General features: G+C 71.5%; 49 protein-coding genes, 1 tRNA gene and 1 pseudogene (2 of these 51 cut by a window edge). 19 read left to right on the top strand and 32 right to left on the bottom strand.

Going from position 1 to position 57092, the window contains the following annotated elements; all coding sequences use genetic code 11:
- The 3 genes from Pme01_RS03010 to Pme01_RS03000 form a co-directional block, all read left to right on the top strand.
- Positions 1 to 382 carry the 3' portion of a TraR/DksA family transcriptional regulator gene (locus Pme01_RS03010; RefSeq protein ID WP_239087984.1) on the top strand. Its footprint begins 95 nt before the window's first position, so only the last 382 of its 477 coding nucleotides appear in the window; its start codon lies off the left edge, out of view; it ends in the stop codon at positions 380 to 382.
- A 247-nt stretch (positions 383 to 629) separates the two neighbouring features.
- Positions 630 to 1679, top strand: a complete 1050-nt coding sequence (locus Pme01_RS03005; RefSeq protein ID WP_168112772.1) for a S1 family peptidase — start codon at positions 630 to 632, stop codon at positions 1677 to 1679.
- A gap of 111 nt (positions 1680 to 1790) precedes the next feature.
- Positions 1791 to 2636 carry a PP2C family protein-serine/threonine phosphatase gene (locus Pme01_RS03000; RefSeq protein WP_168112773.1) on the top strand — a complete coding sequence of 282 codons (846 nt, stop codon included), beginning with the start codon at positions 1791 to 1793 and terminating at the stop codon, positions 2634 to 2636.
- A 46-nt stretch (positions 2637 to 2682) separates the two neighbouring features.
- Here Pme01_RS03000 and Pme01_RS02995 read toward each other — a convergent pair whose 3' ends face one another.
- The 4 genes from Pme01_RS02995 to Pme01_RS02980 form a co-directional block, all read right to left on the bottom strand.
- Positions 2683 to 3171 (bottom strand): CAP domain-containing protein, encoded by a 489-nt coding sequence (locus Pme01_RS02995; RefSeq protein WP_168112774.1) that lies wholly within the window; start codon positions 3169 to 3171, stop codon positions 2683 to 2685.
- A 103-nt stretch (positions 3172 to 3274) separates the two neighbouring features.
- Entirely contained in the window at positions 3275 to 4921 is a 1647-nt protein-coding gene (locus tag Pme01_RS02990; protein WP_168112775.1) for an alpha-amylase family protein, read from the bottom strand.
- A gap of 79 nt (positions 4922 to 5000) precedes the next feature.
- Positions 5001 to 6203: a cytochrome P450 gene (locus tag Pme01_RS02985; protein ID WP_168112776.1), complete on the bottom strand. Its 1203-nt coding sequence runs from the start codon at positions 6201 to 6203 to the stop codon at positions 5001 to 5003.
- A gap of 123 nt (positions 6204 to 6326) precedes the next feature.
- On the bottom strand, positions 6327 to 7232 hold the full coding sequence (locus tag Pme01_RS02980) for a GH25 family lysozyme (protein WP_168112777.1): 906 nt from the start codon (positions 7230 to 7232) through the stop codon (positions 6327 to 6329).
- 352 nt (positions 7233 to 7584) lie between these two features.
- On the opposite strand from Pme01_RS02980, the gene Pme01_RS02975 reads away from it, so the two are divergent.
- Positions 7585 to 7851 carry a hypothetical protein gene (locus tag Pme01_RS02975; protein ID WP_168112778.1) on the top strand — a complete coding sequence of 89 codons (267 nt, stop codon included), beginning with the start codon at positions 7585 to 7587 and terminating at the stop codon, positions 7849 to 7851.
- Here the strand turns inward: Pme01_RS02975 and Pme01_RS02970 are convergent.
- Positions 7811 to 9238, bottom strand: coding sequence for a DNA-methyltransferase (locus tag Pme01_RS02970; protein ID WP_203935403.1), 1428 nt, complete (start codon positions 9236 to 9238; stop codon positions 7811 to 7813). The two genes, Pme01_RS02975 and Pme01_RS02970, sit on opposite strands and share 41 nt — an antisense overlap.
- Before the next feature lie 172 nt (positions 9239 to 9410).
- A tRNA-Arg gene (locus Pme01_RS02965) sits at positions 9411 to 9483 on the bottom strand.
- 193 nt (positions 9484 to 9676) lie between these two features.
- On the opposite strand from Pme01_RS02965, the gene Pme01_RS02960 reads away from it, so the two are divergent.
- Positions 9677 to 10234 (top strand): DUF1444 family protein, encoded by a 558-nt coding sequence (locus Pme01_RS02960; protein WP_240947574.1) that lies wholly within the window; start codon positions 9677 to 9679, stop codon positions 10232 to 10234.
- Here the strand turns inward: Pme01_RS02960 and Pme01_RS02955 are convergent.
- Positions 10231 to 11166: pseudogene (locus tag Pme01_RS02955) on the bottom strand (alpha/beta hydrolase); the annotation flags it as partial. The gene Pme01_RS02960 and the pseudogene Pme01_RS02955 sit on opposite strands and share 4 nt — an antisense overlap.
- A gap of 187 nt (positions 11167 to 11353) precedes the next feature.
- Here Pme01_RS02955 and Pme01_RS02950 point away from each other — a divergent pair.
- From Pme01_RS02950 to Pme01_RS02925, 6 genes are all read left to right on the top strand, one after another.
- Complete coding sequence (locus Pme01_RS02950) at positions 11354 to 12139, top strand: single-stranded DNA-binding protein (protein WP_168112780.1); 786 nt, start codon at positions 11354 to 11356, stop codon at positions 12137 to 12139.
- 126 nt (positions 12140 to 12265) lie between these two features.
- Positions 12266 to 13216, top strand: coding sequence for a cobalamin biosynthesis protein (locus tag Pme01_RS02945; protein WP_168113390.1), 951 nt, complete (start codon positions 12266 to 12268; stop codon positions 13214 to 13216).
- Entirely contained in the window at positions 13213 to 14739 is a 1527-nt protein-coding gene (locus Pme01_RS02940; RefSeq protein WP_168112781.1) for a cobyric acid synthase, read from the top strand. The genes Pme01_RS02945 and Pme01_RS02940 overlap by 4 nt, the downstream gene beginning before the upstream one ends.
- A 50-nt stretch (positions 14740 to 14789) precedes the next feature.
- On the top strand, positions 14790 to 15437 hold the full coding sequence (locus Pme01_RS02935) for a uridine kinase family protein (RefSeq protein WP_168112782.1): 648 nt from the start codon (positions 14790 to 14792) through the stop codon (positions 15435 to 15437).
- A 16-nt stretch (positions 15438 to 15453) separates the two neighbouring features.
- Positions 15454 to 16578, top strand: a complete 1125-nt coding sequence (locus tag Pme01_RS02930) for a M48 family metallopeptidase (RefSeq protein WP_168112783.1) — start codon at positions 15454 to 15456, stop codon at positions 16576 to 16578.
- Positions 16579 to 16604: 26 nt separating this feature from the next.
- A complete protein-coding gene (locus tag Pme01_RS02925) occupies positions 16605 to 17963 on the top strand; it encodes a dipeptidase (RefSeq protein WP_168112784.1) in 1359 nt (452 codons plus the stop codon).
- 80 nt (positions 17964 to 18043) lie between these two features.
- Here Pme01_RS02925 and Pme01_RS02920 read toward each other — a convergent pair whose 3' ends face one another.
- From Pme01_RS02920 to Pme01_RS02910, 3 genes are read right to left on the bottom strand one after another with little or no spacing between them, the layout of a single operon-like run.
- Complete coding sequence (locus tag Pme01_RS02920) at positions 18044 to 18502, bottom strand: response regulator (RefSeq protein WP_168112785.1); 459 nt, start codon at positions 18500 to 18502, stop codon at positions 18044 to 18046.
- Positions 18499 to 20118 (bottom strand): sensor histidine kinase, encoded by a 1620-nt coding sequence (locus tag Pme01_RS02915; RefSeq protein WP_168112786.1) that lies wholly within the window; start codon positions 20116 to 20118, stop codon positions 18499 to 18501. The genes Pme01_RS02920 and Pme01_RS02915 overlap by 4 nt, the downstream gene beginning before the upstream one ends.
- On the bottom strand, positions 20112 to 21314 hold the full coding sequence (locus tag Pme01_RS02910; RefSeq protein ID WP_205863682.1) for a PP2C family protein-serine/threonine phosphatase: 1203 nt from the start codon (positions 21312 to 21314) through the stop codon (positions 20112 to 20114). Before Pme01_RS02910 ends, Pme01_RS02915 begins: the two co-directional genes overlap by 7 nt.
- Before the next feature lie 639 nt (positions 21315 to 21953).
- Between Pme01_RS02910 and Pme01_RS31725 the strand changes: the two genes are divergently transcribed.
- Positions 21954 to 23528, top strand: a complete 1575-nt coding sequence (locus Pme01_RS31725) for a mechanosensitive ion channel family protein (RefSeq protein ID WP_239087983.1) — start codon at positions 21954 to 21956, stop codon at positions 23526 to 23528.
- A gap of 62 nt (positions 23529 to 23590) precedes the next feature.
- Here the strand turns inward: Pme01_RS31725 and Pme01_RS02900 are convergent, their stop codons facing one another.
- The 6 genes from Pme01_RS02900 to Pme01_RS02875 all read right to left on the bottom strand — a co-directional run bounded on the left by Pme01_RS02900 (position 23591) and on the right by Pme01_RS02875 (position 34682).
- A complete protein-coding gene (locus Pme01_RS02900) occupies positions 23591 to 25963 on the bottom strand; it encodes a phosphoketolase family protein (protein WP_168112788.1) in 2373 nt (790 codons plus the stop codon).
- Between the two features lie 9 nt (positions 25964 to 25972).
- The gene (gene cydC / locus Pme01_RS02895; RefSeq protein WP_168112789.1) at positions 25973 to 27763 is read right to left on the bottom strand and encodes a thiol reductant ABC exporter subunit CydC; all 1791 of its coding nucleotides are present in this window, start codon (positions 27761 to 27763) and stop codon (positions 25973 to 25975) included.
- Positions 27760 to 29388 (bottom strand): thiol reductant ABC exporter subunit CydD, encoded by a 1629-nt coding sequence (gene cydD, locus Pme01_RS02890; protein ID WP_168112790.1) that lies wholly within the window; start codon positions 29386 to 29388, stop codon positions 27760 to 27762. The genes cydC and cydD overlap by 4 nt, the downstream gene beginning before the upstream one ends.
- A complete protein-coding gene (gene cydB / locus Pme01_RS02885; protein WP_168112791.1) occupies positions 29385 to 30401 on the bottom strand; it encodes a cytochrome d ubiquinol oxidase subunit II in 1017 nt (338 codons plus the stop codon). The genes cydD and cydB overlap by 4 nt, the downstream gene beginning before the upstream one ends.
- Before the next feature lie 12 nt (positions 30402 to 30413).
- The gene (locus tag Pme01_RS02880; RefSeq protein WP_168112792.1) at positions 30414 to 31817 is read right to left on the bottom strand and encodes a cytochrome ubiquinol oxidase subunit I; all 1404 of its coding nucleotides are present in this window, start codon (positions 31815 to 31817) and stop codon (positions 30414 to 30416) included.
- A 117-nt stretch (positions 31818 to 31934) separates the two neighbouring features.
- Positions 31935 to 34682 (bottom strand): putative bifunctional diguanylate cyclase/phosphodiesterase, encoded by a 2748-nt coding sequence (locus Pme01_RS02875; RefSeq protein WP_168112793.1) that lies wholly within the window; start codon positions 34680 to 34682, stop codon positions 31935 to 31937.
- 123 nt (positions 34683 to 34805) lie between these two features.
- Between Pme01_RS02875 and Pme01_RS02870 the strand changes: the two genes are divergently transcribed.
- Positions 34806 to 35195 (top strand): nuclear transport factor 2 family protein, encoded by a 390-nt coding sequence (locus Pme01_RS02870; protein ID WP_168113392.1) that lies wholly within the window; start codon positions 34806 to 34808, stop codon positions 35193 to 35195.
- A gap of 58 nt (positions 35196 to 35253) precedes the next feature.
- On the opposite strand, the gene Pme01_RS02865 is transcribed toward Pme01_RS02870, so the two are convergent.
- From Pme01_RS02865 to Pme01_RS02850, 4 genes are all read right to left on the bottom strand, one after another.
- Complete coding sequence (locus tag Pme01_RS02865; protein WP_239087982.1) at positions 35254 to 37029, bottom strand: DUF2334 domain-containing protein; 1776 nt, start codon at positions 37027 to 37029, stop codon at positions 35254 to 35256.
- Positions 37026 to 38222, bottom strand: a complete 1197-nt coding sequence (wecB, locus tag Pme01_RS02860; RefSeq protein ID WP_168112794.1) for a non-hydrolyzing UDP-N-acetylglucosamine 2-epimerase — start codon at positions 38220 to 38222, stop codon at positions 37026 to 37028. Before wecB ends, Pme01_RS02865 begins: the two co-directional genes overlap by 4 nt.
- Before the next feature lie 77 nt (positions 38223 to 38299).
- Positions 38300 to 39583, bottom strand: a complete 1284-nt coding sequence (locus tag Pme01_RS02855) for a glycosyltransferase family 2 protein (protein WP_168112795.1) — start codon at positions 39581 to 39583, stop codon at positions 38300 to 38302.
- 21 nt (positions 39584 to 39604) lie between these two features.
- Entirely contained in the window at positions 39605 to 39778 is a 174-nt protein-coding gene (locus Pme01_RS02850; RefSeq protein WP_168112796.1) for an LPXTG cell wall anchor domain-containing protein, read from the bottom strand.
- 517 nt (positions 39779 to 40295) lie between these two features.
- Between Pme01_RS02850 and Pme01_RS02845 the strand changes: the two genes are divergently transcribed.
- The 6 genes from Pme01_RS02845 to Pme01_RS02820 all read left to right on the top strand — a co-directional run bounded on the left by Pme01_RS02845 (position 40296) and on the right by Pme01_RS02820 (position 46574).
- Complete coding sequence (locus Pme01_RS02845) at positions 40296 to 40973, top strand: hypothetical protein (protein ID WP_168112797.1); 678 nt, start codon at positions 40296 to 40298, stop codon at positions 40971 to 40973.
- The gene (locus Pme01_RS02840; RefSeq protein ID WP_168112798.1) at positions 40973 to 42751 is read left to right on the top strand and encodes an ABC transporter ATP-binding protein; all 1779 of its coding nucleotides are present in this window, start codon (positions 40973 to 40975) and stop codon (positions 42749 to 42751) included. The genes Pme01_RS02845 and Pme01_RS02840 overlap by 1 nt, the downstream gene beginning before the upstream one ends.
- 215 nt (positions 42752 to 42966) lie before the next feature.
- Complete coding sequence (locus Pme01_RS02835; protein ID WP_168112799.1) at positions 42967 to 43845, top strand: serine/threonine-protein kinase; 879 nt, start codon at positions 42967 to 42969, stop codon at positions 43843 to 43845.
- Positions 43846 to 43888: 43 nt separating this feature from the next.
- The gene (locus Pme01_RS02830; RefSeq protein WP_168112800.1) at positions 43889 to 44572 is read left to right on the top strand and encodes a response regulator transcription factor; all 684 of its coding nucleotides are present in this window, start codon (positions 43889 to 43891) and stop codon (positions 44570 to 44572) included.
- Complete coding sequence (locus Pme01_RS02825; RefSeq protein ID WP_168112801.1) at positions 44569 to 45078, top strand: hypothetical protein; 510 nt, start codon at positions 44569 to 44571, stop codon at positions 45076 to 45078. The genes Pme01_RS02830 and Pme01_RS02825 overlap by 4 nt, the downstream gene beginning before the upstream one ends.
- A gap of 59 nt (positions 45079 to 45137) precedes the next feature.
- Positions 45138 to 46574, top strand: coding sequence for a sensor histidine kinase (locus tag Pme01_RS02820; RefSeq protein WP_168112802.1), 1437 nt, complete (start codon positions 45138 to 45140; stop codon positions 46572 to 46574).
- Between the two features lie 66 nt (positions 46575 to 46640).
- Here Pme01_RS02820 and Pme01_RS02815 read toward each other — a convergent pair whose 3' ends face one another.
- The 12 genes from Pme01_RS02815 to Pme01_RS02760 all read right to left on the bottom strand — a co-directional run.
- Entirely contained in the window at positions 46641 to 47465 is an 825-nt protein-coding gene (locus Pme01_RS02815; RefSeq protein ID WP_168112803.1) for an NAD-dependent epimerase/dehydratase family protein, read from the bottom strand.
- Positions 47466 to 47577: 112 nt separating this feature from the next.
- Positions 47578 to 48645 carry a pyrroloquinoline quinone biosynthesis protein PqqE gene (gene pqqE / locus Pme01_RS02810; RefSeq protein ID WP_168112804.1) on the bottom strand — a complete coding sequence of 356 codons (1068 nt, stop codon included), beginning with the start codon at positions 48643 to 48645 and terminating at the stop codon, positions 47578 to 47580.
- Positions 48642 to 48893, bottom strand: coding sequence for a pyrroloquinoline quinone biosynthesis peptide chaperone PqqD (gene pqqD / locus Pme01_RS02805; RefSeq protein ID WP_168112805.1), 252 nt, complete (start codon positions 48891 to 48893; stop codon positions 48642 to 48644). The genes pqqE and pqqD overlap by 4 nt, the downstream gene beginning before the upstream one ends.
- Positions 48890 to 49570 (bottom strand): pyrroloquinoline-quinone synthase PqqC, encoded by a 681-nt coding sequence (pqqC, locus tag Pme01_RS02800; protein ID WP_168112806.1) that lies wholly within the window; start codon positions 49568 to 49570, stop codon positions 48890 to 48892. Before pqqC ends, pqqD begins: the two co-directional genes overlap by 4 nt.
- 110 nt (positions 49571 to 49680) lie before the next feature.
- Positions 49681 to 49791 (bottom strand): pyrroloquinoline quinone precursor peptide PqqA, encoded by a 111-nt coding sequence (gene pqqA, locus Pme01_RS02795; RefSeq protein WP_168112807.1) that lies wholly within the window; start codon positions 49789 to 49791, stop codon positions 49681 to 49683.
- 79 nt (positions 49792 to 49870) lie between these two features.
- Complete coding sequence (locus tag Pme01_RS02790) at positions 49871 to 50542, bottom strand: FadR/GntR family transcriptional regulator (protein WP_168112808.1); 672 nt, start codon at positions 50540 to 50542, stop codon at positions 49871 to 49873.
- Positions 50543 to 50589: 47 nt separating this feature from the next.
- Positions 50590 to 52311: an L-arabinonate dehydratase gene (gene araD / locus Pme01_RS02785; RefSeq protein WP_168112809.1), complete on the bottom strand. Its 1722-nt coding sequence runs from the start codon at positions 52309 to 52311 to the stop codon at positions 50590 to 50592.
- On the bottom strand, positions 52308 to 53153 hold the full coding sequence (locus tag Pme01_RS02780) for an ABC transporter permease (protein WP_168112810.1): 846 nt from the start codon (positions 53151 to 53153) through the stop codon (positions 52308 to 52310). The genes araD and Pme01_RS02780 overlap by 4 nt, the downstream gene beginning before the upstream one ends.
- Complete coding sequence (locus Pme01_RS02775) at positions 53150 to 54058, bottom strand: ABC transporter permease (protein WP_168112811.1); 909 nt, start codon at positions 54056 to 54058, stop codon at positions 53150 to 53152. Before Pme01_RS02775 ends, Pme01_RS02780 begins: the two co-directional genes overlap by 4 nt.
- On the bottom strand, positions 54055 to 55194 hold the full coding sequence (locus tag Pme01_RS02770; protein WP_168112812.1) for an ABC transporter ATP-binding protein: 1140 nt from the start codon (positions 55192 to 55194) through the stop codon (positions 54055 to 54057). Before Pme01_RS02770 ends, Pme01_RS02775 begins: the two co-directional genes overlap by 4 nt.
- Positions 55191 to 56402, bottom strand: a complete 1212-nt coding sequence (locus tag Pme01_RS02765) for an extracellular solute-binding protein (protein ID WP_168112813.1) — start codon at positions 56400 to 56402, stop codon at positions 55191 to 55193. Before Pme01_RS02765 ends, Pme01_RS02770 begins: the two co-directional genes overlap by 4 nt.
- On the bottom strand, positions 56395 to 57092 hold the 3' portion of the coding sequence (locus Pme01_RS02760) for a LacI family DNA-binding transcriptional regulator (RefSeq protein WP_168112814.1). The gene runs 355 nt beyond the window's last position; the window shows 698 of its 1053 coding nt (coding positions 356-1053); its start codon lies beyond the right edge, outside the window — the gene reads right to left on this strand; its stop codon occupies positions 56395 to 56397. The genes Pme01_RS02765 and Pme01_RS02760 overlap by 8 nt, the downstream gene beginning before the upstream one ends.

Here is a 57092-nt window from a genome sequence, read left to right as displayed (position 1 = left end):
GGGGGCCACGCCGCCGAGCGACGTCGAAGTCCAGACGGCGAGCATCCGCGCCGCCCTCCAGGCGCGCCTCGAGGACCTGCGCGCCGAGCACCGCGAGCTCGTCGCCGACATCACGACTCAGGAACGCGGCCTGCTGGTACCCGACGCCGGCGACGACGTCGTCGACATCGGCACCAAGGCCTTCAACCGTGAGCAGGAGATCTCCCTCGCCAACGCGGTCCGCGAACGCATCGACCAGGTCGAGCGGGCGCTGGAGCGGTTGGAGAAGGGTGGCTACGGCTGGTGCGAGGGGTGCGGCGAGCCGATCGCGGCGGCCCGGCTGGCCGTGTACCCCTCGGCGACCCTCTGCGTGACCTGCAAGCAGTTGGATGAGCGCCGCTGACGCCAGCGAGCGGACATAACGACGAGAGGCCGGCATCGCCGGCCTCTCGTCGCGTTTGCGGACCAACGCTGTGATCTACCGCACTCCGGTCTCGACGCAGGGTATGTGAAATGGGTCAGAATGTTTTCCCTTGCACATACCCCCGCGTCTTGATTCATTCTTGTACATGCATTTATGCGATGGCAGCATCCCCCGTACGCGGTGATCTTCAGCCGCTTGGACACCGTCCTCATCCCCGGAGGTTTGCGTGAGACTCACAAGGTCCTCGTTCCGTCGCGCCGCGTTCAGTGTCGCGGCCGCCGGACTGGTCGCCGGTACGCTGGCTGCCCCGTCCATGGCCCAGGCATCCCCACCCGCCAAGGTGTTCACCGCGGCCGACGCCGACGCCGCGCAGGGCCTGGCGGATCAGCTGGGTGCCCGGTCGGCCGGCTCCTACCTGGACTCGACCAGCGGCACCATGGTCGTCACCGTCACCGACGACGCCGCCGCGCAGACCGTCCGCACCAAGGGCGCCACCCCGAAGCTGGTCAAGTACGGCGCCACGCAGCTCAACAGCGCCACCGCCGAGCTCGACCGCACCGCCAAGATCCCGGGTACCGCCTGGTACGTCGACCCGAAGAGCAACCAGGTCGTCGTCGAGGCCGACAACACCGTCACCGGCGCCAAGCGCCAGCAGCTCGACGCGGCCGTGACCCGCCTCGGCGGCATCGTCCGGGTCGTGCCGATGGCCGGCACCCTGAGCACCCGCATCTCTGGCGGCGACGCCATCTACACCGGTGGCTCGCGCTGCTCGCTGGGCTTCAACGTCCGGGACAGCGCCGGCACCTACTACTTCCTGACCGCCGGGCACTGCACCAACGCCGGTACCACCTGGACCAACGGCAGCGCGACCCTGGGCACCCGCGCCGGCACCAGCTTCCCCGGCAACGACTACGGCATCGTCCGGTACACCAACACCTCGATCACCAAGTCGGGCATGGTCGGCTCGCAGGACATCACGGGCGCCGGCAACGCGTACGTGGGCCAGACGGTGACCCGTCGCGGCAGCACGACCGGCATCCACAGCGGCCAGGTGACGGCGCTGAACGCGACCGTCAACTACGCCGAGGGCAGCGTGTCCGGCCTGTACCGGACCACCGTCTGCGCCGAGCCCGGTGACAGCGGCGGCTCGCTGTACGCCGGTTCGACGGCCCTCGGCCTCACCTCCGGCGGCAGCGGCAACTGCTCCTCGGGCGGCACCACGTACTTCCAGCCCGTGACCGAGGCGCTCAGCGTCTACGGCGTGAGCGTCTACTAAGCACGACCCGAAGGTGCCCTTCCCGGCAGGGAAGGGCACCTTCCTTATGTACCAACGGTTTCAGGCCTATCGGGGGTTCAGCTCGCTGCCCCGGTGTGCCATCGTCAGGAGATGAACGCCGGCGCGTCGCCAGCGAAGGGGTACGCCTCGCTCGCGGCGGCCGTGGTGCGCCTGCGGGCCGAGAACGCCGCGCTGCGCCGGGCGGCCGCCGAGGCCCGGCGCGTCATCGACGCCGAACGCCGGCTGGCCGAGCAGCTACGCCACATCATCCTGCCGCTGCCGGCGGCACCGTTCACCCTGCCGGGACTCCAGGTCGCCGTGCGCTATCTGCCCGCGGAGCACGGCGAGCCGGTGGGCGGCGACTGGTACCACGCGGCGGCCGCCGCCGACGGCACCGTCGTCCTCGCCGTGGGCGACGTCGCGGGCCACGGCCTCACCGCGGCGGCCACCATGACCGAGCTGAGGCACGCCCTCGCCGCGCTGGTCGTGACGACCACGACGGACCCCGCGGAGCTTCTCGGGTACCTGAATCGCGTGCTGTGCGACCGCGAGGGGGAGCGGCCCCGGACCGCCACCGCCGTCATCACCCGGTTCGACCGGACCACCGGGGTACTGACCTGGGCACAGGCCGGACACCCGGTCCCGCTGCTGGTACACGGTCATGAGGTGAGCGAGCTGGCCCGGCCGCAGGGCATGCTGCTCGGCGCCAACGCCAGGTCGGGCTACCGGACGGCGACGGCCACCCTGGCCCGCGACGACACCCTGGTGCTGTTCACCGACGGGCTGATCGAGCCGCGGGGCGGCGGGCACGACGAACGGCTGGACGACGTCGCCGACTCGCTGCTGGCGAGCATCGCCGAGGGCGGCGACTGCTCGCTGACCGAGCTGCTGCGCCGGCTCCCACCGGCCAACCCGGACGACGACACCTGCATTCTGGCCGCCCGCTGCGCAACGTGAGGAGGGCGCCCCTGTCGACAGGGGCGCCCTCCTCACTCACCGGGGGTCAGGAGCGGCCGAAGTCCTGCGTCCAGTACGGGGTGCCGTCGGCCTTGTAGGCCACTCCGACGCCGACGTTGTTGTACGCGCAGTTGAGGATGTTGGCGCGGTGCGGCGCACTGTTCATCCAGCCGTCGACCACGGCGGTCGCGGTGCGGTAGCCCCACGCGATGTTCTCGCCGTACGCGCGGGTGTACCCGACGCTCTTGATCCGGGTGGCGAACGTGCTGCCGTCGGAGCCGTTGTGGCTGAAGAAGTTGCGCGTCGCCATGTCGGCGCTGTGCGCGCGGGCGACCGTACGCAGCCGCTCATCGGTGCGCAGGGCGCCGCAGCCGGCCGCCGCACGCTTGGAGTTGATCAGCGTGCTGATCTGGTTCTCGACCGTGGTGGGGCTGACGGTGGCGGCGTTGGCGGCACCGGAGACGGTGAGCGTGGCGCCGAACGCGGCGGTGATCAGGGCGGCGGAGACGGCGGCGCGACGGATCGTACGGGTCACAGGCTTTGTCCTTCGTGCGGGAGCGTGTCACCGGTCGAATCGACCGGCGACAGGCACGCCTGAGACGCCTACCCGAGCCGCAACCGGGTGGCTCTGAAGCCGCTCAGGTACCCGGAGAGCGGTCCAGCCGGATCCAGCGGTAGCCGTACCCGCCGAGTTCGAGCGCGTCCAGGCGCCCCACCGGCGGGTAGTCGCGGTCACCGAGCACCTGGTTGGGGTCGTGCGCCTGTCCGAACAGGTCGCCGAGGTCGACGACGACCTCGTCGAGGCCGAGGTTGTGCAGGAAGAGCATGGTGCCGGTGGATCCGTCGGCCCGGTGTGCCAGCACCCCGGCCGGCAGCTTGCGGTCCACGTGGACACAGGACCCGGCGCCGACCTCGGGGCTCTCCCGAAGGGTGCGGATCATCCGCTCGAACCAGCCGAGCAGCGAGTCCCGGTCGTGGCGCTGGTCGGTGACGTTGACCTTCTCGTACCCGTAGTCCCCGCCGGAGATCACCGGGCGGACCGTCTCCTCGGCTGTCGAGAATCCGCCGCCGGTCGACGGCGACCACTGCATCGGGGTACGGATCGCGTTGCGGCCCGGTAGCGAAAGGTCATCGCCCATGCCGATCTCCTCGCCGTAGCGCAGGACCGGCGTGCCGCGCAGGCTGAACTGCAGCGAGTACGCGAGCTCCAGGCGACGCCGGTCACCGCCGAGCATCGGCGCCAGGCGGCGGCGGATGCCCCGGTCGTACAGGCGCATGTTCTCGTCCGGGCCGAACGCGGCGAACACGTCCGCGCGCTGTTCGGCGGTGAGCCGGGAGAGGTCGATCTCGTCGTGGTTGCGCAGGAACGTCGCCCACTGGCCGCCCCGGGGCAGCTGCGGGGTCGCCCGCAGCGCCTCGATGATCGGCTCCGGGTCCTGCCGGGCCAGGGCGAGGATCAGGCGCCCGTTGAGCATGAAGTCGAACAGCATGTGGATCCGGCTGTTCGAGCCGCCGGCGTCGGCGAAGTACTCGGGGAGCTTGTCCGGCTCGACGTTGGCCTCCGCCAGCAGGACGGCGTCGCCCTTGCGCCACTGCACGTGCTGGCGTAGCTCGGTGAGGAAGTCCCAGTCCATCGGGCACGGGTTCTTGCCCGGTTCGGTCAGCTCGATGATGAACGGTACGGCGTCCATGCGGAACCCGGCGACACCCAGCTGCAGCCAGAACGCCATGATCTTCTTGACCTCTTCGCGTACCGCCGGGTTGCGGAAGTTGAGGTCGGGCTGGAAGTCGTAGAAGCGGTGGTAGTACCAGGCCCTCGCGGTGCGGTCGTAGCTCCACGTCTCGCGCTGCTCGCCGGGGAAGACCATGCCCTGGAACCGGTCCGACGGCTCGGAGTCCGACCACACGTACCAGTCGCGGTACTCCGAGTCCGGTGACGAGCGGGCCGACCGGAACCACGGGTGCTCGTCCGAGGTGTGGTTGACGACGAGATCGATCATGACCCGCATGCCGCGGTTGGACGCCTGGTGCAGCAGTTCGGCGAAGTCGCCGAGGCTGCCGATGCGCGGGTCGACGTTGTAGAAGTCGGTGACGTCGTACCCGTCGTCACGGCCGGGGGAGGGGTGGATCGGGTTCAGCCACAGGCAGGTCACGCCGAGCCGGGCCAGGTAGTCGAGGCGTCCGATCAGCCCCCGGATGTCGCCGACCCCGTCGCCGTTGGAGTCGGCGAACGTCTCGATGTCGAGGCAGTAGACGACCGCCTCCTTGTACCAGTACTCACTCATGGGTGTCGGTCTCTCGTCCGGCGGCAAGGGGCGGGCTCAGTCGGTTCTCATGTGCCCGCCCCGCCGGTACGCGCAAACGTCAGGTGGTGACCCCGTCGAACCCGACATCCAGCCGGGCCGGGCCGCGCAGGGTGAAGTTCGCCTTGTACTCCACGGGCCCGAGCAGGCGCGGCGCGACGATCCGCCGCGCGAACGCGTCGAGCACGACGGCCGACTCCAGCCGGGCCAACCCGGCGCCCAGGCAGAAGTGGATGCCGGCGGCGAACGCGAGGTGCCCACCGGGCTTGCGGGTGATGTCGAAGCGGTCCGGGTCGTCGAACACGTCCGGGTCGCGGTTGGCCGCCGCGATCAGCATCAGGACGACGCCGCCCTCGGGTAGCTCCAGATCGCCGACGGGCAGCGGGCCGCGGGCCACCCGCGTGGTGAGCTGTACCGGCGCGTCGTAGCGCAGCGTCTCCTCGGTGCAGCCCTCGACCAGCTCCGGCCGTGCCCGCAGGGCGTCGAGCTGGTCCGGGTTGCGCAGCAGCGCCAGTACCGCGTTGGCGATCAGGTTCGTCGTCGTCTCGTGGCCGGCCACGAGCAGCAGTACGCAGGTGGCCAGCAGTTCGGACTCGGTGAGCTTGTCGCCTTCCGACTCGGCGTGCACCAGCAGCGACAGCAGGTCCTCGCGCGGGTGGGCCCGGCGCTGCGCGATCAGGCGGGAGAAGTACCGGTCGAACTCGTCCCGCGCGGTCTCCGCCCCGGCCATCCGCTGCGGGTCCGGGTCGGCGAACTGCGGGTCCAGCGCCCGGGCCAGCAGGCCGGACCAGACCCGGAACTGCTCGTCGTCCTCCCGCGGCACGCCCAGCATCTCGCTGATGATCTGCACCGGCAGCGGATACGCCAGGTCATCGACCACGTCCATGCGCCCCTGCTCCGCGACCCGGGCGAACAGCGCGTCGACCACCTCGGTGACGCGCGGCCGCAGGGCGGCGATCACCCGGGGGGTGAACGCGGAGGAGACCAGCCGGCGCAGCCGGGTGTGGTCGGGCGGGTCCAGGGACAGGAACGACAGCGCTCCGGTCGGTACGCCGGACGGTGCCACCATGGAGCGCTGGCGCTCGCTGCTGGCGTTCTGGTGGCGCAGGATGGCCGCCAGGTCCCGGTGCCGGCCCGTCACCACCAGCGCACCGTCCATCAAGGACAGCGGCGAGGCCTCGCGCAACTGGGCGAGCAGGGGGTACGGGTCGGCGCGGAGGGCCGGGTCGGCGAGCATCCTGAGGTCGATGGTTGACGATGTCATGGCACAAGCCTCGCGCGCCCCGGTGGTTTACGGAAGCCCGATTTCTGTCAAGCTACGGCAGGAGCCGCGCGCTGCTCGTACTCTCCTGCGTCGCCCTCACCCAGTGCGCCCGGTCCGGCGTCGTCAGGTCACGTGCAGATGCGAGGCGATCGCGTCGCCGATGCCCTTCAACACGTCCGGATCCTTCATCGCCTTGAGCACCGCCGCGTCGATCTGGGCCTGGGTCGGCGTGCCGGGCTGTAGAGCGTCCACTTTGGTCGACACCTCGCGCACCTTGCCGAGGGTCTCGCGCAGCGGCTGCTCGACCGCCCTCGACACCCAGCAGCCGGGGCTGATCGCCGCCGGGTCCTGGTCGTACGGCACGGCGAAGGCCACCTTGAGTGCGCGTTCGGTCTGCTGGTCCATGTCTCCTCCGGTGATGACGGTGCGGAGCTGGTCGACAGTCCCGCGGTAGGCGTTGGCGTCACAGTTCGGCTGCGAGCCGATCGTGGTTCTGCTGCCGTACTGGAGGAAGATGGGCGTACGCCGGCTGTACGGCGCCCAGGCGCTGCTGTTGTCGCCCGGGTACACCTGGCGGTACGGCGCGGCCGGGTTGGTGCCGTACGACGACGCCCACAGTGGGTCGTCGCCGGGGATGCTGTCGCCGTACGCCCAGCGTGGGGCGTAGTGCACGACCCACTTGCCGGTCTGTGCGCGCAGCAGGGCGCACGCCTCGGCGCCGTGCTGCGGCCCGACATCGTCGTAGCCCCAGTGCTCGGTGTCGACCTGGAGGAAGAACTCCGGCCGGGTCCGCCACCACGGCGTCTGCGAGTCGAGGTACGACAGGAAGTAGCTGACCTGAGCTGGGACGGACCCGTGGCCGTTGTTACCCGGGGTGCGGACGACCAGGTACGCCCCCATGAAGGCCATCCCGGCGGCGGCCGCCCGGGTCAGCGCGTCCCGGTAGTGGGCGTGCCTGATCGAGGTGCCCTCGGTCGCCTTGTGGGTGAAGAACGTCATTCCGTCCCGGACCGCCGAGCCCAGGTCCATCGGGCCGCGATCCCAGTCGTAGTCCGAGGCGTCAATCCCAGCCGAAAATAGGCATGGCGGCATCACCTCCTGAATGGAGATCAACCGGTCCTGACCTGCGGTTCGGGGCACCGATAAATGACCCGGAATTGCCCCGGTGGTCATACTCGAAAATGTTTCATGGCTGCGAATAATGGCGGCCGAAGAATGGGAAAAATATATCGCCGCCGCTCAAGGCGGGTCAAGGGCCGTTCGGGGACGGCCGGGACCCCGATCGTCGCGACTGCGCAACGGAATCCTGTGTCGTCGCGCGCCGCGGGTTAAGTTACCGTCGTCCATGCCGTGATTCGCGTAAGGATCGGAGGGGGCGGCGATGGCAGTGTTGGGCAGCATCGTCACGTACGGCGTCAGTGCCGCGGACGAGGATGCCTTCAGCAGGCGGGTGTCACGGGTCGACCAGGTACGCGGCGGCTCGCACCCCGTCGCCGGGGACGAGGTGTCGGCCCTGGTCATCAAGCACTACGGCGGTGATCCGGGCGCGGAGGTGGCCGACCTGGTGGTGAAGATCGACGGCATGGGGCCACAGTGGCTGGGCAGCGTCAGGCAGGGCGCCAAGGGCGAGCAGGGTCGGTGGTGGTGACCGGGGTCCGTGGTCGGCCAGCCAATGGCCGCGCGGGCGGTACCGGCCAGGGCGCCGTCATCGCGCGAGAAATCTTGCGTCGTGCCTGATCCGCGTAGTCCTTCGCGACGTCGATTCCGATGAACCGGCGGCCGAGTTTGATGGCCGCGACGCCGGCGTTGCCGCTCCCCGCGAACGGGTCGAGCACCACGTCGTTCGGCTCGGTGGTCAAGCCGATGCACCTGCCGGGAAGCGCCAGCGGGAACTGGGCTCCGTGGCCGTCGCCGCCGACGGACGGGGAGATCGTCCAGACGTCGGAGAGCTTGTCCAGTTCGGTGCGTGGGTCCCGCCCGCCCATGGCGACCGGCAGTGTCCGGTAGGCATCCTTGTCGAACTTCGGGGTACGAACCTTCGAAAGGTGAATGACGTACTCGAGGTTTCGGCTGACCCTGGAATTCTGAGGCTCCGGCAAGGTGCCGGTCTTCGCCCAGGTGACGATGCTCTTGACGTACAGCCCCATCCTGCTGGCACGCTCGGCGACCTGACACGGGATCAGGCACTGCTCGCCGTCCTTGAGGTACGAGTGGCCGGCGCTGTAGCGACGGCACTCGTGTTCGGACCACGACCGCTTGTCCTTGCCCTGCATGGCGTGCAGCGCTTCAAGGGCGTTGCCCCGGATCTGGGTCCGGGTGTTGAACGAATCCATCACGTTCCACCAGATGGAACCGTCCGACCGCAGGACCCGACTCAGTGCGAACAGGACCTCGGCGGTGTGCCGGATGAATCCCTCGGGCGTCTGCTCGTGGCCGTAGGGGCAGGACTCTCCATCGGCCCACTGGACCCAGAACGATTCCTTGTAGATCCGCAAGGCCCAGTACGGCGTCGAGGTCACGACGCATTGAACGCTCTCGCGGGGCAAGTGCCCGAGTACCTGCAGAACGTTTCCTTCGTGGATGTCGTAGGACTCCGGCTCCGGTAGGAGCGCCGATTCCCGGGGCCCTTCCGATTTGAAGAGGTGGTCGAGCACCTGGCTGCGGCGGATGAACGTCTCGGCGTACGCGTCCTGGTCGAGGAGCAGGATCACGTCGTCGACGGTGAGCGGGGCGGTCTTGCCGACGACTTTTCGAATGAAGATGGGCGACATCCCGACGAGCGGAGCTACTCGATCAACTGGGAAGGTGTCGGGCTGGCCAAGGTACTTTTCCCGGTCGAGCGTGGTGATCGGCGACCGTGGCTTGATGTCCGGGAGCTTGGCGAGCTTGATCGGATCCATGGCGCGCTCGCCTCCCAGTTCAAGCCGATGTTCGCACACTAGTCGTTGGCGGTGAATCTGACCGGAGTAACGCTGTGGGGCGCCGACGGCTTGGCAGCTGTGATCTCGGGGGTCGGCGCGGCGGCGTGGGGCCATCCGGGTACAGGCGGCTCCTGTGTCCCGCACCGGTTCGTTGGCCCGGAGAGGATCCGCCGGGCGCGCTGCTTGCGTACCTGGGAGCAGCGGCCGTGTCCGTACCTGCTCGGCGCCATGCCCGGCCAAGATCGGCTCGACGTATGCGGCGCGGTGCCTCACGGCATGACGTCTGCGCGCCCGGCAGGATTCGAACCTGCGACCTTAGGATTAGAAGTCCTCTGCTCTATCCACTGAGCTACGAGCGCCTGACGACGCCTCTCGGCGCCGCCGACAAAGGCTACCGCCATACCACGCCTTCATGCTGGTCGTAAGGGGTACCGGCGCGTCCGATTTCCCGCCATGTACGCAAACGTTCCAGATGACTACAGCAAGTCATGGAACGTTTCGGGCTTACGGTATAAATACTACTAGCGCACCAGGCTATATGGACGATGCCCAATGCGAGCAGCGACCGGCTACCGTGCTTCCGTGCACGTGACGAGCACCACGTTCCTGCCGCTTCTCGCACCCGCGGCGGAGGACCCGTCCGGGGACCCGGCCGCTCCGGTGCTCGACGAGTTCACCGGTGACCTCGCGATCGCGTACTCGTTCGGTCCGCCGTACGGCCAGCGGCTGGTCAACTGGCTCGACCTTGACAGCCTCGGGCTCTCCCGACGGGCACTGAGAAACCAGGCCGCCGAGAACCTCGACGCGAGGATCGACACCGTCCGGGTGCACGGGCGGCCGCCGACTCTGATGCTCGCCTTCGACGGTATCGAGTCGAGCCTGCTCCTGGTCGACCGGCTGTGGGGGCGTCTGGCCGCTGACGTCGCAGGCGACCTGGTCGTCGGTGTACCGGCCCGCGACGTCGTCATCGTGACCGGCTCAGAGTCGCAGCCCGGCCTGGACGCCGCGAAGCGTACGGTCGAGCGGGTGTTCTTCGCCGGCGACCAGTATCTGCTGACCCGCGAGCTCCTGGTCCGGCGCGACAGCGGCTGGGAAACCTATGAGAAGTAAGCGTCCATCCACCGGCCCAGCTCGTCGAAGAGTTGCTTGCGGGCCGGCTCGGCCGACAGCGCCAGGTCGTGCAGGCCACCCTCGATGCGGACTAACGTGGTCCGTCGGCCGAGCGCCGGGGTCCATCTGGCCATGTGGTCGATGTCGAGGACGGAGTCGGCCGCCCGCGCCGCCTCGCCCCACCGGGCGCGCTTGTAGCTGGCGGTCGAGGACGCGACGATGACCGGCGCCTGGATGTCGAGGCCGGTGTGCAGCCGTTTCTGGCCCAGCAGGATGGCGCGCAGCCAGCCGGCGGTGACGGGGAAGCCCGGCAGCGGCTTCCATTCGAGGTCGTAGTCCCACTCGCCGTGCCGGTCGCGGTGGATGCTGCTGCCGTACACCTCGTTGAGGCTGGCCGGCATCTTGTAGTACGGCTGTGTCCGGCCCTTCCGCATCGCGAGCGGCGTCATGACCATCTTGATCCGCCGGCGCACGTTCATGTCGAAGAACGGGCTGTTGAAGAACATCGCGTCGACCAGGCCGGTGACGCGGCGGTCGTGCGCCCAGAGCGCGGTGATGAGGCAGCCGGTGGAGTGCCCGTTCACGAGCAGCCGGTCGTGACCGTCGACCTCGCGGATGATGCGGGCCGCCTCGTCCAGCTCCGCGTAGTACTCGCTCAGGTCGCGGCAGAAGTTCGGCGTCTGGTGGGAGAGCAGGCTGCGGCCGTACTTTCGCAGGTCCAGCGCGTAGAAGTCGATCCCTCGCGCGGTGTAGAAATCGGCCAGGTTGAGCTGGAAGAAGTAGTCCGAGAAGCCGTGCACGTACAGCACCGCGCGCCCGTCGGGCCGGTCGGCCCGCCGCCGGACCAGGGTCGCGGTCACCGGGCCCTCGTCGTCCACGCCGAGGTCGATCGTCTGCCGTTCGTACGGCTCTCCGAGCAGGTCCGTCTCCACGGCAGGGAGGTTACCGTCCAGTCAACTAAGCGGATACCCCCTAACAGATCATCGCCGTGCGCGCTGCCCCGTCCACAGGCACCCTCGCCGTCCACAGATCGACGGGTACGGGCAGACGCGCGTCCCCGTGCGGGACCACGCTGTGCCGCGAGTCGACTCATACGGCCGAGATTGCAGGGGAGAAGCGATGTTCGACACCACCGTAACTATTGTCGGAAACGCGCTGAATACACCGGAGCTCAGGCGCACCAACGGCAGCAACACCCTCGTGGCCAGTTTCCGGGTGGCCAGCACGTCCCGCCGCTACGACAAGGACAGCGGCCGCTGGGTCGACGGACCCAGCCTGCGGGTGCGGGTCACCTGCTGGAGGCGTCTCGCGGAAGGGGTGACCCAGTCGGTCCTCACCGGTGACCCGCTGGTGGTGACCGGCCGGATGTACACCCGTGACTGGATCGGCGACGACGGCCAGCACCGGGTCTCCTACGAACTGGAGGCGATCGCGGTGGGCCACGACCTGTCGCGCGGGTTCGCCACCTTCAAGCGCCACCGCCCGGCCGGTACGACCAGCGCCGTCGAGGACGCCGAGGCCGACACCCGGATCGGCGGCGAGCCGAGCGTGCCGGTGAACGGCTCCGCACGGCACCGCAGCGACCTGGACGAACTGTCACCCTCCGACGCGCCGACGCCGACCTTCGAACCGCCGTCGACGCGGACCGACGACTCGTACGACGAGTTCGACTCGGCGGGGGCCGACGGGTCGGACGACCGCTCCGCGACGGAGGACGCGATCAACGTGATTCGGGCCGTCGGGCTGGGCGGCGGTTACGAGGCAGGGGCGTCCGAGGACGACGGCAGAGTCGGAGACGGTGAGTCCGAGGGCGGCGAGGCCGACGACGAGTCGGACACCGGCTCGACCGGCACGGATCCGTCACCCCGGCGGCGCGGGCGGTCGCGGATAGCGGTACCGGCCTAAAAGACCCCGACGGGGGACGGGGGCGGCCGGGATCGGCACCGGTGGAGAGCCGATCCCGGCCGGCGCCCGAGGAGCGCGGCGGCGCGGCGGGCCGGACGTCGTTACGCTGCACGGGTGTCTGGGAAGATCGCCGTCGCCACCGGAGCCGGGTTGCTCGCCGGTGCCCTGCTCGACGCCGCGCTGGGCGACCCCCGGCGGTGGCATCCGGTAGCCGGGTACGGGTGGGCGGCAGCCGCCCTCGAACGGCGGATGTACGCGCCGACCAGCGGGGCCGGCGCCCGGTACGCGGCGGTCGCCGTCGGCGTGCCCACCGCCGTGGCCCTGGTCGCGGGTGCCGCCACCCGGCGTCGACCGGTGGCCCGGGCCACGCTGGTGGCGGCCGCGACCTGGGCGGTCCTCGGCTCGACCTCACTGCGACGGGAAGCGACGGCGATGGCCAAGGCGCTCGAAAGCGGCGACCTCGCCGCCGCCCGCGAGCGCCTGCCGCACCTGTGCGGGCGGGACCCGTCCGCCCTCGACGCCCCCGAGCTTGCCCGGGCCACGGTCGAGTCGGTCGCGGAGAACACGTCCGACGCCGCCGTCGGCGCGCTGTTCTGGGGCGCGGTGGCCGGGCTTCCCGGGCTGGTCGGCTACCGGGCGATCAACACCCTCGACGCCATGGTCGGTCACCGGTCGGCCCGGTACGCCCGGTTCGGTACGGCCGCCGCGCGCCTCGACGACGCCGCCAACCTCGTACCGGCCCGGATCACGGCCGCGCTCACCGTCGCCGCGGCTCCGCTGGTCGGCGGTGGTCGGTCGCGAGCCCTGTGGACGTGGGTACGCGACGGCCGCCGCCACCCGAGCCCCAACTCCGGGCAGTGTGAGGCGGCCATGGCCGGGGCGCTGGGGGTACGGCTCGGCGGGCGCAACAACTACGCCGGGAGGGTCGAGGAGCGTCCGCTGCTCGGCCGGCACGGCCGGGCCCCCGAGGTCGGCGACATCCGCCGGGCCGTCCGGCTGTCGGGCTTGGTCAGTGCCGGGGCGACGGCGCTCGCGGTGATCGCCACCGCCGCGAGAGCTCAGAGGAGGGCCCGATGAGCGGGGGACTGCTCGTCGCCGGTACCACCTCGGACGCCGGCAAGAGCCTGCTGACCGCCGGCATCTGCCGCTGGCTGGCCCGGCGTGGCGTCAGCGTCGCCCCGTTCAAGGCGCAGAACATGTCCAACAACTCGACCGTCGTCGTGGACGAGTACGGGCAGGGCGGTGAGATCGGCCGGGCGCAGGCGATGCAGGCCGCCGCCTGCCGGGTCGCGCCGAGCGTGCGGTTCAACCCGGTCCTGCTCAAGCCCGGCTCCGACCGCAGCAGCCAGGTCGTCCTGCTCGGCCGGCCGGTCGGCCAGGTCGACGCGGCCAGCTACCGCGACTTCCGCGCAGAACTGCGGCAGACCGTGCTGGACACGCTGCGTGACCTGCGCGCCGAGTACGAGGTGGTGGTGTGCGAAGGCGCCGGCAGCCCTACCGAGATCAACCTGCGGGCCGGGGACTTCGTCAACATGGGCCTGGCCCGGGCCGCCCGGCTCCCCACGATCGTGGTCGGCGACATCGACCGAGGTGGCGTCTTCGCGGCGCTGTACGGGACGCTCGCCCTGCTGTCGCCCAAGGATCAGGCGCTGCTGGCCGGGTTCGTGGTCAACAAGTTCCGCGGCGACCCGGCCCTGCTCCAGCCGGGCCTGGACGACCTGTACAAGCTCACCGGCCGCCCGGTCTACGGCGTGCTTCCGTGGAAGAGTGACCTCTGGCTGGACGGCGAGGACTCCCTGGCGTACGGCCGTACCCTCGGCCGGCCGACCCAGCCCGTGGGCACCGAGTGGCTGCGGGTTGCCGTCGTCCGGCTGCCCCGCATCTCCAACGCCACGGACGCCGAGGCGCTCGCGGCCGAGCCCGGCGTACGGGTCCGCATCACCACCGAGCCGGCCGAGGTGGCCGACGCCGACCTGGTCGTCCTGCCCGGCAGCAAGTCCACCGTGGACGATCTGAACTGGCTGCGGGAGACCGGCCTAGCCGACGCGGTACTGGCCCACGCGAAGGCGGGCCGGCCGCTGCTGGGTATCTGCGGCGGGTACCAGATGCTCGCCCAGCGGATCCACGACGACGTCGAGAGCCGGCGCGGCACCGTGGCCGGGCTGGGCCTGCTGCCGATCGAGATCGCGTTCGCCCCGGAGAAGACGCTCGCCCGCCCCGTCGGCGCCAGCTTCGGCGTCCCGGTGCGCGGGTACGAGATCCACCACGGGTACGTGTCCGCCGGCGACGTCACCCCGCTGATCCACGTCACCGGCGGGATCGGCGAGGGAGCCCGCGTCGGCAACGTCTTCGGTACGCACTGGCACGGCGCCTTCGAGTGCGACGAGTTCCGCCGCGCGTTCCTGTACGTGGCGGCCCGCCGAGCCGGCCGGCACGGGTTCCGGGTCGCCCCCGACACCGACTTCGCGGCGATGCGCGAGCGCGGCCTCGACGTGCTGGGCGACCTGGTCGAGGAGCACCTCGACACCGGCGCGCTGTGGCGCCTGATCGAGTCCGGGCCACCACCCGGGCTGCCGTTCGTCCCGCCGGGCGCGCCATGAGCAGGCAGCCCGGGAGCGCCGCGGGCGCCCCCGGGACGAGCGCCGCGAGCGTGCCCGAGACGGGCGCGCCCGGGACGTTCGCCGATCTGGCGGAGCGGATCCGCGCGGCCCCGGCCCGCCTCGGGCCGGTCCGCCTGGTTGCCGTCGACGGTCCGGCCGGCGCCGGCAAGAGCACCTTCGCCGGCCGGCTGGCCCACGCACTGCGCGAGGCCGGCGTGAAGACCACCGAGATCCACACCGACGACCTGCTCGACGGCTGGGCCGACATGGTCACGTTCTGGCCCCGCTTCGACCGGGGCGTGCTGGAGCCGCTGCGCGGTGGCCGGCCGGGCAGCTACCGCCGCTACGACTGGCACGCGGCGCGGTTCGGTGGGGCGGTACCCGTACCCGTGCCGGACGTCCTCGTGATCGAGGGAGTGACCAGCGCGCGGGCGGTGATCCGCCCGGAGCTCACGCTCTCGGTGTTCGTCACCGCGCCGCGCGACCTTCGGCTGGCGCGGGCGGTCCGGCGTGACGGGGAGGCGTTGCGGCCGCACCTGCTGCGCTGGCTCGCCGACGAGGCTGCCCACTTCGCCGCCGACCGTACGGCCGAGCACGCGGACCTCGTGGTCAACGGCGCCCCGGACGGACCGCTTGACCCGGAGTACCAGTATTTACGGAGCACGACCACTGGAGGACGATCCGAGGTACGGCGATAACGCGGAGAGGACGCTCATGACCACCGACGAATCGGCGCCGGTACGCAGGCGTGTAGTCCTGACCGGCATCAGTTCGCGGGCCTGGGAGCACCCCGCCGACCGGGGAGCCCTCGCCGCGCTCCGCGAACTGCGAGGCTTCGACGACGTACTGAAGGCCCTGTCCGGCCTGTGGAACGAGCGGGCGCTGCGGCTGGAGTACCTGGGCAGCGCGATCCGCGTCGACCACCGGCAGTACCCGCGGGTCTACCGGCTGTTCGCGGAGGCGGCGGCCAGCCTCGACGTGGCCGAACTGCCCGAGCTGTTCGTGCAGTACGACCGCTCCATCAACGGCATGTGCATCGGCATGTCGAAGCCGTTCATCGTGATCAACTCTGGCGCGCTGGAGCTGCTCGACGACGAGGAACTGCGCTGCCTGCTCGGCCACGAGATCGGCCACCTGCTCAGCGGGCACGCCGTCTACCGCACGATGGCGATGATCCTGCAGGACTGGGCGGCCCGGCTGGCCTGGCTGCCGGTGGGGTCGCTGGCGCTGCGGGCGATCGCCGCGGGCCTGCGCGAGTGGTGGCGCAAGGCCGAACTCTCCGCCGACCGGGCCGGTCTGCTCGCCGGGCAGGACCCGCACGCGTGCCTGCGGTTGGGGATGAAGCTCGCGGGCGGCGGCGACCTGTCCGAGATCGACGTCACCGCGTTCGGAGAGCAGGCCGCCGAGTACGACCGGGCCGGCGACCTGCGCGACAGCATGATCAAGATCGGTATGGTGCTCGACCGTACCCATCCGCTGCCGGTCGCGCGGGCGGCGGCGCTGCGGCAGTGGATCGACTCGGGGGAGTACCAGCGCATCCTCAGCGGCGAGTACCCGCGCCGGGACGACCAGAGCGCCTCCTCGGTACGCGACGACGTGAAGGCCGCCGCGGACTCGTACCGGGAGTCGTTCGCCCGGTCCCAGGATCCGCTGATGTCCCTGCTCCGCCGCCTCGGCGACGGCGCCGGCGACTGGGTCGGCGCGGGCGCCGACCGGGTACGGGACTGGGTGTCCGGCGTGGGCCGGCCCCGGGCCAACGGCTCCCAGCCGCCGCCGACCGGTGACGCCTGGTCGGACGCGACCAACGCGGATCGGGATCGGGGGGACGAGCAGCCCTGACCCCGGGGGAACATACGATCGCGGTCATGACCGCACCCATCAGCGAGACCGAACTGCGCGCCGCGATCGACCGTGAACTGCCGGGAGTACGAGCGGACCTGGAGCGCCTGGTCCGGATTCCGGGCATCGCGTTCGAGGGCTTCGACCACAGCCAGGTCGAGCGCTCCGCCGAGGCGGTCGCCGAACTGCTGCGCGGCGCCGGCCTGCCCGACGTCCGGATCGTGCGCGCCGGCGGGCAGCCCGCCGTCATCGGTCGCAAGCCGGCCCCGCCCGGTGCGCCGACCGTCCTGCTGTACGCCCACCACGACGTCCAGCCGCCCGGCGACCTCGGCCAGTGGCAGCAGACCGACCCGTTCGAGCCGGTCGAGCGCGACGGCCGGCTGTACGGGCGCGGCGCGGCGGACGACAAGGCGGGCGTCATGACGCACCTCGCCGCGCTGCGGGCGTTCGGTGACGCGCTGCCCGTCGGGGTGGTCGTGTTCGTCGAGGGTGAGGAGGAGTACGGCTCGGAGTCGCTGGAGGCGCTGCTGCGTGAGTACCGCGACGACCTGGCCTCCGACGTCATCGTGATCGCCGACTCCGCCAACTGGGACATCGGTCAGCCGGCGTTCACCACCGGACTGCGGGGCATCGTCAACGCCTTCGTCGAGGTACGCACGCTCGACCACGCGGTGCACAGCGGCATGTACGGCGGGCCGGTGCCGGACGCGCTGACGACACTGTCCCGGCTTCTCGCCACGCTGCACGACGACAACGGTGACGTCGCGGTTTCCGGGCTCGTCCGCGGCGCCGCGGCCCCGCTCGACTACCCGGAGGACCGGTTCCGCCATGAGGCCGGCGTGCTCGACGGCGTCGACCTGATCGGTACCGGTCGCATCGTGGAGCGGGCCTGGGCCAAGCCGTCGATCTCGGTACTCGGCATCGACGCGCCGCCGACCGGCGAGGCGCCCAACGCGCTGGTACCGGCCGCGAAGGCCAAGCTGAGCGTGCGCATCGCGCCCGGCGACAACTGGAAGTCCGCGTACGAGGCGCTCGTCGCGCACCTGGAGCGCAACGCGCCGTGGGGGGCGAGGGTGACGGTCACCCTGGAGCAGGGCGGCGAGCCGTGCGTGATCGACACGTCCGGCCCGGCGTACGACGCGGCCCGCGCGGCCTACGCGGCGGCGTGGGACGGTGCCTCACCGGTCGAGATGGGCATCGGCGGTTCGATCCCGTTCATCGCGACGTTCCAGGAGATGTTCCCGGGCGCGGAGGTCCTGGTCACCGGCGTCGAGGACCCGGACTCGCGGGCGCACGGGCCCAACGAGAGCCTGCACCTGGGTGAGTTCGCCCGCGGCTGCCTGGCCGAGGCGCTCCTGCTGCACAAGCTCGGCGGCGGAAGCTAGATCGCTACAACATCCGGTAGGTCGTGGCCTCTAGGTCGTGGCCTCGGGGCTGCCCCGGGGCCGCGACCTACCGACGATGATCAACCCCGGGGCGGGAGCTTCACCACGCTGACGAAGAAGTCGTCGATCTGGCGGACCACGTCGATGAAGCGGTCGAAGTCGACCGGCTTGGTCACGTACGCGTTCGCGTGCAACTGGTAGCTGCGCACGATGTCCTCGTCCGCGGCGGAAGTGGTCAGGACCACCACCGGGATCTGGCGCAGCTCCGGATCGTTCTTGATCTCCGCGAGCACCTCCCGGCCGTCGCGCCGGGGCAGGTTGAGGTCGAGCAGGATCAGGTCCGGCCGCGGCGCGTCGCTGTACTCACCCTCCCGGCGCAGGAAGGAGACCGCCTCGGCGCCGTCGTTGACGACCGACAGGTTGTTGCGGACCTTGTGCTCCTCGAACGCCTCCCGCGTCATGAGCACGTCGCCCGGGTCGTCCTCCACGAGCAGTACCTCGATCGGCGTGGGGGCGGGGCCGTAGAGGGCGTCGGTCACGGTGCGGTCTCCTCGGTGCGGGCGGCTTCGGCGGCCGCCGGGATCAACTCCGGCTGGCCGGTGGCGGCCGGTGATACGGGCTCGTCGGCGGTCGCCGGCAGCGCAAACCGGATGACCGTACCCTCCTCGGCCTCGGCGTCCAGCCAGACGCGGCCACCGTGGTACTCGATGATCTTCTTGACGATCGCGAGCCCGATCCCCGTACCGGGGTATTCGTTCTTGGGGTGCAGCCGCTGGAAGATGACGAAGATCTTGTCGGCGTACTCCGGTTCGATGCCGATGCCGTTGTCGGCGCAGGAGATCTGCCACTCGTCGCCGACCCGCTCGGCCTCGATGCGCACGTGCGGCGAGCGGTCGGGGTGGCGGAACTTCAGCGAGTTGCTGATCAGGTTCGTGAACAGCGCCGACAGCAGCGGCTCCTCGCCGCGTACGGTCGGCAGGCCGGACCAGGTGACCGAAGCGTCGACCTGTTCGCTCCGCCAGTTCAGCTGCGCGGCCGCCTCGCTGACCACCCGGTCCAGGTCGACCTCGGTGAACCCGCTGGTGATCCGCCCGATCCGGGAGAACGCGAGCAGGTCGTTGATGAGCCGCTGCATGCGCTGCGCGCCGTCGACGGCGAACGCGATGTACTGGTCGGCCCGCTCGTCGAGCTGGCCGGCGTACCGGCGCTGCAGCAGCTGGCAGAAGCTCGCCACCTTGCGCAGCGGCTCCTGCAGGTCGTGCGAGGCCACGTACGCGAACTGCTCCAGGTCCCGGTTGGACCGGGTCAGCTCCGCGGCCTGCTGTTCGAGTAGCTGGTTCGCCTGCTCCACCTGGACGTGTGCGCGGCGGACCGTGCCCAGGTCGGCGACGATCTGCTGGCGCATGGCGTTGATGTCGCGGGCCAGCCGGGCCAACTCCGGCGGCCCGGCGCCTTTGATCTCGCGGTCGTACTCGCCGCGGGCGACCCGGCGGACCTCGCCGGCGAGGGTGACGACCGGCCGGGTCACGAGCTGGCGCAGCAGCACGGCGAGGGCCAGTCCGGCGACCAGCACCACGATCGCCGCCAGCAGGAGCAGCGTCATGACCCTCTTCTGGCCGGCCTGGATCCGGTCGGCGGCGGCCGCCCGGACCGCGATGATCCGGTCCTGCAGGGCGGTGGCCGAGGCCCGGATCTGGTCGAACCGTGCCCTGGCCGGCTCGGACAGGATCGACTGGGCCGCCGTCGAGTCGCCTGCGCGGGCCGCCGAGATCGCCGGTTCCGCGACCTCGGCCCGCCACGCCTCGGCCTGGGCGTCGACGGCGTCCAACTGGGTGAGAACGGTGCGGTCCCGCGTCAAGCCGCGCATCTCGGCGATCAGGCGGCGCTGCTCGGCGATCCCGGCCGGGTAGGGAGCGAGGAGACGCTCGGTGCCGGACAGGGCGAATCCGCGTACCCCCGTCTCCTGATCGACCAGGGCGGTGAGCAGGCGCTCGGAGTCGGTGCGAAGCGGGCCGATCCGGTCCAGCAGTTCCGTGACGTGGGACCGGCTCGTCTCGGCCGTGGCGGTCGCGCCGGTCGCGAGCGCGCCGAGCAGGAGGACGACGACCGCGCACAGGGCCGTGACCCGCCGGCTCAGCGTCCAGTGCCTCACCATTGCGCACCACCAGCGTTGAGGAGCAGCATCGCGACGTCGTCGGCCAGCGGCTCGCCGTTTCGCAGCTCGGCCTGGCCGACCAGCCACCGGGGCAGCTCGTGCGGCGTGGCGACGGTGTCGCGGTAGCCGTTGAGCAGGGCACACAGCCCCTCGATACCCAGTCGATCGTACGTGTCGCCGCCCAGCCCCTCGATCAGGCCGTCGGTGTAGGTGAGGAGGCCCCAGTCCGAGCCGGGAAGGTCGATCTCGATCGCCGGGCACGACATTCCGGGCAGCACGCCGAGGACGAGGCCGGGGTCGACCTCGCACGGCACGGCGCGGCCCTCGGTGAGCAGTACGGGCGGCGGATGGCCGGCGAGCCGGATGGTGGCCCGACCCGCGGGTACGTCGACGCTGACCATCGCGACCGTCGCGAACAGCTCCTCTGACCGGCGCTCGCTGACGAGCACCTGCTCCAGGGCGGGAAGTACGGCATCGTCCGGCACCTGGGCGAGCACCAGCGCCCGCCAGGCCACCCGCAGCGTGACGCCGAGCGCGGCCTCCTCCACCCCGTGGCCGCAGACGTCGCCTACGAGCAGCTGCAGCCGGCCGGGGCTTACCTCGACCACGTCGTAGAAGTCGCCGCCGAGCAGTGCCCGGTGGCGGCCCGGACGGTAGAACGAGACCAGTCCGGCCGTCGAGGGGTCGACCAGCGGCTGGGGCAGCAGACCGCGCTCCAGCCGCGCCGACTCGGCCTGCTGCAGCTGGGCCTCGCGCAGCCGCCGGGCGTTCTCGTCGGCCCGCTTCCGTTCGACGGCGTAGCGCAGCGCGCGGGTCAGGAGTACACCGTCGACCTGGCCCTTGATCAGGTAATCCTGGGCGCCCTCGCCGACCGCCGCGATGCCGAGGTGCTCGTCCTCGAGGCCGGTGAGGACGCAGACGGCCGTCCCCGTGGTCTCGTTGAGCAGTTCGCGCAGGCCGCTCAGGCCGCTCGCGTCGGGAAGCCCGAGGTCGAGCAGGATGCAGTCGACCGATCGCAGCCGGGAGCGCGCCTCGGCAACGCTGGTCGCGATCTCCAGGTCGACGGGGGCGCGCGCCTCGACGAGCAGTTCCTGTACCAGGAACGCGTCGCCCGGGTCGTCCTCGATGAGAAGCACCCGTAACCGCTCCGGTGACCCGGTCGGCGCAGTCCGCTCGAGCTGACCCAGGTGGGACAGCTCGGGGCGGGTGGTGGTCGTGTCGGGGAGGGTCACGCGGGCAGGCTCCGCCGTCTGGCGGAGATCCGCCGGTTCGTACGGTCGGTTCCAGATCGCATGCACGGATCCTCTCCCAGGTCGACCGGGATCGCCAAGCTGGCTCGATGCGTCGGTGAGTTTCGTGACGTACCGATGACGTCGGTCATTGTCTCGTGACGAAGCGCCCCCACGGTCAACTGACCGTGGGGGCGCGACGTGGTGCCGGTGTGCAGGTCGCCTCTCGGCGAGTGGCTCAGCGCGGCTCCAGCCGGACGGTATTCCGCGAAGGCAAAGGTTGTAGCCCGGGGGACACTCAGCACACCGACGTATGACACAACCGCTCGTACCGGTCGAATGTTCCCGGTACCGCCGCGGTCATGAAATTTTGGGTCGGTGTGCGGGTCGCCTCTCGGCGAGTGGCTCAGCGCGGCTCCAGCCGGACGGAATTCCGCGAAGGCAAAGGTTGTGGCCCGGGGGACCCTGGTCACACCGACGTTGTACATAACCTCCTCTACCAGCATAATGTTCCGCTTGTGACCGTGATCACATCGCGCCGTGTCACTGATGTGCCGGTCGGGTACGGCACGGTTCGAGAGGAACTCATGGATGAGGAGGTGGAGCGTGACGGCTCTGGCGGCCGGACCGGTCCAGGACGCGCTCGGTGACGTAGCCCGTTTCGTACCCAGGCTTATCGGCTTCATATTGATCTTGGTGGTGGGCTGGCTGGTGGCCCGGCTGCTGCGCGCCGGCGTGAGTCGCCTGCTGCGACGCGTCGGCTTCGACCAGGCCGTGGAGCGTGGAGGGGTGGGGCGGTTGCTGGCGCGTACCCCGTACGACGCCCGCGGCCTCATGACGAACCTCGTCTACTACGCGGTGCTGCTCTTCACGCTGCAACTGGCGTTCGGCCTCTGGGGGCCCAACCCGGTGTCCGATCTGATCGCGGCGGTCGTGCGCTGGCTGCCCGAGGCCTTCATCGCGATCGTCATCATCGTGGTCGCGGCGGCCATCGCCGCCGGGGCGCGCAACCTGATCAACGGCGCGCTGGGCGGCCTGTCGTACGGGCGGCTACTGGCCGGCGTGGTGAGCGCGTTCATCATCGGCATCGGCGTCATCGCCGCGTTGAACCAGATCGGCGTGGCGACGTCGGTCACCACCCCGGTGCTCATCGCGGTACTCGCCACCATCGGCGGGATCCTCGTGGTCGGGGTCGGTGGCGGGCTGGTACGCCCGATGCAGCACCGGTGGGAGTCCTGGCTGAACCGGGCGGAGCAGGAGGTGCCGCAGGTACGCGACCAGCTGCGCGTCGCCGCCGAACAGCGGCAGGCCGAGCGTGAGGAGGCCGAGCGCCGGGAGGCGGAGGAGCGCGCCGAGGCCGAGCGCCGGGAGGCGGAACGTCGGGAGGCCGAGGCGCGTGCGGAGGCCGAGCGTCGTGCGGCGGCCGAGCGGGCCGAGGCGGAACGCCGGGAGGCTGAGGCGCGTGCGGAGGCCGAGCGTGCCGAGGCCGAGCGTCGGGAGGCTGAGGCGCGTGCGGAGGCCGAGCGTCGTGCGGCGGCCGAGCGTGAGGAGGCGGCTCGCCGGGAGGCTGAGGAGCGCGCGGAGGCGGCGCGTCAGGAGGCCGAGCGTGCGGAGGCGGCGCGTCAGGAGGCCGAGCGTGCGGAGGCCGTCCGCCGGGAAGCCGAGCGTGCCGAGGCCGAGCGCCGGGAGGCTGAACGTGCGGAGGCCGAGCGTGCGGAGGCTGAACGTGCGGAGGCCGAGCGTGCGGAGGCCGAGCGTGCCGAGGCGGCGCGTCAGGAGGCCGAGCGCGCCGAGGCCGCCCGTCAGGAGGCCGCCGCGCTGGCGGCGCCGAAGAAGCGCACCCCGAGGACTGCGCGGGAGCGGGCCGAGCAGGCGGCGGCGGAGCGTGCCGCGGCCGAGGCGGGCAAGCTGCAGGTACCTCCGTCGGACGAGCCGACGGTCGCCCTCTCCGCCAGCAGGCTGTGGGAGATCGCGCCCGACGCGGCGGCCGTGGTCGGCGACGCCGGCCAGGACGCCGAGAAGACCCAGCCGATTCAGTTGCCGGGGGCGTCGGGCGACGCGCAGACTCCGGCCGACGACCCCGAGAGCACGCAGGTGCTCCCGCCCGCCGGGGCGGCGGAGCCGCCGGTACCGCCGAAGTCGACGACCCGCCGGCGCGGTACCACCCGCAAGCAGCAGTAACCGGGTTACCGGGGTTACGCCGAAGGGCAGCCAAGGCCGAGGCCGAGGCTGCCCTTCGGCGTTCACCGCGCCTGCCAGCGCCAGTCCCGGATCTCGGGCAGGTCCTCACCGGCGCGGCGGATGTACTCGCTGTGCCGGGTGCGCCTGTCGACCATCTGCTGGCGCAGGCCGGCGGCCCGGCGCGCCAGGCCCGGTACCCGGTCGATGACGTCCATGACCAGGTGGAAGCGGTCCATGTCGTTCATGACGAGCATGTCGAACGGCGTGGTGGTGGTGCCCTTCTCCTTGAACCCGCGTACGTGCAGGTGCTCGTGGCCGTGCCGACGGTAGGTCAGCCGGTGGATCAGCGTCGGGTATCCGTGGTAGGCGAAGATGACCGGCCGGTCGGTGGTGAAGATGGCGTCGAACTCGGCGTCGGTCAGGCCGTGCGGATGTTCGCCGGCCGGTTGCAGGCGCATCAGGTCGACCACGTTGACGACCCGTACCCGTAGCTCCGGCAGGTGCCGGCGCAGCAGGTCGGCGGCGGCCAGGATCTCGGTGGTGGGTATGTCGCCGGCGGCCGCGAGGACGACGTCGGGGTCGCCCTTGTCGTTGCTGGCCCACTCCCAGATCCCCAGGCCGCGCGCGGAGTGCAGGGCGGCGGCGTCGATGTCGAGCCAGTTGGGCCCGGCGTGCTTGTCGATGACGATCACATTGATGTAGTGCCGGCTGCGCAGGCAGTGGTCGGCCACGGACAGCAGGGTGTTGGTGTCGGGCGGCAGGTACACCCGCACGATGTCGGCGGACTTGTTGGCGACGTGGTCGATGAAGCCGGGGTCCTGGTGGGAGAAGCCGTTGTGGTCCTGGCGCCACACGTGCGAGGTGAGCAGGTAGTTCAGCGACGGGATGGGCATCCGCCAGCGCAGTTCCCGGCTGACCTTGAGCCACTTGGCGTGCTGGTTGACCATCGAGTCGACGATGTGCACGAACGCCTCGTAGCAGTTGAACAGGGCGTGCCGGCCGGTCAGCAGGTACCCCTCCAGCCAGCCCTGGCAGGTGTGCTCGGACAGGATCTCCATCACCCTGCCCTGGGGTGCGAGGTGCTCGTCGACCGGTTCGATGCGCGCCCGCCAGACCTTGTCGGTGGCCTCGTACACGGCGCTGAGCCGGTTGGAGTCGGTCTCGTCCGGCCCGACCAGCCGGAAGTTGCGGTGCGACTCGTTGGCTCTGATCACGTCCCGCAGCCAGGCGCCGAGTACCCGGGTCGGCTCCGCGCTCGTCTCGCCGGCCGCGACGACCTTCACCCCGTACTCGCGGAAGTCGGGCAGCTCCAGGTCGCGGGTGAGCCGGCCGCCGTTGGCGTGCGGGTTGGCGCCCATCCGCAGATCGCCCCGGGGAAGCCAGTCCACGATCTCGGTACGCGGCGCGCCGGAGGACAGGAACAGCTCGTCGGGCCGGTACGAGCGCATCCACCGCTCGAGCGCCACCAGGCGGGCCGGCGTGGACCGCACGTCGGGCAGCGGCACCTGGTGGGCGCGCCAGGTCCCCTCGACCGGCTGCCCGTTGACCTCCTTCGGGCCGGTCCAACCCTTGGGCGTACGGAAGACGATCACCGGCCAGCGGGGTCGGCGCGTCTCGCCGTCCACCCTCGCCCGGAGCTGGATCGCGGTGATCTTGTCGAACACCTCGTCGAGGGTTCCCGCGAGCCGCTGGTGCACGGCCGGCGGATCGCTGCCCTCGACCAGGTAGGGCTCGTAGCCGTACCCGCGCAGCAGCTCCTCCAGTTCGTCGTCGCCGATCCGCGCCAGTACCGTCGGGTTGGCGATCTTGTACCCGTTCAGGTGCAGGATCGGCAGCACCGCCCCGTCGCCGACCGGGTCGAGGAACTTGTTGGAGTGCCACGAGGTCGCCAGCGCGCCGGTCTCCGCCTCGCCGTCGCCGATCACGCAGGCCGCTACCAGCCGCGGGTTGTCGAAGACCGCGCCGTACGCGTGGGCCAGCGAGTACCCCAGCTCCCCGCCCTCGTGGATCGAGCCGGGAGTCTCCGGCGCGGCGTGGCTCGGTACCCCACCGGGGAACGAGAACTGCGTGAACAGGCGCCTCATCCCGAGCTCGTCCCGGCTGACGGACGGGTAGGTCTCGCTGTACGTGCCCTCCAGCCAGGTGTTGGCGACGATCCCCGGCGCACCGTGGCCCGGTCCGGTCACGTAGATCATCGGCTGCCGGCGGTCCTGGATGATCCGGTTGAGGTGCGCGTACAGGAAGTTCAGGCCCGGCGTGGTACCCCAGTGCCCCAGCAGCCGGGGCTTGACGTGCTCGGGGCGCAGCCGCTCGCGCAGCAACGGGTTGTCCATCAGGTAGATCTGGCCGACCGACAGATAGTTGGCGGCCCGCCAGTAGGCGTCGATGCAGCCCAGTTCGTCCTGGGTGAGGGGCGCCGCGTCGCTGACCAGCATGTCGCGTCCCTACCCGGTACTCACCCGGAGTGAACTCCACATCCGGCGGTACGGGCCGTCGACGGCGACGAGCGCGTCGTGGCTGCCGCGCTGGGCGATCCGGCCACCGTCGAGCACCACGACCTCGTCCACCTCGGTCAGGCCGGTCAGCCGGTGCGTGATCAGCACCGTGGACCGACCGCGGGTGGCGGCCAGCAGGTCGGCGGTGAGGGCGTCCGCGGTCTCCTCGTCGAGGTGCTCGGTCGGCTCGTCCATGATCAGGATGGGGAAGTCGGCCAGCAGCGCGCGGGCCAGCGCGAGCCGCCGGCGCTGCCCGCCCGACAGCCGGGAACCCTGCTCGCCGACCATCGTGTCCAGCCCGGCCGGCAGCGTGTCGACCCAGTCCAGTAGCCGGGCCTCGGCGAGGACCGCGCGCAGCCGGGCGTCGTCGGCGCCCCGGTCGGCGATGCGCAGGTTCTCCGCGATCGTGGTGTCGAACAGCCGGGCGTCGTCGGTGAGCAGACCCACGACGGTACGGACGTCGTCGCCGGCGAGGTCGCGGGTGTCCACGCCGTTGAGGGTGACCCGTCCGGCGCTCGGGTCGAGGAAGCGGACGAGCACGGCGGCGAGGGTGCTCTTGCCGGAGCCGCTCGGCCCGACCACGGCCAGCCGCCGGCCCGGCGTGAACGTCAGGTCGAGGTCGTGGATCACGTCCGGCCCGCCCGGCCACCCGGCGCTCAGGCCGCACACCTCCAGCCGGTACGGCGGTTCCGGCAGGGTCACCGGAGCCGCGGGCTCGGTCACCGGCTCGGGCTGGTCGAGCAGGCCGAAGACGCGCGCCAGCGCGGCGCGGGCAGCCGCCAGTTGAGCCGCGGCGGCGGGCAGGCCCGAGACGGTGTCGAAGACCGCGATCGGGGTGAGCACGACGACGGCGAGCAGCACGGAGTTCAGCGCGCCGGTGGATACGGCGGGCGCGCCCAGTGCGAGGCCGGCCCAGACGCAGGCCCCCGCGGCCAGCGTGAGCAGCCCGGCGCCGAGCCCGACCCCGGTGGCCGACCGGGCGGCGGCGGCGCGCAGCCGGGAGTCGGTCTCGGCGAGCGCCGCGAGCCGCCGCCCGGCCGCACCGTACGCGACGAGGTCGGGCAGGCCGCGCAGCAGGTCGACGGTTGCCGCCGACAGTTCGCCGCGCAGGTGGGCGGTGTTCCGGTCGGCCCGGCGGGCGGCGGCGTGCTGGATCAGCGGTACGCCGACCGCTACCACCAGGAGTCCGGCGGCGAGCACGACGGCGGCCGACGGCAGCATGGTCGCGACGAAGCCGACCGTCAGGGCGCCGACCAGGGCGGCGACGAGATAGGGGAGAACGACCCGCACCAGGACGTCCAACGCCGCGTCGATGTCGGCGACGAACCGGCTGACCAGGTCACCGGCGCGCAGCAGCGCACACGACGCCGGGGCCAGCCGCTCCAGCCTCCCGTACGCGCGTACCCGCAGCCGGGTCAGCACGCGGAACGCGGCGTCGTGCCCGGCCAGTCGTTCGAGGTAGCGGAAGACGCCCCGGGTGATGCCGAAGGTGCGTACCGCCACGATCGCCACGGTCAGGTAGAGCACGGGCGGGTGCTGGGCGGCCCGCGAGATCAGCCAGGCCGAGGTTGCGATCAGGCCGATGGCGCTGCCGGCCGCGAGGACCCCGTACAGCACGGCGAGCGCCAGTCGGGGCGCGACCGGCGAGGCGAGTCGCAGCAGCCGCCGGACAACCCGGCGATCGTGGACACCTGCCGGGGCCACGGCACCGTCAGGTGTCCACGATCGCGGGGAGGTCATGTCGCGACCCTCTCGACGATCCGGCCGGCTTCCATCCGCACGACCCGGTCGGCGAGGGTCAGCAGCGCGGGCCGGTGGGCGACCAGGACGACCGTCCGGCCCCGGGCCAGCCGGCGTACCGCTTCGAGTACCGCCGCCTCGCTCTCCCCGTCCAGGTTCGCGGTCGGCTCGTCCAGCAGGACGATCGGCGCGTCCGACAGGAACGCGCGGGCCAGGGCCACCCGCTGCCGCTGGCCGGCGGAGAGTCCGGCGCCGCCGTCCCCGACCCGGGCGTCCAGGAAGTCTTCCGCAAGGGCGGCGCGCGCGGCGGTCCGCACCGAGGAGTCGGAGGCGTCGGGCACGCCGAGCCGGATGTTGTCGGCGACCGTGCCGGCGAACAGGTACGGCCGCTGCGACATCCACACCACGCGCCGGCGCCACACGTCCGGGTCGAGGTCGGCGAGGTCGGCGTCGCCCACGCAGACCCGGCCGGAATCCGGTGGCACGAAGCCGAGCAGTACCGAGAGCAGCGTCGACTTGCCGCAGCCACTCGGGCCGGTCAGCGCCAGTACCTCGCCGGGAGTCACGGTCAGGTCGACGCCGTCGAGCGCCGGCACCGTCCGGTCGGGGTAGCGCACCGTGACGTCGGAGACGACGATCGGGCCGGCCGGCACGTCGGTGCGGGTACCGCGCGGGGGCGGCTGCTCCTCCAGTACCGAAAAGACCTGTTCGGCGGCGGCGAGCCCCTCGGTGCTGGCGTGGAAGTGGGTGCCCACCATCCGCAGCGGCAGGTACGCCTCGGGGGCCAGGATCAGCACCAGCAGCGCGGTCCGCAGGTCGAGGCTGCCGTTGACCAGCCGCAGCCCGATCCCGACCGCCACCAGGGCGACCGAGATCGTCGCGATCAGCTCCAGCACCAGCGAGGACAGGAAGGCCAGCCGGAGGGTACGCATGGTGGCCCGCCGGTGCTCGTCGCTGACCCGCCGGATCGTCTCGGCCTGCGCCTTGGCCCGGCCGAACACCTTGAGCGTGGGCAGCCCGGCCACCACGTCGAGGAAGTGGTGGGCCAGCCGGGCGAGCATCCGGAAGCTGCGCCGGTTGCGGGCCTCGGTGGTCAGCCCGACGAGCGCCAGGAAGACCGGGATCAACGGCAGCGTGACCGCGATCGTGATCGTGGCCAGGAGGTCGGCCGGCAGCAGCCGGGCCAGCACGATCGCCGGTACGACCGCGGCCAGCACCAGTTGGGGCAGGTACCGGGAGAAGTACCCGTCGAGCGCGTCGATGCCCCGGGTGCTCAGCGTCGTCAGCTCGCCGGCCCGTTGACCGGTCAACCAGCCCGGGCCGAGGCGTACCAGGTGGGCCAGCAGTCGGTCGCGCAACTGGGTCTTGACCGCGGCGGCGGCCCGGTGCGCAGCCGCCTCCTGCGCCCAGGCCAGCACGGCCCGGCCGGCGATCACCCCGGCGAGGGCGACCAGGGTCGCGGTGATCCCGCCGTGGCCGGAGAACGCCGCGCTGATGCCGTCGGCGAGCAGCGTCGCCTGGGCCACGATCAGCACGGCGCCGCCCAGACCGAGGAGGACGCAGGCGGCGAGGTACCCGCGGGTCGCCCCGGCGTAGCGGATCAGCCGCGGGTCGAGCGGTTTCACGACCCTGTCCGTACCGGTGGCGGGATGTGCTGCACGCCGATGCGCTTGCGGAAGACCCAGTACGTCCAGGCCTGGTAGACCAGCACGATCGGGGTGAAGGCCACCGCCGCCCAGGTCATGATCTTCAGCGTGTACGGGGTGGCGGCCGCGTTGGCAACGGTCAGGCCGTTGGCCGGGGCGAGCGTGGATGGGAGCACGGCCGGGTGGAGCGCCACGAACAGGGTGGCCGTGGTGGCCGCGACCGTGACGGCGGTGGCCAGGAACGCCCAGCCCTCGCGGCCGAACCGGTTGGCGACCAGCCCGCCGAGCAGCGCCACAACGGCGACCGTGGCGATCGCCCCGGTCGCGCGGTCACCACGCGCCGCTTGCGTCCAGACCAGGAAGCCGCCGCACGCGACGGCGGCGACGACGCCGACCCGGCCGGCGACCGCCCGCGCGTCCGCACGGATCTCCCCGGTCGTCTTCAGGGCCACGAACACCGCCCCGTGCGTGGTGAACAGCAGCAGCGTGGCCGCCCCCGTTGTCAGCGCGTACGGGTTGAGCAGGTCGGCCAACCCACCGACGTAGTGGTGACCCGCGTCGAGAGCTACACCGCGGACCATGTTGCCGAAGGCTATACCCCAGAGCACCGCGGGTACGAAACTGCCGAAGACAATCGCGGCGTCCCAGTTGCGGCGCCAGCGGTCGCTGTCGACCTTCCCGCGGTACTCGAACGCCACCCCGCGCAGGATCAGGGCCACCAGGATCAGCAGCAGCGGTAGGTAGAAGCCGGAGAAGAGGCTGGCGTACCACTCCGGGAAGGCCGCGAACGTGGCGCCGCCCGCGACGATCAGCCACACCTCGTTGCCGTCCCAGACCGGACCGATCGTGTTGAGCAGCACCCGCCGCCGGGCCTCGTCGCGCCCGCCGAGCACCGGCAGCAGGATGCCGACCCCGAAGTCGAAGCCCTCCAGCAGGAAGTACCCGGTCCACAGCACCGCGATCACGACGAACCACACGTCACCCAGGTTCATGACCAACCTCCCTCAGTACGCGAAAGCCAGCGGCCGGTCCTCGGCCGTCGTCGGGTCGTGGTCGTCGTGCGCCGGGATCACCGGCGGCCCCGCCTTGGCGTAGCGCATCATCAGCCAGAGTTCGATCACGGCCAGGGCGCCGTACAGCAGCGTGAAGGTGGCGAGCGAGATCAGGACGCTCGCCGTGCCCACGTTCGGGGAGACGCTGTCCGCGGTTCGGAAGACGCCGAAGACGGTCCACGGCTGGCGCCCCATCTCGGTGAAGATCCAGCCGAACGAGTTCGCCAGCAGCGGCAGCGGTACCGACCAGACCGCGGCCCGCCAGAACACCCGGCTCACGGGGAGCCGGCCGCGGCGGGTCAGCCAGAGGCCGAGCGCGCCGAGTGCGACCGAGATCATGCCAAGGCCGATCATCAGCCGGAACGACCAGTACGTGGCGGGCACGTACGGCCGGTAGTCGCCGGGGCCGTAGCGCTGCTCGTACTCCCGCTGAAGGTCGTTGATCCCCTCGACCTCGCCGTTGGGGTCCGCGGTGGCCAGCAGCGAGAGTGCGTGCGGGATGCGCAGTCCGAACGTCTCGGCGCTGCCGTCGAGCGGTCCGATCGAGAACAGCGAGAACGAGGCGGGCTGCCGGGTGGAGTACAGCGCCTCGGCGGCGGCCATCTTCATCGGCTGCTGCTCGTTCATGACCCGGCCCATGACGTCACCGCTGATCGCCACCGCCGCGCCGGAGATCACGATGGTCCACAGCGCCAGCCGCAGGCTGGGCCGGAACACTCCGGCCTCGTTGCCGCGCATCAGGTGCCAGGCGCAGACGCACAGCATCAGTACGCCGGAGGTCAGGAACGCTGCGGCGATGGTGTGTGGGAACGCGACCAGGTGCGTCGAGTTGGTGAGCAGGGCGACGAAGTCGGTGAGCTCGGCCCGGTTGGTGGCCGGGTTGATCCGGTACCCGACGGGGTGCTGCATCCACGAGTTCGCGACCAGGATGAAGTACGCGGACAGGATGGTGCCGATCGCGGCGCACCAGATGCTGGCCAGGTGTACCCGCTTCGGCAGCCGGTCCCAGCCGAAGATCCACAGTCCGAGGAACGTGGACTCCAGGAAGAACGCCAGGAGCCCCTCGATCGCCAGCGGCGCGCCGAAGACGTCGCCGACGAAGCGGGAGTACGCGCTCCAGTTCATGCCGAACTGGAACTCCTGCACGATGCCGGTGACCACGCCCATCGCGAAGTTGATCAGGAACAGCTTGCCCCAGAACTTCGTGGCCCGCAGGTACGGCTCCTTGCCGGTGCGTACCCAGGCCGTCTGCAGCGCGGCGACCAGGACCGACAGGCCGATGGTGATCGGGATGAACAGGAAGTGGTAGAGGGTCGTGACGGCGAACTGCCATCGGGCGAGGTCCAGGGCGTCCACAGCGGATCCTCCTGTACGTACCGACGCTATATGTAGGCACGGTACTCCTCGCGCAGGGTCCCCCACGCACGAGGGCGCCCGTCCACATGTGTGGACGGGCGCCCTCTGGGGAACTCCTCAGGCGGCGGCCGAGGTGAAGCCCTCCTCGTTCGTCGTGAACAGGCTCTCGATCTCCGCCGACCCCAGCGGCTTCGCGAAGTGGAAGCCCTGGGCGAGGCGGTACCCGAGGTCGTGCAGACGGTCGGCCTGCGCGCCGGTCTCCACGCCCTCGGCGATCGCGCGCAGCCCCAGCGCCTGCGCGATCTCGATGATCGACGTGACGATCGCCTCCTGCTCCACGGTCCCGGTGACACCGTCCACGAAGGACTTGTCCACCTTGAGCACATCGACCGGGCAGGTGCGCAGCAGGCCCAGCGAGGAGTGGCCGGTACCGAAGTCGTCGAGCGCGATGGCGACGCCGAGCGCGTGGATGGCCGCCACGGCCTCCACCGCGCGGCCGCCGCCGAACACGGCCGTCTCGGTGATCTCGACGGTGAGCCGGTCCGGCGGCAGGCCGGTCTCGGCCAGGATCGACGCGACCGTCTGCGGGAAGCCCGGTTCGAGCAGCTGGCGGGCAGAGACGTTGACGCTCATCCGCGCGGGCGCCTCGTCACCGTACCGGCGGTACCAGTCGGCGGCCTGATAGCACGAGGTCCGCAGGATCCACTCGCCCAACGGCACGATCTGGCCGGTACGCTCCGCGACCGGGATGAACCGCACCGGCGACACCATGCCGTCGCTGGGGTGATGCCAGCGCACGAGCGCCTCCACCCCGACCACCCGGCCCGAGGGCAGGTCGACGACGGGCTGGTAGAGCAGCCGCAGCTCGTCGCGCTCCAGCGCGTGGCTGAGCGCGGCGGCGAGCGATGCCTGTTCGACCGCGCGGGCGTCGAGGTCGGAGTCGTAGTGCACGTACCGGTTCTTGCCCAGCTCCTTGGCCGCGTACATGGCGATGTCGGCCCGGCGTAGCAGGTCGTCGGCGTCGCTACCGGTGTCGTTGTCGGCCAGCCCGATGCTCGCCTGGATCAGCAGGTCGTGGTTGCCGGCGGTCACCGACTCGGTCAGCGCCGCGATGATCCGCTCGGCCACCGCGCCGCTCTCACCCGAGCGCAGGTCGGTGAGCAGGATGGCGAACTCGTCCCCGCCGAGCCGCGCGACGGTGTCGTCCGGGCGCATGCAGCCGCGCAGCCGGGCGCTCACCGCGACGAGCAGCGCGTCGCCCACGGCGTGCCCGAGCCGGTCGTTGATGGTCTTGAAATCGTCGAGGTCCACCAGCGCCACCGCGACGGTGCCCGGGGCGGCCGTCGCCACGGCCCGCTCGGTACGGGACGTGAACAGCGCCCGGTTGGCCAGCCCGGTCAGCTCGTCGTGCGAGGCCTGGTAGGCGAGCTGGTCCTGGTACCGGCGGGTGTCGGAGATGTCGCGGGCGTTGCAGACGATCCCGTGCACGCTGGGGTCGCGCAGCAGGTTGGTGTACGTGACCTCCATCCAGCGCCAGCCGCCGTCGGCGTGGAGGATGCGCGCCTGGCTGCGGGTACTGGCACCGGGCTGCTTGCGCAGCTCCCGGACCAGGCCGTTGAGCATCGGCAGGTCCTCGGGGTGGACGGTGTCGTCGGCCAGCCGGCCCATCCAGTCCTCCGGCTCCCCGCCGAGCACCCGCCGCACGCCGGGGCTCACGTACGAGAAACGCCCACCGGCGCCGATGATGGTGATGATGTCGTCGGAGTTCTGCACCAGCGACCGGAAGCGCTGCTCGTGCCGGCGAAGCTCGAGCATGCTCGCGTCCACCTGGGACAGCAGCCGGGCGTTGTCGGCGAAGGCGAACAGTTGGCGGGCCACCACGAGAGCGGTCAGGGTCACCGAACCGGCGATCATGAGCTGGACGGCGCCGCGACTGTCGTGCATCGTCACGAGCAGCAGCGTGTCGATGGCGGCGACCGCCACGTACGGCAGCAGGTTGAAGACGTGACGCCGCCGCCGCCGGCCGGCGCTGCGCCCGTCGATGACGGCCTTCTCCTGCAGCCACGCGGCGGTGACCACCCCGAAGTAGGCCAGGGGCAGGATCGGCATCAGTAGGGACAGGTCCGGGTGGTCCGCCAGCAGCGACCCGTGGGCCGCCAGTGCCGCGCAGACCAGGATCGTGCAGCCCAGTACCCAGGTGGCGCGGCGGTCGATGCCGACCGGTCCGGTGAGGCTCATCTTGAGGCCGACCAGGACGGCCCCGACCGCGAGCACCACGAGCGCCAAGATGCTCACCGAGTCCTGCCGGTGCTGGCTGTTCTGATGGTCGGTGGTGAAGTACCAGAACAGGAGCCCGTTCGCGACGATGATGATCCCGATGTCCAGGCCGATGGTCAGCCATTCGCGGCGGGGCCGGGCGTGGACGGGCATCCGTAGCAGGCCCCACAGCAGCGACGCGATCGCCAGCGCGAGCAGGCCGATCGTGACCGGCCCGATGTGCTGGGCGGAAGCACGGCTCAGGGCGTCGTACGCGGCGCTGACCATCGATACGGTGACCAGGCACGCGGCGATCGAGACCTGGTGCCAGAGCCGGCGGGCCGGCACGGCCAGCTCGTCGTTGCGGGCGACGCGCCGGGCGGCGAGGAACCCGAGGGCCGGGCCGAACACCGCCGGCAGCCAGCCGAGGATCGGCGACCCGAACGGATGCGCCCAGTACACCGCGAACCACGCCGCCGACGCGACGAAGACGACCGCGCTCGCAACGACGAGTCCCAGCGGCGGATACCCGCGTACCGTGTCCGACGGACCGGACGGGGACGGCGTCACCCGGCGGTCGTCGCCGCGCGTCTCGTCACCACTGTCCATACCTGGCACCCTCTGCCGTAGCCCACTCCCGCCTGTGCGGGACATGGTTCCGGTCGGCCGCCGGGGTCCGAACCTGAGGACTCCTGGCGGTGATCTCGCCACGGGGGGTGGTACTTTGTCCCTATAAGTACCGACTCACTGACCCGACGTGCCGCCCACGGGTATCTCGACGCCTGGACCAGCGGCGACCTCGACGGCGTCCGCCGCCTGCTCGCGGAAGACGCCGTCATCGAGTCCAACACTGCCCTCGAGCCCGACGTCGGCGGCCCGGCCTCGCCGGACCGGCTGATCGACACGCTCACCAGGATCGCCGCTCGGCTGATCCAGGTCAAGATCATCACCGAGGTGTACGAGGCCGGGCGTGCCGTCCTGATGTACGACTGCCTGGTAGGCGAGCCGGCCGACGTGATCCGCGTGGTCGAGTACCTCGACGTCGAGGGCGGCCTCATCCGCCGGATCCGCCAGGTCTACGACGTGGCGGCGCTGCACCGGCTGGTCCCCCCAAACGCATGATCACGGAGATTTCCCCGCGCCGGGCGCGGGGAAATCTCCGTGATCATGGGGGTGCTGACTAGCCGAGCAGGGCAGAGGCGGGGACGAAGGTGTACCCCAGACCCTGGACCCCCTCGACGGTCGCCTTCAGGTAGTCGGTGCCCAGGTACGGGTGGTAGAAGAAGCTCGCCGAGCCGTCCCGTACCACCAGGTTGCGCTTGGCCGAGGCCAGGATGTCCGCCGGCAGCCGCGGCGGGTGGTGGTTGAACGCGACCGGCTCCACGTTGCCGAGGTTCTCCGGCGCGATCGCCGACCCGTAGACGTCGCGGACGGCGTACGGGAAGAACTGGCCGCTCATCCTCGTGTGGTCCGCCTTGGCGCCGGTGAGCGCGCCGGGGAAGTACAGGCCCCGGTCGTAGCGCTTGCCGAACTGCGAGTTGAACGCCTGGTAGTCGGTGGCGCTGGCGGCGTAGTGCGGCGGCTCGAACACGGTCGGCACCGACAGGCCGGCGAGGCGGAAGTCCGTCCGGGCGGCGCTGATCCGGTTGTTCACCCAGGTGGTCGAGTCCTCGGCTACGGGTCCGTCGTAGACGACGTTGTCGGCCGCGTCGACGTGCGCACGGTAGAACTCGAAGTCGTTGGCGCTCACCCCGTCGTACGGGTTGGCCGTGTTGCCGTACTGGTGGGTGTAGCCGTGCATCAACAGGGTGCCGCCCCGCGACTGCATGTACCTCAGCGCGCTGACCACCTTCGGGCGCTGGGCCAGCGTGTAGTCCTCGGGCCGGCCGTTGTTGTTGACGCCCTTCGGGTCGCGGTAGCGCGAGTACACGGCCACCGAGAACGGCACCTTCCGGCTGTACAGGTAGTCGGCGACGGCGCGAAGCTCGGCCGGGTCGGCGTCCGGACCGACGTCCTCGATGCGCACCAGCGCCCGGTGCCGGGTCGCCGTGTTCGGGGCCAGCACGTCGAAGAGCAGGTCGGAGAAGGCGACGTACCGGTCGTCGTGGCTGACGTACGAGAACGGGATCTCGCCGACGTAGGTGAAGTTGCCCGAGCGCACCGCCCACGGGAACGTCGTACCGTCGGCGCGCACCGCGGTGGCCACGGTCGACGCCTTGGCGGCGTCGTAGATCACGTGGTCCATGATGCCGCCCTGGTTGAGCGTGTCGCGGGTGAACGCCGTGCCCTTGTAGTCCACTTCGGAGACGGTCGAGGTGTCGAACTGCGTCCAGGTGAAGCCGCGCTTCGCCACGAAGTTCGGGTCGCGCGCGGTGAGCTGCCAGATGTTGTCGTACAGCCACAGCACCGGGACCTGCGTGGCGGTCACGTCGTCGAGGAACGCGACCGGTACCGGCTCGTCGTAGGTCGAGCCGACGTAGACGACCGACGTGTACCGGCTCAGCTCGCCCGCCGTGTACTGGCCCACCGGGTGCGCCGTCCAGGCCCCGAAGTGCGACACCAGGTTCGCCGTCTGGATCGCGTACGTCTCGCCCAGCCACGCGTACGGACCGGTGTTGTCGTAGACGATGAGCGTCGTGCCGGTACCCGCGCCCGGGGCGCCGGCGCCGGACTTGCCGATCGCAGCCGCGGCTCCCGGCTGCGCCTTTGCCGGGGCCGTCGATCCGGCGACCACGCGCTGGCTGGGGCGCAGCTTCGACGGCCGCGGCGGGGCGGGCAGGCGCTTGGTGGCCGCTGCGCCGTCGGCGGGGCCGCGGCCGGCTGCGCTCTTCGTGACGGTGCGCTTGGTCGGGCGCTCCGCGGCCTGCGCCGGGGTCGTCGTCACGGTGGCGGCCAGCGCCAGCGCGATGAGCGAGCCGATCGCCGCGCGCCGACTTCCGGTGTACCTACGCATCATGCTCCCGTTCCCGTCGTGACGGCGTTGCCGGCCACCGCGAGCGATGGCATGGGTTGCGGCGTGTCCGCCGCCAGGCCGAGCATCGCGGCGACCGCGTGCTCGGTACGCACGGCGGCGAACCCGTCGCCGTACGGGTTGCCCGAGGCGGTCATCTCCTCGCGCAGCGCCTCGTCGTCGAGCAGCCGGCAGGCCTCGGTGACGATCAGGTCGGGATCGGTGCCGACGAGCCTGGCGCAGCCCGCGTGCAGCGACTCGACCCGCTCGGTCACCTCGCGCAGGACGAGCGCGGGTACCCCGAACGACGGCGCCTCCTCCTGGATGCCGCCCGAGTCGGTCAGCACGAGGTACGCGTTGGACAGCAGCCGGGACAGGGCCTGGTACGGCAGCGGGTCGGTGACCGTCACCCGCTCGACCCCGGCGAGGCCCGCCTCCACCTGCGCCCGTACCGCCGGGTTGGGGTGGCTGGGCAGGACGACGTTGATGTCGGGGTAGCGCTCGATGAGCGTCCGGACGGCGCCGAGGATGCGGTCCAGCGGCTCGCCCCAGGACTCCCGGCGGTGCGCGGTGACGAGCACCAGCCGGCCCTCGGCGGCGACCGCGCGCTCCAGCCGCTCGTCGTCGAACGGAAGCTGGCGAGCCGCCACGGCGAGCGTGGCGTCCACGACGGTGTTACCGGCGATGAATACCTGGGACGCGGGTACCGACTCGTCGAGCAGGTTGGTGGCGGCCAGCGCGGTGGGCGCCAGGTGCAGCCGGGCGAGCTGGCCGACCAGGCGCCGGTTCGCCTCCTCCGGGAACGGCGACTCCAGGTCGCCGGAGCGCAGGCCGGCCTCGAGGTGCACGACCGGGATGTGGCGCCAGAACGCGGCCATCGCGCCGGCCAGGGTTGTGGTCGTGTCGCCCTGTACCACCACCGCGGCCGGCTTGCGCTCGGCGAACAGCGCGTCCAGCTGCGCGATCATCGCGGTCATCAGCTCGGGCTGGGAGCCGGTGACCCGCTCGACCCGCAGGACCACGTCCGGGGTCAGGTCGAACGCTTCGAGGGCCTGCGCCACCATCGTCGGGTGCTGGCCGCTGGCGACGAGGACCGGAGTGACCCGGCCGGCGGCGCGCATGGCCACGGCCACCGGGGCGAGCTTGATGGCCTCGGGCCGGGTACCGGCGATGAGGTGGACTTCCGGGAGGGATGACATCGTTCGTGCCTCGGTCTTTCTGGTACCGCATCCGTGCCCGTATCGAGGTCGGCGTCCGTGCCGTCGGTGGTTGATGGTCATCGTGCGGCCGCTTCGGCCAGGCGCTCGGTCTTGGCCCAGGCGTTGCGCCCGGCGACCTGGCGGCCGATGGCCCGGTACGTGCTGACCAGGCCGAGCAGCAGGAACGCCGGGTAGCACAGGCCGGCGAGAAGGCAGCGGCTGAGCTTTTCGTCGCGCAGTTGGAGTCGGTGCAGGGCGCCCCAGGTGAGGAACGGCGCGACCATGGCCGCGAACCACACGCCCACCGTGGCGAGCAGTTGGTACGTCGGGCCGTCGGCGGCCATCCGCCACAGCGAGTACCCCGCCACACTGCCCATCACGACCGTGCCGATCGCGTTGAACCACGGCGCGAGCAGGTAGTACAGCATTTCGACCAGGGCCGCGCTGGCGATGGACGGCGCCTTGTACAGCGTCGGCACGTACCGGACGCACTGCAGGTTGCCCTGCGCCCAGCGGGTGCGCTGGCGGAGCAGTCGGCGGACGTCGACCAGGCCCTGCTGGGTGACGGCGGCGCGCGACGTGTACCGGACCCGCACGCCGGCCAGGTGCAGCCGCAGCCCCAACTCCAGGTCCTCCACCAGGCACTTCGACCAGGGCGCGGTGCCCAGCAGTTCCAGCGCCGACAGGCGTACGAACTGGCCGTTGCCGCCGAGGCCGACCGTACCGAGGGAGTTGCGCATGAGTTGGCTCGCGTTGGCGATGCAGGCGAACTCCAGGTCCTGCACGGCCGCGAGGAGCCGGTCGCGGTTGTGGATCCGTACCCGGCACTGCACCGCGCCGACCGTCGGGTCGGCCAGCGCCCGCGAGACCTCGGCCAGCATGTTGGCGCTGCCGCGCCCGTCGCCGTCGATGACGCCGACCACCACCCGGCCGGGGTCGTCGCCGGCGGCCGCCGTGTGCTGCCGGATGTACCGGTACGCGGCGTTGAGTGCCTCGCCCTTGCCCTTGCGGGCCTCGGGCAGCGTACGGCGCAGGACGTGGAGGTTCGGGTCGTCGATGGCGGAGAGGACGGCCGGCGTGCCGTCGTCGGAGCCGTCGTCGACGACCAGGACCCGGGTCCGGGTGCCGATCGGCCCGCGCAGGGCGAGCGCGTTGCCGACGGTCCGCCCCACGACGCGCTCCTCGTTGAGGCACGGTACGACGATCCAGAAGACCTCGGGTTCATACCCGGTGGGCGTCCTGGCGTCGAACCGCCGGTGCCGTCCCGCCGTCACGCTGTCATGCGTGGCGAAGAGCACCAGCGCGACGTTGTACAGGGGCCAGGACACCAGCAGCACCAGGCCTACGAGGAGCAGCGTCATGGTTGGTCGCGTCGCTCCGGCTCAGCCGTGGCGCCGCGTGCGGGCCGGCCGGACCCGAACCGCTCGGATGAGCAGCAGACCGGCGGCGACCATCACGAAGCCGACCAGTGCGGTCAGTACGGCGTTGTTGCCGGTGACCGGCAGGGTGGCGGCCCCTCCGGCGACGATTGGTCCGAGAACCTTTGGTTGCGACATGTCGGCCTCCCCTGAACGACAGCGGTGATCTGCGATGCGGTGGGACAGCCGGTTGTGACCGCTCGGCCCCGCCGCGTGTTGAAACCTACGGATCGTCACTGACGGTGACAAGCTTGCTGGAACTTGTAGCGAAGGAAATGGCCCGACCAGAGGACAACGAGGCTTGCCTTCATTACTTTCGGTAGTCGGCGCCTATCATGCGCGTGGCGAATTTGCTGGTGAGCGCCGTGACGGGCAGATGTCGATTGCTAACTCTCCGCAGTAACCGCCGGGTCGGAGTGATGTCCCCGGGTCGGTCACTTTCCGTTACAGGGGGGCACCGTTCGGTTTTGCCCGCACCCTCCTGAGGGTGACAACACCGCGACAGGGTCAGCGACGACAACGGTGCGCACGCGCTGCCGCCGTACCGGCGGGTCCAAAGATGAAAGGACTCTAATCGTCCCTTAACTGGTATTTCAGCCTCGCGGGCAAAGGTGTAACCGACGGCAGTCAACGATCAAGCCGGAGGTTGGGAGACATGGTCCGCAGCGATTCGCGATGGGGCAGGAGCCGATCCGCCCTGCGGGTGGCGGCGCTCGTCGCCGCGGTCGGGGCGTGGACCGCGCTGCCGGCCGCCCAGGCACTCGGCAACGACGGCCACGACCGCCGGGCCGGCTCGCACGGCAGCTCGCACGACGGCGGCCGGCGCTCCGACGGCGGCGGTGGTGACCACGGCGATCGCGGCGAGCACGGTGATCGCGGTGACCACGGCGGGGGTCGCGGCGGCGAGAAGGGTCGCGGCGAGCACGGTGCCGGCGACCGCCGGGCCGCACCGGTACCCGCCGGGGACGCGCGAGGCGCGGCCGTCGTCGGCCGACCGGCGGTCAGCCGACCGGAGGCGGGCCGCCTCGCGACGACGCAGGGCCTCCCGGCGCCGGCCGGTGCGGCAGCCGACCCGGCCGTCGCCGTACCGGCCGTCGGCGCCGCACCCGCTGTCGACCCGGCGTCCGCGGTCGATTCGACGCCCGCCGGGGACGGCGTGACCGCCGGTGACCCGACCCCCACCGGCCAGGCGCCACGGCTGTCGATGGACGCCCCGGCCCCGGCGCCGGCGCGGTCGCTGGCGGCGGCCGCCCCGGTCGTGGGCGCGGCCGTGGTAATGCTGCTGATCGGCGCCGGGTTCGCGGTACGCGGACGGGTCGGCAGGGTCGACTGATGTGGCGTTTCCTGTGGCCGTACCGCGCCCCGCTCGCCGTCTCGGCGTCGCTGGCGGTCGCGGACACCGTACTGAGCCTGGCCCGACCGTGGCCGCTGTCGCTGGCGGTCGACCACGCCATCAACCACCGGCCGCTGACCGGGTGGCTGTGGCCGCTGGGCGGCGTGTCCGGCGCCGGGCTCGCGGCGGTCGCGGCGGTCGGCGCGATCGTGCTGGTCGCGCTGAGCGGCGTGACCGGGTACCTCACGAGCTACCTCAGCGGCGCGGCGGCCGAACGAATCGGAGCCGACATGCGGGAGACGGTCTACAAGAGACTGTTGACGCTGTCGCCCCGCTTCCACGACCGCAACCGCAGCGGCGACCTGGTGACCCGGCTGACCGGCGACGTGTCGCGGGTACAGGACTCGCTGGTGGCCTGGCTCGTCGGCGCGGTACCGGACGTGCTGACCCTGATCGGGCTGCTCGTGGTCATGTTCATGATCGACCCGGCGATGACCGTCGTCGCGCTGGTGGTCGTACCGCCGCTGGCCCTGCTCGCGGTCGTACGGCGCCGGCAGATCAAGGCCGCGCAGCGGGAGGCCCGGAGCCGCCAGGGCGACCTGGCCTCACGGGCCGCCGAGACCCTCCGCCACGTCCGCGCGGTACAGGCGTTCGCGCAGCAGGAGGCCGAGACCGGGCGGTTCCGCAGGGAGAACGTCGGCACGGTACGGGCGTCGCTTCGCGCGCTCGACCTGGAGGCGCGCTACGGCCCCGCGGCCGACCTGCTGCTCGCCGCCGGAAGCGGGCTGGTGCTGTGGCTCGGCGTGGTACGGGTGACCAGCGGCCGGATGTCGCTGGGTGTCCTGCTGGTCGTGCTGGCCTACCTGGGGAGCATGTACCGGCCGGTGCGCTCGCTGACCCGGCTCGCCTCCACCCTGGCGCGGGGCGCGGCCAGCCGCGAGCGCCTGAACGAGCTGCTGGACTCGACCGAGTACGTGCGCGAGCCGGAGCGTCCGGTACCGGTACCGGCGTCGCCGCTCACCCTGGCCGTCGACGACGTGAGCTTCGGGTACGACGCCGAGCACCCGGTCCTGCGCGGGATCGACCTGACGCTGCGCCGCGACGAGATGGTGTGCCTGGTCGGCGCGACGGGCGTGGGCAAGTCGACGCTGCTGTCGCTACTGCTGCGGCTGTACGACCCGGACAGCGGCGCGATCCTGCTGGATGGGGTCGACCTGAAGGACGTGAACACGCGGCCGCTGCGGGACCGGATCTCACTCGTACCGCAGGATCCGTGGATCCTCGACGGCACGATCGCCGACAACATCGCGTTCGGCCAGCCCTTCGCGACCCGCGAAGAGGTGGAGCGGGCGGCCCGTACCGCGCTGGTGCACCCGTTCGTGGAAGCGTTGCCCGCCGGCTACGACACGGTCGTCGGCGAGGGCGGCGTGATGCTCTCCGGCGGCCAGCGCCGGCGCCTGGCGCTGGCCCGGGCGCTGCTGCGCGACGCGCCGGTACTGCTGCTGGACGAGCCGACCAGTGGCCTGGACGCCGAGTCCGAGCATGCGGTGATGAGCGCGATCACGCGCGCCGCCGCCGGCCGCATGACGCTCGTCGTGTCGCACCGGCTGCGCGTGGCCACCCTGGCCGACCGTGTCCTGGTGCTGTCCGGCGGCCGGATAACCGAGGCCGGCGCACCGGCCGAACTCGTCGCACGGGGCGGGACGTTCGCCGACTGGTGTCGGCTGCAGAACGTCGACGCCACCCGCCCCGCGCGTCACCTGATGGCAACCGGATGAGAGGGGGTGACCGAGATGTGCTGGAACGGTAAGGCCGAATGGAACGGCCGTGGTTGGCACCGTGGCCGGGTACGCGGGACGCACGACGTCTTCAAGCCGAGCGGCTCCGCTGCCGATACCACGACTGTGACCACTATGGACGAAACCCGGTAATCACCATCCACGACAGGAGGACGGGCGGGGCGGCGGGTACGCCGCCCCGCCCGAACGGAACCATGACCGCTGTTGTCGAAAGGACCACCTGGGCGTACCGGCCCGGAGCGCCTCTGGTCGCCGAGCTGCGGGCCTGGGCGTCGCTGGGCGGCGGCCGGCGCTGCGAGACCTGGCTGGCCTGGTCGCCCGCGCGGTGGTGCCCGGTGGTCGTCAAGCTGCCCCGCCCCGACCTCGTCGGGGACGTGAGCACCCGCGCCGACCTGCTGCACGAGGCCGAGATGATGGCGGCCCTGTCGCACCCGGGGGTGCAGCGGTTCTACGAGGCCGACCCGGACGCCGACCTGCCTTACCTGATCTCGGAGTACGTCGAGGGGCCGAGCCTTTCGGACTCGCTCGCGCGGTACGGGCCGCTGCCCGGCGACGAGGTCGTCCTGCTCGGGCTGCAGATCGCCGCGGCGCTGCGGTACCTGCACGGCGCCGGCGTGGTGCACCTCGATCTCAAGCCGGGCAACGTCTGCCTGCGCGACGGCCGCCCGGTCGTCATCGACTTCGGCATCGCCCGCCGCCCCGGTGAGCGGCGCCGCCACGGAGCGCCGACGGGCTCGCCCCCGTACATGGCGCCGGAGCAGTGCCGCGACGAGCCGGCGAGCCCGGCGACCGACCTGTTCGCGCTCGGTGCCGTCCTGTTCGAGGCGGCCACCGGCGAGCACGCGTTCCACCCGCGGCGCGCGGCCGACGGCTGGTCGTACCCGCAGCTCACCGGCGCCCCAGCGGACCGGCTGCCCGGCCCGCTGGGCGAGCTGGTGGAGCGGCTGCTCGACCCCGACCCGGCGCGGCGACCGGCCGACGCCGCCGCGGTGCTCCGGTCGCTGACCGAGGCCCTGCCGGCCGGCGTCGAGCCGCCCTGGCCGGAGTGGGTCGATTCTGGCAACTCCCAGTAATTATGTACATACATGGTGTTACCGTGTCCGGGGGTGACTGGGCATGGCGCATGTTCTTCTCATCGAAGACGATCCACGGATCCAGGGCATCGTGGCGCGGGGGCTGGGCGCTCGGGGCTTCAGCGTGACGCCGGCCGTCGACGGCGCGTCCGGCGCGGCGCTGGCCCGTGACCTCGAGGTCGACGTGGTCCTGCTGGACCTGATGCTGCCCGACCGGGCCGGCCTGGAGGTCCTGGAGGAGATCAGGGCCGCCAAGCCCCGGCTGCCGGTCATCGCGGTCACCGCGCTCGACGACGTGGGGGCCAAGGTCGGTGGTCTGGACGCCGGCGCCGACGACTACGTCACGAAGCCGTTCTCGGTCGACGAGCTGGCGGCCCGAATCCGCGCCCGGCTGCGGGCCGCGGAGGAGAGCCCGGCCGTACGCGCCGGCCCGCTCACCATCGACGTCCTCGCACACCGGGCGGTGCTGCACGGCCGGCAGGTACCGCTGTCCGCCCGGGAGCTGGCGCTGCTGACCGCCTTCGCCCGGCACCCCGGCCTGGTCCTGTCGCGCTCCCAGTTGCTCGACATGGTGTGGGACCTCGACCACGACCCGGGGTCGAACGTCGTGGAGGTGTACGTGGCGGCGCTGCGGCGCAAGATCGGTCCGGCGTTCCTGGAGACCGTCCGGGGGGTGGGGTACCGGTTCGTCGTACCGCAGCCCGAGCTGGCCGGGGCGGCGTCGTGAAGACGGCGACCCTCGCGCTGGTCGCCGCCGGGCTCTTCATCGCCGGAGTGCTCACCGGCGTATGGCCCGGCACGGCGTCGATCGTCGGGGTGGACGCGGTACGGATGAACCGGCCACCGGTCGCGGGCCCGGAGCCGGCCGCGCCGGCCCCGGGCACGGCGACGACATTGCCGGCCCCCGGCCCGGCGGCGGCCGCACCGGTCCGGGGCCCGGCGGCGACATTGCCGGCCCTGCGGCCGGCACCGGGCCTGGAAACGGCGGCGCCGGGGCGCCAGCTCGGCGCGGTCGAGGTGGTGGCGCGCCCGGTCAGCCGTGGCCGGCTGGGGGAGCAGGTCTCGTCTCCCGTCCCCAGCCAGCAGGGCGGCTCGAAGGGCCGCGGCGATCGCCGCCTTCGCGACAATCACGGCCGCGAGAACGGTCACGGCAACGGCAACGGCCACCGCGACGACCATCAGAGTGGGCGCGGCGAGCACCGCAAGGGCCATGGGGGCACGTCAATTCTGTGAAGGGAGGGAGCGGCGTTTCCTCACCGCCTGCGCGCGGGCGAATCCACGCCGCGATTGCGATGACGCCGGTACGCCGTCCACTGCCGCTGGCCGTCCGGCTCTCGGCCACGACGGCCATGGTCGTGGCGGCCGCCCTCCTCGTCGTCGCCGGGTTGACGGTGCAGATCACCCGGCACCACCTGTCCGAGTCGCTGGACCAGCGCCTGCGGGCCAGCGCCGACTCGTTCCGCAACGGGCCGGCCCGCCGGGTCGGTGGCCCCGGTCAGCTCGCCGACGAGGCGGCCCGCTGGCTGTCGGCGCAGGCGTTCGACGCCCACGAACTCGTCGCGGTACGGACCGCCGACGGGGAGGTCCTGACGAGTACCGGCGGGCTGGAGCTGAGCGCCCTGCCGCGGGCGACCGAGCTGCTGACGGCCGGGGTGTCCCGCTGGTGGGAGCTGGGCTCCGGCCCAGAGGCCATCCGCGCGCTGACCGTGCCGCTCACCCTCGACGGCACCCAGCTCGGCACCCTCGTGGTGGCCGCCAGCAGGGCGCCCGTCGAGGCCAGCCTGCACGCCCTGCTCTCACCGATCGGCTGGGCCAGCGCGCTCGGGCTGGGCTTCGCGACGCTGCTGGCGTTCGCCGCGGTACGGCGTACCCTCGGTCCGCTGCTGCGGATGTCGCGTCAGGTCGACGCGATCCACGCGACCGCCGACCTGTCCCGGCGGGTCGGGCCGATCGGTCCCCGGGACGAGGTGGGTCGCCTGGGCGACGGCTTCAACCGGCTGCTGACCCGGCTCGATGACGCGTTCGCCTCGCAGCGGCGGTTCGTCTCCGACGCCTCGCACGAGCTGCGCACCCCGCTGACCGTCGCTCGTGGACAGGTCGAGCTGGCGCTGTCGGACCCGGCGACGGCGCCGGTGGTGGACGTCCTCGGCGCCGCCGTCGTCGAACTCGACCGGATGGGACGCATCGTCGAGGACCTGCTGCTGTTGGCGCGGCTCGACGAGGGGCTACGGCTGTCGCCGGTACCGGTGGAGGTGGAACTGGTCGCGGAGGAGGCGCTGCTGCGCGGGCTGCGCCTGGCGGCCCGGCCGGTGCGGGTATCCGCCGAGCCCGGCCTGTACGCCCTGGCCGACCCGGACCGGCTGCTCCAGGTCCTGTCGAATCTCGTCGTGAACGCCGTCCACCACGCCGGCGAGGGCTCGCAGATCACGCTGTCGACCCGGCTGGACGGGGCGGAGGCGGTCATCGAGGTCAGTGATTCCGGATCCGGCATCCCGGCCGAGCACCTGCCGCACGTCTTCGACCGCTTCTACCGGGCACAGTCGGGTACCGGCGGCGCCGGCCTCGGCCTCGCGATCGTGGATTCGCTCACCCGCGCGATGGGCGGCCGGGTCAGCGTGGCCTCCGTCCCCGGCGCCGGCACGACATTCACGGTACGGCTACCGGCCGCCCGGAACCCGCAGCCCGCGCCGGTGCCGTCACACCTGGCCGATCACGACGAGCACGTGTGACAGGCCGTACTCCGGCTGCGGGTCCGGCCCTTCGCCGTAGACCTGAACCGGTAGGCCGAAGTCGAGTCAGGGTTTCATCCGTTCGCCCAGCGGGGCCAGGCAGAAGTTGCCGCCGAGCAGATCCTGGACCGGGTCGGACGGATCGGGCTCGCCGAACTCCGCGATCCGGGCCGGCGCGAACGGTTCGGCGTCGTCCTGCGACACGTACCCCAGCGCCGCTCCACCCGCCAGCGACCACCATCGCCGGGTGTTGTCCGAGACCCCCCACACCACGCGGAACCCCACCGCCGGCGCGGACAGGCACGCCTCGAACAGGCGCGCCGCGTCGGCAGGGGACAGCCACGTCGCCAGGCCCCGTGACCCGATCGGCTCCGCGAAGCAGGTACCGATCCGCACCGCGACCACGTCGAGCCCGAACCGGTGGTGGTACAGCGCACCGAGTGACTCGCCGGCCGCCTTCGACCAGCCGTAGAACGTGTCCGGCCGCGCCGGCAGCTCGTCGGGCAGCCCGTCGCTGCCGGGTACGAGGTCGACGCTGCGCCGGTAGAAGCCCACGGCGTGGTTCGACGACGCCAGGATCACGCGGGCCACCCCGGTGTCCACGGCCGCCCGCAGCACGTTGTGGGTACCGATCACGTTGACGCTCAGGATGTCGTCGAAGGACGCCTCCATGCTCAGCCCGCCCAGGTGCAGCACCGCGTCCACGTCCTGGCAGGCCTTGCCCACCGCCGCCGCGTCGGTGACGTCCAGCGCCATGGCCTCTTCACCGTCGACGACATCCTCGATCGGGGCGACGTCGGCCAACCGCAGCACCCGGCCCGGCGCCCGCAGCAGCGGGCGCAGCATCCCGCCCATGTTCCCGGCCGCACCGGTAATCAACAGCCGACTCACCGGGGCAACCTCCGCATCTCGTACGCACCGACCGCCAGGATAGTCGTCGGAGTGAATGCGCCGGGATACCTTCCGGCCGGTGGAAACGATTGCACGGGCGTGAAGCAGAGCACTATCGGCGCCGATGACCGGGCGGCCCGCCGACGGACCGCTCGGCGGCGCCGAGCACCGCCTCGACCAGCGGCCGGTGCGGCGAGTACCGGCACGCCGGGTCGGTCACCGCGGCGTCGCCGGTGAACTGGTACGCCTGGCAGCGGCAGCCGCCGAGGTCGACGTCCCGGCGCGGGCAGGAGCGGCACGGCTCGCGCATCCAGTCCGTACCGCGGAACCTGTTGAACGACTCGGACTCGTACCAGATGGCGCGGAGCGGCCGGTACCGCACGTTCTCCACCGTCAGGTCGGGCAGCAGGTCCGCGACCGGGCAGGGGAGCACGTTCCCGCTCGGGGTCACCGTCAACTGCCGGCGGCCCCAGCCGTCCATGCACGGTTTCGGCCAGCCGGTGTGCAGATCCGGGCTGACGTACGCGAGCTCGATCCGCCCCGCCAGCCGCGCGGCGGCGGCGCGCACGACGGCGTCGGCCGCGCGTACCTGGGCCGCCGTCGCCAGCAGCCAGTCCCGGTTGCGCAGCGCCCACCCGTAGTACTGCGTGTGCGCCAGTTCCAGCCGGTCCGCGCCCATCCGCTCGGCCAGCGCGACCAGCGACTCGACGTGGTCGACGTTGTGCCGGTGCAGCACGACGTTCACGGTCAGCGGCAACCCGCGCTCCTTGACCACCCGCGCCGCCGCCAGCTTCTGCCGCCAGGTACGCGTGGCGCTGATCCGGGCCGCGCCCTCCGGGTCGGCGTCCTGCACGCTGAGCTGCACGTGGTCGACGGCCAGCGCGGCCAGACGCTCGCCGGTCAGGCCCACGCCGCTGGTGATGAGGTTCGTGTACAGGCCCCGCTCCCGGCAGGCGGCGGACAGCTCCGGCAGGTCACGGCGCCGCAGCGGCTCGCCGCCGGAGAGGTGGACCTGGGCCACGCCGAGCGCGGCGGCCGCCGCGAAGACCGACACCCATCCGGCCGTGCTCAATTCATCGGTACCCGCAACCAGCTCGACCGGGTTGGAGCAGTAGGCACAGTGCAGCGGGCAGGAGTGCGTCAGCTCGGCCAGCATCCCGAGCGGCGCGGGTATCGTCACCGCAGTTCCACCAGGCGCTGGCCGGCGAGGCCGCGGAGCAGCTCCTCCACCTGGGCTTCTTCCACGCCCTCGTACTCGGTCTCCAGTTCCGAGACGATCGCCGCGAGGCCCCGCCGTCCGTCGCACAGGGCGAGCACCGAGGCGGCGGTCTCGTTGAGGACGACCACCTCCTCGGGCATCATCAGCAGCCACTCGCCACGCGCCGGGTTCCAGCGCAGCGAGGCGTGAGGCGGCAGGTGCGGCGTCATGGCCGGTACGCGTAGTCGATGGCGTCCAACATGGACCAGAGCACCTCGCACTTGAGGGTGAGCGCGCCCCCCGCAGCGGCCCGGCGCTCCGGCGTGTCGCAGTACGTCATCACCACCTCCAGCGCGTACGACGCCTCCTTGGGCGCCTGCACGCACCGCTTCTCGAAGTACGCGAGACCCTCGGCGTCGATCCACGGGTAGTACCGCCGGAACGCCGCGACGCGTTGCGACATCAGGTCCGGCGCGAAGAGTTCGGTCAGCGAGGAGGCGACGCCGGCGGTCCAGTGCGCGGTACGGCAGAAGTCCACGTACCGGTCGACCGCGAACCGGACGCCGGGGACGACCCTGGTCTCCTCGAGGACCTCCTCGCGGCGCAGTCCCACCGCGTCGCACAGGCGCAGCCAGTCGGCGAGGCCACCGGCGCCCTCGTGCGGCCCGTCGTGGTACACCAGCCGCTCGTACCACTGCCGGCGCACGGCCTGGACCGGGCAGTTGGAGATGACCGCGGCGTCCTTGCGCGGCAACGACCGCTGGTAGTACCAGCGGTTGGCCACGAAGCCGCGGATCTGTTCCGGAGCCAGCCGCCCGGCGAGCATCGCCTGCTGGAACGGGTGCTTCTCCCAGTAGATCGCGGAGCGGCCGCGCAGGTCGGCCACGAAGGCGTCGACGTCGTTCACAGCTGGATCTCCATCCCGTCGTGGGCGACCTCGATGCCGGCCGCCTCGACCCGGCGGCGCTCGGGGGAGTCGGCCACGAGCAGCGGGATCCGAGGACCCGTACCCACACGTCAGGGACGCAGCGGGTCGAGTCCGGCGTACGAGGTGACCTCGGCGCCGAGCCGAACGGACACCGCCTCGGGCCGTACCCACCGGCGGCGGGTCTTCGCGGTGTCAGCCATCCGACCTCCCGTACTCGTCGGGGCGAGATTCGTGGCGGGAATTCGTGGCGCCGTCATGACTTTCCCCCGGGTGGCCGGATTACACCGCCTGGCGCAGCCACTCCTCGACGCCGGCGACGTGGACGGCCGCCCACGCCCGCGCGAGCTCGGGCTGGCGCGACCGGATGGCGGAGAAGATGGCCCAGTGCTGCTCGTGGGTACGGGCCGCGGCGCCCTCCTGCGAGATGCCCCGCCAGATCCGGGCCCGTACCGTCGGCGCCGACAGGTTGTCGATCAGCGAGGCGAGCACCGGGTTGCCCGAGCCGGCCGCGATACGCCGGTGGAACTCCAGGTCGGCGGCGATCAGCCGGTCGATGTCCGGGTCGTCGTGCAGCTCCTCCAGTACCTTGCCCAGCTCCTCGATCGCCGAGTCGCTCATCACCTGGGCTGCCATCGCGCTCGCCGCCGGCTCCAGGATGCGGCGCACCTCCAGCAGGTGCAGCAGGTTGTCGTCGCGGTGGAAGTCGGCCAGGAATGAGACCGCGTCCAGCAGCAGCTCCGGTTGGAGGCTGGTGACGTAGGTGCCGTCGCCCTGGCGTACGTCGAGGACGCGAACCAGCGACAGCGCCCGTACGGCCTCGCGCAGGGAGTTGCGGGACAGCCCGAGGCGCCCCGCGAGGTCCGCCTCCTTGGGGAGGCGGTCACCGGGGCGCAGCTCGCCGGAGACGATCATTTCCTTGATGCGTTCGATCGCCTCGTCGGTAATGGCCATGCAGGAAGGATAGGGGCGCCGGCCAGCGACGCCAGCCCCGCGATCACTCAGCGGGCGTCGGGGTCGGCGACGGCGCCCCGTACCGCGAGGAAGTCGAAGTCGCACCCGGCATCGGCCTGCGTGATGTGCTCGGCGTGCAACGCGCCGTACCCCCGGGGGTACATCGGCGCCGGCGGAGTCCACCCGGCGCGGCGGCCGGCCAACTCCTCGGCGGTGACGCCGAGTTCCAGCCGCCGCCCCGGCACGTCGAGCGTGATCAGGTCGCCGTCGCGGACCAGCGCGAGCGGGCCGCCGACATGCGACTCGGGGGCCACGTGCAGCACGCAGGCGCCATAGCTGGTACCGCTCATCCGGGCGTCGGACACCCGTACCATGTCGCGCACCCCCTGCTTGAGCAGCTTCTTCGGGATCGGCAGCATGCCGTGCTCCGGCATGCCGGGGCCGCCCACCGGGCCGGAGGAGCGCAGCACCAGGACACTGTCCGCGTCGACGTCCAGGTCCTCGTCGTCGATGCGGGCCAGCAGGTCGGCGTACCCGTCGAAGACGAGCGCGGGGCCGGTGTGGCTCAGCAGCGCCGGGTCGGCGGCCAGGTGCTTGATGACCGCCCCGTCGGGGGCCAGGTTGCCGCGCAGTACCGCCAGCCCGCCTGAAGCGAAGACCGGCTTGTCCCGCGGGCGGATCACGTCGTCGTCGTACACCTGCGCGCCCGCGACCGCCTCCCGCAGCGTGACCCCGGCGACCGTCTGCCGGTCCGGGTGCAGCAGGTCGGTGATGCGCGCGAGCAGCCCGCGCAGGCCACCGGCGTAGAAGAAGTCCTCCATCAGCCACGCCCCACCGGGGCGGATGTTCGCCAGGACCGGAGTGCGCCGGGCGGCCACGTCGAAGTCGTCGATGGTCAGGTCGACGCCACTGCGGCGGGCCATCGCGATCAGGTGGATGACCGCGTTGGTGGAGCCGCCGAGGGCAAGCACGGTGGTGACCGCGTCGGCGTACGCCTCGGCGGTCAGGATCATCGACGGCTTCACGTCGTCCCAGGCGAGCGCGACGGCGCGGATGCCGGTGGCGGCGGCCAGGCGGGTGTGCGCGGCGTCGGCGGCCGGGATGGAGGCGGCGCCGGGCAGGGTCATGCCGAGTACCTCGGCGACCGAGGTCATGGTGGAGGCCGTACCCATGGTCATGCAGTGCCCGTACGAGCGGGCGATGCCCTGCTCGAGCTCCTCCCACTGGGCGTCGTCGACGAGCCCGGCGCGCCGGTCGTCCCAGTACCGCCACATGTCGCTGCCGCTGCCGAGCACCTCACCGCGCCAGTGGCCGCGCAGCATCGGGCCGGCCGGGAAGAAGATCGCCGGTACGTCGGCGCTGATCGCGCCCATCAACAGGGCCGGGGTGGTCTTGTCGCAGCCGCCCATCAGCACGACGGAGTCGACCGGGTACGAGCGGATCAGCTCCTCGGCCTGCATGGCCAGCAGGTTGCGGTACAGCATCGCGGTGGGCTTGCTGTAGGTCTCACCGGCGATCGCCCCGGCGGGGATCATCATCGGGTACCCGCCGGCCTGCCAGACGCCGCGCTTGACCGCCTCGGCCCGCTCCTTGAGGTGCAGGTGGCACGGGTTGATCTCGCTCCAGGTGTCGATGACGCCGACCACCGGCTTGCCCGCGTGCTCCTCGGCGCCGATGCCCAGCTGGCGGGTACGCGCCCGGTGGCTGAACCCGCGCACCCCCTCGCCGCCGTACCAGCGATGGGAGCGCAACTCCTCGGGTGTCTTCACTCCGCACGCTCCCGTTGCTCGCCGACCCTCGTCACCAGCTGCGTCGGGTTGACGAAGCGCAGCGCGATGACCAGCAGGACGAGCATCGACAGGGTGTAGATGACCGCCATGGCGTCCACGGCCTGCGGTGCCCGGATGCCGGCGGCCGACATCGAGTAGTACAGCGTCACGACCAGCGTCTGGCTGCTCGGCCCAGCGGTCAGGAAGGTCAGCTCGAACATGCCGACCGTGCGCACCAGGACCAGGATCGAGGCGGCGAGCACGCCGGGCACCAGCAGCGGCAGCAGTACCGTCGTGAAGATGGCCCGGGTGTTCGCGCCGCACATCCGCGCCGCCGCCTCGATCTTCGAGTCGATCTGCTCGATGAACGGCGTCATCGTGAGCACCACGAACGGCACCGACGGCACGAGGTTGGCCAGGATGACGCCCCACATCGTGCCGCCGAGGTGGAACTTGTAGAGCACCGTGGCCAGCGGGATGCCGTACGCGATCGGCGGCACCATGATCGGGAGCAGGAACGCCAGCGTGACCAGACGCTTGCCCGGGAAGTCGCGGCGGGCCAGGGCGTACGCCGCTGGAACCCCGATCAGCGCGGAGATCACCACGACGGCCAGCGACACCTGGAGCGTCACCTTCAGCACGTCGAAGAGCGCGAACTCCTTCCAGGCGTCGGCGTAGTGGTGCCCGGTCAGGCCCGCCGGCCACCAGCTGCCGAACCACCGGGTGGAGAACGAGTTGACCACGACGGCGGCGACCACGCCGGCCAGGTTGACCAGGAAGAAGATCATTACGGCCCAGACCAGCCAGACGCCCGGCCGGGCCACGAGGGCGCGTTGTCTCATCCCTTGCCCCCCGTCGCGCCCCGGTACATGCGCCCGCGCCAGGTCAGCACGATCGCGATCACGATGAGCATGACCACCGCCATGATCATTGCGATCGTCGAACCCATCGAGTAGTCGTACTGCTCGTTCGAGGCGTGCACCGCCGCGATCGAGATGACGTGGGTGGTCCGCGACGGGTCACCGACCAGGATCGCCGACGGGAACACCGAGAACGCCAGCACGAACGTGAGGCAGAACGTCATCGCCAGCCCCGGCGACAGCAGCGGAAACGTGATGTGCCGGAACCGCTGCCACCAGCCCGCGCCCAGGACGGACGCGGCCTTCTCCAGGCTCGGGTCGATGCCCGACAGGTACGACGTCGTGAGCAGGAACGCGAACGGGAAACCGCTGATGATCAGCGAGAACAGCACGCCCCAGTAGTTCTGGATCAGCGGCACCGCGCCGTCGGTGAGGTGCAGGGCGCGGAGGACCTTGTTGAACCAGCCGGCCGGCCCGAAGTACTGGATGATGCCCTCGGCGGTGAGGACCGTGCCCAGCGTGATCGGGACGACCAGGATCGTGGTGATCAGGCGCTTGCCGCGTACCGGGCCGCGCATCCGGTACGCGATCGGCACCGACGCGAGCACGTTGATCAGCGCCGCGGGCAGGCCGAGTCGTAGCGTGATCCAGATGGTGTCGCGCAGGTACGGCTCGGCGAAGAACCGCTGGTAGTTGGCGAACGGGCCGCCGCCCTGCTTCGGCTGGAAGGACAGGCCCAGGCCGTACAGGAACGGGTACAGGAACAGTGCGACCACGAACGCGACGCCGGGGAGCAGGAGCAGGAGTACCCGGTCGATTCCGCGCTCGGCGAGCCGGTGGCGCAGCGCCAGCCGCTCCGGTGTCGCTTCGGCCAGGGCACTGGTCATGTCGCCGCCCCGGCCGGTGCGGCGGCGGGTGACGCCGACCGTCCCCCGGCCGCCGCCTCGGCGGCCGCGAGGGCATCGGCGTCGGCGGCGAAGACCAGCAGCTTGTCGGCGGGTACGGCGACGGTCACCGCGTCGCCGGGCGCCAGCCGGTCGACCGACCGCAGCCGGATCACCTGGCCGCCCTTCAGCCTGCCCTGTACCGCCTGCTCACGACCGTGGTACTCGACGACCTCGACGTCGACGGAGATGAGGTTGTCGCCGGTGTCCGTGACCACGAAGTCCTCGGGCCGGATGGCGGCCACTGCCGGGCCGCCGGCCACCGCCTCGCGGGCGGTACCCGTAACCGCGAGCCCCGGCGCGGTCACCCGTACCGCGCCCTGCCCGCCGTCGGTCTGTACCGGCAGCAGGTTGCGGTACCCCATGAAGCCGGCGACGTACGCGTTGACCGGCCCCCGGTACAGCTCCTCGGGGGTACCGACCTGCTGCACCACGCCCTCGCGCAGGATCACGAGCCGGTCGGCCAGCGACAGCGCCTCCTCCTGGTCGTGCGTGACGTACACCGTGGTCAGTCCGAGCGACTGGTGCAGCCGCCGGATCTCGGTACGCATCTCCAGGCGCAGGGCGGCGTCCAGGTTGGACAGTGGTTCGTCCATGAGTACCAGCGGGGGCTCGAGGACGATCGCGCGGGCGATCGCCACCCGCTGCTGCTGGCCGCCGGAGAGCTGCCCGGGCAGCCGGTCGGCGTACTGCTGCAACTGCACCATCCGCAGCGCCTCGTCCACGCGCCGGCGGGTCTCCTCCCGACTCACGCGGCGCATGCGCAGGCCGAAGCCGACGTTGCGGCGTACCGAAAGGTGCGGGAACAGGGCGTAGTTCTGGAAGACCATGCCGAACCCGCGCTTCTCCGGCGGCAGGGTGTCGATGCGCCGGTCGTCCAGCCAGATGCTGCCCCCCGACAGGGGCAGCAGTCCGGCCAGGCAGTTGAGCGCGGTGGACTTCCCGCAGCCGGAGGGTCCGAGCAGCGCCACGAACTCGCCGCCGGCGATGCTCAGATCCAGCGCCTCGAGGGCCGCGCGGCCCCCGAAGCGCCGGCTGACCTGGTCCAGCCGCAGGTGGTCGAACCGGTTCTCGGTCATTTCTTCGCCACTGACCCAACTTTTTGGTCCCACAGGTCGAACGCCTTCACCTGCGCGTCGGCGGGCAGCGACGTCTCCTTGGGGGTGCTGGAGATGAGGTCGGAGTACTCGGGGCGCCCGAACTGCTTGATGGTGTCCTGGCTCTTCTGTGGCGCCATGTCGAGGGTCACGCCCTTGACCGCCGGGCCCGGGTAGAAGTAGCCCTGGTCGTACGTGATCGCCTGCTCCTTGGGTTGCAGGGCGAACTTCATGAGGTTGAGGACGGCCGACAGCTTGTCCTTGTCGATGCCCCTCGGGACCACCATGTAGTGCGCGTCGGTGATCCAGCGGAAGCCGGAGAGCGTGCCGACCTTCATCTCCGCCGGCACCGTACCCAGCGCGCGGGGGTTGATGTCCCAGCCGGTCGTGCTGGCGATGATGTCGACGGTGCCGTTGGCGATGTCCTTCATCGTCTGCCCGGTGCCGCCCGGGTAGGCCGGCTGGTACGGCGCCATCTCGGCCAGGTACGCCCAGGTCTTGTCCCAGGTCGCCGGGTCCTTGGGGTTGCTGTCGCCGAGGATGTAGGGCAGGCCCATCAGCAGGGTACGGGCGGGGCCGGAGTTGCGCGGCTGCGCGTACTCGACCTTCTTGGGGTGCGCCTTCGCGTACGCGAGGAGTTCCTCGGCGGTCGTCGGCGGCGTCGGTACCGTCTTCGGGTTGTACATGATCAGCGGGCCGGCCGGGTACTCCGTGACGACCACGCCGTAGCCCTGGGCCAGCTCCTGCATCTTCAGCGAGTCTTCGGTGTAGATGTCGCCCAGCGCCGGCAGCTTGGCGTTGTGGTCGGGGGTGAGCTTGGCCCACAGGTTCTGGGCGATGCCGGCGGCCAGACCGTCGGTACCGGTGAGCACCATGTCGATGTCGAGCCGCCCGGCGTCCTGCTCCGCCTTGATCTTCGGAGCGAGCTCGGGCGCGGTCGCCTTCGTCGTCACGATCTTCGAGACGATCTCGGGGTGTGCCTTCTGGAAGTCGTCCAGGATGCCCTGCGTGAGCTGGAGGTTCCCGGCGACGTCCATGATGTTGAGCGTCTGCGGCTTCGACGGCTTGTCGGGCACCGAGCCGCCGGTGGCGGTGGTGCCGGGCTTGCCGCTGTCGGGTGCGCCGCAGCCGGCCGCGACGAGCGCCGCGGCGGCCACCACCAGGGCGTACCGGTGCAAGGGTCTAGTCATCGGTGTCGGTTACCTTTCCGGGGCCGGGCGGCGGCGCGGGTCGGGCCGCCGATGAGCTGTCGGGAGCAGGGGCGGTGGTCGCCCGCACGATCAGGTTGGTGCTCAGTTCGCGGCACGGCGTGGGGTCGCCGTCGGCCGGGGTACCCACGCCGGCGAGCAGGAGGTCGACGGCGGCGCGGCCACCTGCCTCCATCGGCATGGCGACGGTCGTCAGCGGCGGAGCGCAGACGGCGGCGTACAGCAGGTTGTCGAAGCCCACGACGCTCATCTCGTCCGGTACGGCCACCCGGCGGTCGGCCAGCCGGGACAGCACGCCCAGGGCCATCAGGTCGTTGTACGCGATGACGGCGCTGACGCCGCTGGCGAGCGCGAGGTCGGCCGCCTGTACGCCGCCGGAGAACTTCGGCTCGAACGGTCCGAACTCGACGACCGCCACGTGCCGCCGGGCGGCCGCGGCCCGCAGCCCGCGCCGCCGCTCCCGGTTGGACCACGCGTTGTGCGGCCCGTTGAGGTACGCGCACCGGCGGTGTCCGAGCGCGGCCAGGTGGTCCACCACCTGCTTCATGCCGCCTGCGCTGTCCATGAAGACCGCCGGTACCCCGCGCAGTCGGCGGTTGAGCAGCGTCAGCGAGGTGACCGACCGGAGCCCGTTGAGCTGGGTGTCGCTGGAGAACGGCGCGCAGATGATGA

The organism is Planosporangium mesophilum, assembly GCF_016863255.1.
GTDB lineage: Bacteria > Actinomycetota > Actinomycetes > Mycobacteriales > Micromonosporaceae > Planosporangium > Planosporangium mesophilum.
Note: the sequence above shows the minus strand (reverse complement) of the source record. Positions and strands in the feature narration are given on the sequence as shown.

Bases quoted from the DNA above. Each gene is read 5' to 3' on its own strand.
- Pme01_RS02845 (WP_168112797.1), top strand. From the start codon at position 40,296: ATGGTCCGCAGCGATTCGCGATGGGGCAGGAGCCGATCCGCCCTGCGG.
- Pme01_RS02925 (WP_168112784.1), top strand. From the start codon at position 16,605: ATGACCGCACCCATCAGCGAGACCGAACTGCGCGCCGCGATCGACCGT.
- cydB (WP_168112791.1), bottom strand. From the start codon at position 30,401: ATGAACCTGGGTGACGTGTGGTTCGTCGTGATCGCGGTGCTGTGGACC.
- Pme01_RS02990 (WP_168112775.1), bottom strand. From the start codon at position 4,921: ATGAGTGAGTACTGGTACAAGGAGGCGGTCGTCTACTGCCTCGACATC.
- Pme01_RS02840 (WP_168112798.1), top strand. From the start codon at position 40,973: ATGTGGCGTTTCCTGTGGCCGTACCGCGCCCCGCTCGCCGTCTCGGCG.
- pqqD (WP_168112805.1), bottom strand. From the start codon at position 48,893: ATGACGCCGCACCTGCCGCCTCACGCCTCGCTGCGCTGGAACCCGGCG.
- Pme01_RS02900 (WP_168112788.1), bottom strand. From the start codon at position 25,963: ATGCTGGTCAGCGACGCGGCGCCCCTCACCCAGGACGAACTGGGCTGC.
- Pme01_RS02790 (WP_168112808.1), bottom strand. From the start codon at position 50,542: ATGGCCATTACCGACGAGGCGATCGAACGCATCAAGGAAATGATCGTC.
- Pme01_RS02780 (WP_168112810.1), bottom strand. From the start codon at position 53,153: ATGAGACAACGCGCCCTCGTGGCCCGGCCGGGCGTCTGGCTGGTCTGG.
- Pme01_RS02765 (WP_168112813.1), bottom strand. From the start codon at position 56,402: ATGACTAGACCCTTGCACCGGTACGCCCTGGTGGTGGCCGCCGCGGCG.
- Pme01_RS02980 (WP_168112777.1), bottom strand. From the start codon at position 7,232: ATGGACCTGGGCTCGGCGGTCCGGGACGGAATGACGTTCTTCACCCAC.
- Pme01_RS03000 (WP_168112773.1), top strand. From the start codon at position 1,791: ATGAACGCCGGCGCGTCGCCAGCGAAGGGGTACGCCTCGCTCGCGGCG.
- Pme01_RS02875 (WP_168112793.1), bottom strand. From the start codon at position 34,682: ATGGACAGTGGTGACGAGACGCGCGGCGACGACCGCCGGGTGACGCCG.
- Pme01_RS02940 (WP_168112781.1), top strand. From the start codon at position 13,213: ATGAGCGGGGGACTGCTCGTCGCCGGTACCACCTCGGACGCCGGCAAG.
- Pme01_RS02835 (WP_168112799.1), top strand. From the start codon at position 42,967: ATGACCGCTGTTGTCGAAAGGACCACCTGGGCGTACCGGCCCGGAGCG.
- Pme01_RS02975 (WP_168112778.1), top strand. From the start codon at position 7,585: ATGGCAGTGTTGGGCAGCATCGTCACGTACGGCGTCAGTGCCGCGGAC.
- Pme01_RS02985 (WP_168112776.1), bottom strand. From the start codon at position 6,203: ATGACATCGTCAACCATCGACCTCAGGATGCTCGCCGACCCGGCCCTC.
- Pme01_RS02820 (WP_168112802.1), top strand. From the start codon at position 45,138: ATGACGCCGGTACGCCGTCCACTGCCGCTGGCCGTCCGGCTCTCGGCC.
- Pme01_RS02850 (WP_168112796.1), bottom strand. From the start codon at position 39,778: ATGTCGCAACCAAAGGTTCTCGGACCAATCGTCGCCGGAGGGGCCGCC.
- Pme01_RS02775 (WP_168112811.1), bottom strand. From the start codon at position 54,058: ATGACCAGTGCCCTGGCCGAAGCGACACCGGAGCGGCTGGCGCTGCGC.
- Pme01_RS02770 (WP_168112812.1), bottom strand. From the start codon at position 55,194: ATGACCGAGAACCGGTTCGACCACCTGCGGCTGGACCAGGTCAGCCGG.
- Pme01_RS02950 (WP_168112780.1), top strand. From the start codon at position 11,354: ATGTTCGACACCACCGTAACTATTGTCGGAAACGCGCTGAATACACCG.
- cydC (WP_168112789.1), bottom strand. From the start codon at position 27,763: ATGACCTCCCCGCGATCGTGGACACCTGACGGTGCCGTGGCCCCGGCA.
- Pme01_RS02960 (WP_240947574.1), top strand. From the start codon at position 9,677: ATGCGAGCAGCGACCGGCTACCGTGCTTCCGTGCACGTGACGAGCACC.
- Pme01_RS02855 (WP_168112795.1), bottom strand. From the start codon at position 39,583: ATGACGCTGCTCCTCGTAGGCCTGGTGCTGCTGGTGTCCTGGCCCCTG.
- Pme01_RS02915 (WP_168112786.1), bottom strand. From the start codon at position 20,118: ATGGTGAGGCACTGGACGCTGAGCCGGCGGGTCACGGCCCTGTGCGCG.
- Pme01_RS02865 (WP_239087982.1), bottom strand. From the start codon at position 37,029: ATGATGCGTAGGTACACCGGAAGTCGGCGCGCGGCGATCGGCTCGCTC.
- Pme01_RS02830 (WP_168112800.1), top strand. From the start codon at position 43,889: ATGGCGCATGTTCTTCTCATCGAAGACGATCCACGGATCCAGGGCATC.
- pqqA (WP_168112807.1), bottom strand. From the start codon at position 49,791: ATGGCTGACACCGCGAAGACCCGCCGCCGGTGGGTACGGCCCGAGGCG.
- Pme01_RS02930 (WP_168112783.1), top strand. From the start codon at position 15,454: ATGACCACCGACGAATCGGCGCCGGTACGCAGGCGTGTAGTCCTGACC.
- wecB (WP_168112794.1), bottom strand. From the start codon at position 38,222: ATGTCATCCCTCCCGGAAGTCCACCTCATCGCCGGTACCCGGCCCGAG.
- Pme01_RS02970 (WP_203935403.1), bottom strand. From the start codon at position 9,238: ATGGCCCCACGCCGCCGCGCCGACCCCCGAGATCACAGCTGCCAAGCC.